Genomic DNA, 56,761 nt, shown 5'->3' on the forward strand with positions numbered 1-56,761 from the left:
CCCCCCCTTTTGAAGGCGCAGGCTTGAGGCCGTCCGGTGCGCCTTCAGATGGATCGTGTCGATCATGATCGTCCGGCAATCGGCTTGCTCGGCGGCGAGCCCCTCCATGATCCGCGCGAACGCGCCCATGCGGCTCCACCCGATCCAGCGATTGTAGAGCGTCTTGTGCGGGCCGTATTCACGCGGCGCGTCCCGCCAGCGCAAACCGTTGCGATCGATGAATACAACACCACTGAGCACGCGCTTGTCGTCCACCCGCGGCCTGCCATGCGACTTCGGGAAACAGGGGCGCAGCCGCGCCATCTGCGCGGCGGTCAGCCAGGCAACATTACTCATCGTCAGCCTCCTTCTGGCGAAGGCTAAATCACGCAGCGCCGTCCTGATCGATGGGTCCTGAGCCTAGATCACTGGTCAAGAAAGCTCCGCAGCTTGCGCGAGCGGCTCGGATGCTTGAGCTTCCGGAGCGCCTTGGCCTCGATCTGCCGGATCCGCTCGCGGGTTACGCTGAACTGCTGACCCACCTCCTCGAGCGTATGGTCGGTGTTCATCCCGATGCCGAACCGCATCCGGAGCACCCGCTCCTCCCGCGGGGTGAGGGACGCGAGGACCCGCGTCGTCGTCTCCTTGAGGTTCTCCTGGATCGCGCTGTCAAGCGGCAGGACGGCGTTCTTGTCCTCGATGAAGTCGCCGAGCTGGCTGTCTTCCTCGTCGCCGATCGGCGTCTCGAGCGAGATCGGCTCCTTGGCGATCTTCATCACCTTGCGGACCTTCTCGAGCGGCATCTGCAGCTTCTGTGCTAGTTCCTCCGGCGTTGGCTCCCGGCCGATCTCGTGCAGCATCTGCCGGCCCGTGCGGACGAGCTTGTTGATCGTCTCGATCATGTGCACCGGGATACGGATCGTGCGGGCCTGGTCGGCGATGGAGCGGGTGATCGCCTGCCGGATCCACCACGTGGCATAGGTGGAGAACTTGTAGCCGCGGCGGTACTCGAACTTGTCCACGGCCTTCATCAGGCCGATATTGCCTTCCTGAATGAGGTCGAGGAATTGCAGGCCGCGGTTCGTGTACTTCTTGGCGATGGAGATCACGAGGCGCAGGTTGGCCTCGACCATCTCCTTCTTCGCCTGCCGGGCCTCCTTCTCGCCCTTCTGGACCTGCTGGACGATGCGGCGGAATTCCGAGATGTCGACGCCGACATACTGACCGACTTGCGCCATCTCGCCGCGCAGCTCCTCGATCTTCGGCGTCGAACGCTCGATAAAGCTCTGCCAGCCGCGGCCCGACTTCTCGGCCATCCGCTCGAGCCAGGCCGGATCGAGCTCGTAGCCGCGATACTCGTCAACGAATTCACGCCGATTGATCCGCGCCTGGTCGGCGAGCTTCACCATGGCGCTGTCGATCGACATGATCTTGCGGTTGATGCCGTAGAGCTGGTCGATCAGCGCTTCGATGCGGTTGTTGTGCAGGTGCAATTCGTTGACGAGCAGAACAATCTCGCCCCGGAGTTTCTGGTAGGTCTGCTCGGCCTTTTCCGAGAACGATCCGTCCTCGTTGAGTGTCGCCGACATCCGGAGATCCTGCATCTCCGAGAGCTTGACGTAATCCCGGGCGATCGAATCGAGCATCTCGAGGACGCGCGGCTTCAGCGCGGCCTCCATGGCCGCGAGGCTCATGTTGGCCTGATCCTCGTCGTCCTCGTCGTCGTCGCCCTTGGCGATCGGGTTGCCGTCGGCGTCGAGTTCCGGTTGCCCGTCGTCGGTATCCTTCTCGGAAGAAGTATCGGAGCCCGCGGGGGACAGGCCCTCGACCACCGGCGCGTCGTCGCCATCCTCGCCCATCGACCGCCCGAAGGTCGTCTCGAGGTCGATGACATCGCGCAGCAGGATGTCCTCGGTCAGAAGTTCGTCGCGCCAGATCGTGATCGCCTGGAAGGTCAGCGGGCTCTCGCAGAGGCCCGCGATCATCGTGTTGCGACCCGCCTCGATCCGCTTGGCGATGGCGATCTCGCCTTCGCGGCTCAGGAGTTCGACGGAGCCCATCTCGCGCAGGTACATCCGCACCGGGTCGTCGGTGCGGTCGAGCTTCTCGCTCTCGCTCGTGGAGACCGCGACCTCACGAGAATTCGACGTCGTCGCGACGTCGGTGGAGGTCTTCGCCGTCTCCTCCTCGGCCTCGTCGTCCTCGATGACGTTGATGCCCATCTCGGACAGCATCGACATCACGTCCTCGATCTGCTCCGAACTGACCTGCTCGGGAGGGAGGACCTGATTGAGCTGATCGTAGGTGATGTAACCGCGCTCGCGGGCATCGGCGATCATCTTCTTGACCGCCGTCTGGCTCATGTCGAGCATGACTTCGCCGTCCTGATCGTCGGGCTTGCGGTCGTCATTGTCCTTGGCGGCCATAGGCACTCCTTCACTCATGCGGGCAACCCCGTTCCGGCCCGAAACGTCCGTCACGCCGAATCATTAGCGCGGCCAGATGATTCGGCAAAAATTAACCCTGATTCTCTTACCAAATTGCCGTCGGGCTTCCCAGCCGCCGAACTTACTTTCCGGCTTTCCCGGGCCCGGACGGCCCAAGAAGCGAATCAAAGAGCGACCGCGCGGCGGAAACCTGATCGCGGTCGAGGCGCACCCCATTCGGGGCGACCTCCCATTCCGTATCGGCAGAACCCGCGACATTCGACGCACGATGCATCTCCTGGATCGCACTCGTAAGGCGATATGTCAGCGACTCGTCCGCGCCAGCGTCGAAATCCTCGATCGCCTCGATCAGTTCACGCTCCGCGCCGCGGCGGGCCGCGAGCTTCGCGAGTTCTTCAGCAAGACAAAGCCCGGCCGAAGCCGGATCGTTCCCGCGCATTGCCGGAACGACGGTCAGATGGCGCGCCGAAAGCACATTTTCAAGGGTCTCCGGGCCAAGCGATGCCGCCACGCGATCCCTGACCGCCTCGGCCGGGGCGCCCGCGTTGGCAAGGATTGCCTCGGCGATCCGGGCGTGGTGCGGCAGGTCGAACTCTGTGCGGACCAGCGCTTCCTCGAACCGCTCGAGGAGGATGGGGTAGCGGAGGAGGAGCGCGAGGACGACGGCTTCCCGCAGATGGTGCTCCACCGTCGCGCCACCGCTCGCGAGAGCCGAATTGCGCGTCGCTGGGGCGGCATTGACCACCGGCGTGCGCGCGGCGCGGCCGCGGCCGGTCCGGCGAGGGTTGTAGAGATGCCACAACCGATCGCGAATCGCGGCACCGTAATGACGGCGGATCGCCTGATCGGAGATCCGGCCCACCGCCTCCCGCAAGGCCCTGTCGAGGGCCGCACGCCGCTCCGGACTGTCGACGGGATGTCGCGCGACCTCCCGCTGCCAGAGCAGGTCAACCATCGGCACCGCATTCGCGAGGAGGTTTGCCAACGCCTGACGACCCTTGGCGCGCAGGAGATCGTCCGGATCCTGCCCGTCGGGGAGCAGGCAGAAGCGCAGTGACCGACCGGCCTCGAGCATCGGCAGGGCGAGATCGAGAAGCCGCATCGCCGCCCTCTGGCCCGCGGCATCGCCGTCGAGCGCCACAATAGGCTCGGGATGGAGGCTCCAGAGGAGGCGCAGCTGTTCCTCGGTAATCGCGGTGCCCAGCGGAGCGACGGAGGCAGTGAAGCCCGCCTCCGACAGGGCAATGACATCCATGTAGCCTTCCGCGACCACGAAAGGCTTCTCCTGGTTCGCGGATTTGCGGGCGGCTTCGTGATTGTAGAGGGAGCGGCCCTTGTCGAAGAGTTCCGTCTCCGGCGAATTTAGATATTTCGCCGTGTCGTCCGGGTCCATCGCGCGGCCGCCAAACGCGATCAGGCGCCCGCGCGCATCGCGGATCGGGAACATGACGCGATTTCGGAAGACGTCGTAAGGCGCGCGGCCCCGGTCGGAGGTCCGTGCGAGACCCGCCGCGACGATCAGGTCGGTCGCGATGCCCTTTCCCGTCAGATGATCCATGAGCCCCTGCCAGCCCGCGGGCGCGAAGCCGAGGCCCCACCGCCCCTGCGCCGCACGGTCGAGCCCGCGACGCTCGAGATAGGCGCAAGCCTCGGCACCTGCGCCAGAGCGCAGGCGGAGCGCGAAGAACGCCGCCGCCTCCTCGAGCACCTCCGTCAGTCGCGTCCGCCGGTCGGCCGTCTGCCGCGCCTGCGGATCGTCCTGCGGCATCGCGAGACCAGATTCCTCCGCGAGCATCTTGACCGCCTCGATAAACGAGACGTTCTCCGTCGCCATGACGAAATTGATCGCGTCGCCCTTCTCGTGACAGCCGAAGCAGTAATAGAACCCCTTGCGGTCATCGACGTGAAAACTCGCGGTCTTCTCCTGGTGGAACGGACAGGGCGCCCACATGTCGCCACGTCCCTGATTCGATTTCCGCGTGTCCCAAGACACCTTCCGCCCGACCACTTGAACGAGGCTCAGGCGGGTACGAAGTTCGTCCAGAAAACCGGGTGGCAGGCTCATGGGGTCCCATATTGTGCGAGACCCGGCGCGTGTCGAGTGGCACGAAGCCAGAACAGGGGATGCGCTGCCCCGCCGGGCGGCGCCGCAACGCTTGGATCGCCCCTAGAGCCCCTTCGCGCGATAGCTCGCCGCGACCTTGCCGATGGCCACGAGATAGGCAGCGGTCCGCAAGTCACCGACATCATCGCGACCGTGCCAGAGAGCGCGCATGTCCTGGTAGGCGGTACGCATCGTGTCGTCGAGGCCGGAGCGGACGAGTTCGAGTTCCCCCGCACCTTGGAGGTAGCGCTGCTTGAAGCCCGGAGAAAGCGTCCATCCCAGATCGCGATCCTTCGAAAGCCTTTCGAGCTCGTCGATCAGAAGCTGGTGGCGCGACTCCTCCTGCCGGCGCTGCATCCGACCGAAACGGATATGGCTAAGGTTCTTCACCCATTCGAAGTAGCTGACCGTCACACCGCCTGCATTGGCATACATGTCGGGGATGACGACGGTGCCCTTGCGCCGCAGGATATCGTCCGCCGCGGCCGTGATCGGACCGTTCGCCGCCTCGACGATGAGCTTCGCCTTGATCCGCTCCGCGTTCTCCCGGTTGATCGTGCCCTCGAGCGCAGCGGGGATCAGGATGTCGCAGGATTCCTCGAGCAGCGAGGACCCGTCGCTGACGTGGTTCGCCCCCGCGAAACCCTCGACCCCGCCGTGGCGCATCATCCATTCATGCAGCGCGACGACATCGATCCCGTCGGCATTGAAGAGTCCGCCGTCGCGCTCGATCACGCCGACGATCCGCGCGCCGTCCTCCTCGCTCAGGAATTTCGCGGCGTGGTAACCGACATTGCCGAGGCCCTGCACGATCACGGTCTTGCCCTCGAGCTCGCCCGTGAGCCCGGCAAGCCGCATGTCCTCGGTATGGCGGAAGAACTCGCGTAGCGCGTATTGCACGCCACGACCCGTCGCCTCCGTCCGGCCCTGAATACCGCCCGCATGGGCGGGCTTGCCGGTCACGCAGGCGGCGGCGTTGATGTCCGTGGTGTTCATGCGGCGGTACTGATCGGCGATCCAGGCCATCTCGCGTTCCCCCGTCCCCATGTCGGGCGCCGGCACGTTCTGCGACGGATGGATGAGGTCGCGCTTGGCGAGCTCGTAGGCGAAACGGCGGGTGATCAGTTCGAGCTCGTGCTCGTCCCAGACGCGCGGATCGATCCGGAGTCCGCCCTTGGAGCCGCCGAACGGCACGTCGACGAGGGCGCATTTATAGGTCATCAGGGCCGCCAGCGCCTCGACCTCGTCCTGATGAACGCCGAGGGCGTAGCGGATCCCGCCCTTGACGGGCTCCATGTGCTCGGAATGGACGGAACGGTATCCGGTGAAGGTGTGGATCGATCCACGGAGCCGGACGCCGAAGCGCACCGTGTAGGTCGCGTTGCAGACGCGTATCTTCTCCTCGAGCCCGGGGCTCAGGTCCATGAGCGCGACCGCCCGATTGAACATCAGATCGACGGATTGGCGAAAACTCGGCTCCGGCTCGTTCAGATCCCTAGGCGCCATGGCCTTCCTCCCATTCAGGTTCGAGGGCTTCGAGATGGCCATGCGGCCGCTCAAGGACCCCCAGATGACTCCACGCTATCACGCTTTCGGGAATATGCGAGAGCGACGGGAAGCGAGGGCTGCGCGGTAGCGGTCCCAACGCATCCTGGACACGTTCTGGTCAGATTTGGGTGGCATTCTCGCGCCAGGACCGATGCGGAGAATCGCCATCGGCCAACGCGACCGGAGGCCCGACAGTGCGTACGAACCTGCTCACCCGATTGCGGGTGAAGCTCGCGAGCCGCAAGGCAGGTATCGGATCCGAGGACGGATCGCTGACGGTATTCGCCCTCTTCCTGTTCGCGGCGATGGTGCTGGTCGGCGGGCTTGCCGTGGATCTCATGCGCTTCGAGACCGGACGCATCCGGCTCCAGGCCGTGCTCGACCGGGCCGTTCTGGCCGCGGCAGATCTGCAGCAACTGCGGACGCCCGAAGATATCGTGCGGGAGTATCTCGCGATGTCCGGCATCGAAGCCGGGAATGTCGCGATCGACGTCGACGAAATCTACGCGCGCCGTGAGGTCGGCGCGACTGCAGGCGAGAGCGAAACCGACCTCGTCCGGCGTATCGTGACGGCGAACATGCCCTATTCGATCGGAACCATCTTCCTGCCGATGGTGGACCTGAATTTCTTCAACTCGACGATCTGGTCGCAGGCGGAGGAAGAGGGCGACAAGATCGAAATCTCCCTCGTCCTCGATCTCTCGGGGTCGATGAACGACAACAACAGGCTGGGAAACCTGAAGGTCGCGGCCAAGCAATTCGTCGATACCGTTCTGCGCGACGCGCCGACACGCGATCTGGTTTCGATCTCGATCGTGCCGTTCAGCGGTCAGGTTTCGACCACCCCGACGATCGTCAGCCTGCTGAACTTCAGCACGGAACACGATTACACGAACTGCGTCGATTTCGACGATTCCGCGTTCACGAAAACGTCGATCACCGCGATCGAACCACTGAAGCGTGCAGCCTATTTCGATCCTTACAGCGGTACGGACCTGGGCGTGGTAGATGTCGTATGTCGTAGGCGAACGGATCAGAGCCGATGGATCTTTCCGTTCTCGTCCGATCCGGACAGGCTCAAGAGCTATATCGATGCCTTTTCGGCCAACGGCGGAACCTCGATAAATATCGGGGTGAAATGGGGCGCGTGGCTGCTCGATCCCTCCAGCATGCGTCTTGCCGATGCGGAGATCGCAGCCGGACGGATCAATCCGAAGCTCGGCGGCCGGCCCTACCAGTACCGCTCCGACGGTGTGCGCAAGATTCTCGTCGTGATGTCCGACGGCGAGAACTGGCAGCGGGTCGAGATGAAACGCGACTACATGACGGCGACATCCGAGGTCTGGCGCGATCCCGATGACGGGCGGCTCTCGGTTCGATACTGGGACGCATATTACGGCCGCTACCGGTGGCATGCGAGTGCGACCAATACCCGGTCGAACGCGCCGATCGACAACGACGGCAATCCGACGAACGGGATCGGTGACCCCGTGCGCCTCACCTATCCCGATCTCTGGAACCAGACCAACGTGCAGCGGCACTACCTGCTGCAATACAATGCCAACTCCAATAGCGGGGATTGGTACTGGCGCGTGCTGCGCGACGTTCCGGCAACGGATGCCGATCGGCAGCTGGACACGATCTGTACGGCGGCCAAGAACCAGGAAGTCGAGATCTACGCGATCGGGTTCGAAGCGACCGATCACGGCAACCAGACATTGAAAGGCTGCGCGACCGATGAGCCGCATTTCTTCGACGTCGACGGGATCGAGATCTCCGACGCGTTCGCAGCGATCGCGCGCAACGTGAGACCGTTGAGATTGTCGCGATGACCCGACCGACGCGCCTTCGAGCCCAGTTCCGGCGATTGACGGCGGCTGCCTGCCGCGAGGATGGCTCGGCGACGATCGAGTTCGTGATCCTTTTCCCGGTCTTCATGCTGATCTTTCTCTCCGCGGTGGAGAGCGGGGTCCTGATGGCGCGCAGCCTGATGCTCGATCGCGGAATGGACATCGCGGTCCGCGACCTCCGGGTGCGCACCACGGGCGGGACGGGGACCACCGAGATCAAACGCCGGATCTGCCAGTCGGCGCTGATGTTCGCCGATTGCGAGAACCGGATCCGCGTCGAACTCTCGCCCGTCGCGGCGGGTAACGAGCCCTTCTCGATCCCGCCACCGAATTGCGCGGCGGCGGAGGCCCCCTTCGATTACGGCGCCAACGACCAGTTGATGGTCATACGTGCCTGCATGCCGGCCAGGCCCTTCTTCCCGATGTCGGGGCTGGGCCTGATGCTGCCGAAATCCGGCGACGGCGAATACATGCTGGTGACGGCCAGCGCATTCGTGAACGAGCCCGTGCAATGACCAATCGGCTGCGCGCTTCGATACGCCGTTTCGCTATATCGGAACGCGCCACGCTTTCCGTCGAGGCGGTCATCATCCTTCCCATCCTTTTCTGGGCCTACGCGGCGATGCTCGTTTTTTGGGACACCTACAGATCGGAGATGCTGGCGACGCGCACCACCTACACGATCGGGGACATCCTGAGCCGGTCGGAAACAGTCGATACGGCAGAGCTGACCCGGATGAACGGGCTCTACGCCTCGCTGTCGGGCGCGCGCGAGGGCGCGCAAACCCGCATTTCGCTCGTTCGCGCCGAACTGGCCGCGGACGGAGAGACGGTCGAGACGCAACTGCGGTGGTCGCACGGCATGGACGGGGCGCCCGCCCACACGAACATGTCGGGGCTCGACAGCCGCTTGCCGGAGATGGTCGCCGGCGACCAGATGATCATCGTCGAGACCTTCCAGTACTACCGGCCATTCTTCAATATCGGGCTCACCGATCGGACGATCTCGCGGTTCAGCTTCACCCGCCCGCGCGCGGCCCAGCTTCTCTGTTCCGATTGCAGCGGGGTCTAGCGCCCGTCCGTATCCTGAAACATCACATTCGTGCCCCCCTCGATCAGGACCATGAGACGCTCGGCCATCAGCCGCGCCTGCGCTGCAGGAAGGACGCCGCCCACGCCAAGTCTTCGGCCCACCCGCCACCAGAGCCCGGGAACCCAGCGGGTTTCCGCGGGCCGGCGCAAAGTCACGGCGAACCCGTTCGACGGCTTGAACGCGAAGGAACCGCGGTCCACGCGAACCATCTCGGCAAGCGACGCGATCACCTGCCCGTCTCCGTCGCGCAATGCGTCGCCCGAAAGCACCAGGACGCCTCCCGTCGAACGCCAGAGGATCACGGAACAGAGGCAGGCCAAACCTCCTCCCGCGACCAGCGCCACGCGCCAGATCGCGCCAATCGGTTCGGTGATCCCCATGGAAAGCAGCAGGACCCCCAGTGCAGCGAGCACGCCCACCGCAAAAGCGCGGCGCATGGGAGAGGCGCGAAGCGTCAGGGGCACCGCGTCTATGCCGAGATCGGGATCGGTAGGAGCCATCCGCTCCTCCTATCCCCCAGGCGGCGGAGCGCAAGCCCGCGGCAATACCTTTCCCTCCAAGCCGTGACCTCTCTAGGATGGGCCATCGGATACCAAGTCGCGACGGAACAGCCATGCGCCTTCTCCCGCTCCTGACGCTCCTCGTGGCCGGCTGCGCCGCCGAGCTACCGGATTTTCCGCGGAGCGACGTCGATCCGGGCGCGCCGGAGCCGGTCCTGCTACCGCTTTCCCGCGTGCTGGCCGATTCTAATCGCCCGAACCGGATCGATGCCGCCGGGACGGATGCGCTCGCAAACCGTGCGGCCACGCTGCGCGCTCGGGCCGATGCGATGCGCGGCGAGGTCCTGACGGATCGGGAGCGGGACCGACTCCGCGAAGCGCGCGGGACCGGAAAAGCGGATGATGCATCTCCACCCTAGAGGTCTTTCGTCAAACCCGGTAAGCGCGGGCGACCCGTTCACCACCGAGGAGCCCGCCAATGACATCCCCCCTTCGCCTCGGCATCGCAGGGCTCGGCACCGTCGGCACCGGCGTGGTCCGCATCGTCCAGCGCCACGCCGCGCTTCTCGCCGCCCGGGCGGGACGGGAGATTGCGATCAGCGCAGTCTCGGCCCGGTCGCGGCAAAAGGATCGCGGCGTGCGCCTCGGCGCCTATGATTGGGAGGACGATCCGGTCGTCCTCGCCCGGCGCGACGATGTCGACGTGTTCGTTGAGCTCGTGGGTGGCGATGCGGGCCCGGCCAAGGCCGCGGTTGAGGCGGCACTCGAGCTGGGAAAGCCGGTCGTCACCGCGAACAAGGCGCTGCTCGCCCTGAATGGCCAGGCCCTCGCCGAGACGGCGGAGGCGACAGGCGCACCGCTGCGGTTCGAGGCGGCCGTCGCCGGCGGCATTCCGGTGGTCAAGACCTTGACCGAAGGGCTCGCGGGCAACCGGATCGAGCGGGTCATGGGGGTCATGAACGGCACCTGCAACTACATCCTCACACGGATGGAGGATGCGGCGCTGCCCTACGACGACGTCTTCGCCGAAGCCGAGGCACTGGGATATCTCGAAGCGGATCCGACCCTTGACGTGGGCGGCATAGATGCCGCGCACAAGCTCGCGCTCCTCACGTCCATCGCCTTCGGCACGCGGGTCGATTTCCCCGCGATCTCCCTCGAGGGGATCGAGCGCGTGACCATCGACGACATCCGCGCGGCCGCCGACATGGGCTACCGCATCAAGCTCCTCGGCGTGGCGCGAAGCTCGGGCCGCGGTGTCGAATCGCGGATGTCCCCCTGCCTCGTTCCGGTCGACTCGCCGCTGGGCCAGCTCGAGGGCGCGACCAACATGGTGGTTCTCGAGGGCGATGCGGTGGGCCGGATCGTGCTGCGCGGCGCGGGCGCCGGCGAGGGGCCGACGGCGAGCGCGGTGATGTCGGACGTGATCGAGATCGCCCGCGGCCAGCGCCTGCCGACCTTCGGACAGCCCGCGACAAGCCTCGCGCCCGCCCGACAGGCGGCGGAGCCGACGCCGGCGCCCTATTACCTGCGCATGGCCCTGCAGGACAAACCCGGCGCGCTCGCGAAGATCGCGACCTGTCTCGGGGAAGCCGGCATCTCCATCGACCGGATGCGGCAATACGGCCATGCCGACGTCACCGCGCCGGTCCTCATCGTCACCCATCGCGCCATGCGCAGCGCGCTCGACCGGGCGATCGAGGACATGGACCGAACGGGCGTCCTTGCCGGCGCGCCCGTCGCCCTGCGGATCGAGGAACTCTAGCGACCCCGCGCCGTATCGGCGCGGGAACGATGACCCGCAAAGAGATGTGGTAGTCGTCGCGACGATCCAAACCCGTCAGCTTTTCACGGCATTGCTCCGTCCGCGAGCCGTCGATCTCCGATGAAGAAATGCGCTCGTTGGCGCGACGTCGACCGCCCCATGCGAGCGGAGCACGGCATAAAACTCCGCTCCCCGACCCTCGAACGCCGCGGATCGAGGTCACGCAATCCTTCACAACGCCCGGCGGATTGGCCGGCTTGCGCTTTGATACAGGCGTGCCCCGATAGGGGGCGGAGAGTGCCGCAATCGGCTTGCCCCGCCGCGAACCTCTGGGCTAGGTGTCGTCCACCAGTTTTCCGGGGAGCTTCGGCCGATGGCCCAGACCAACGATTTCAACGACCGCATGCTGTCTCTGGGCCTCGCCCGCGTCTCCGAGGCCGCAGCGCTGGCCTCCGCCGCCTGGATCGGCCGCGGTGACGAGAAGGCGGCCGACCAGGCCGCGGTCAACGCCATGCGCGACCAGCTCAACAAGCTCGAGATCGCCGGAACCGTCGTCATCGGCGAGGGCGAGCGCGACGAGGCGCCCATGCTCTATATCGGCGAGGAGGTCGGAACCGGCAGCGGCCCGGACGTCGACATCGCGCTCGATCCGCTCGAAGGTACGACGCTGACCGCGAAGGACATGCCGAACGCGCTGACCGTGATCGCGATGGCCGGTCGCGGCTCCATGCTGCACGCGCCCGACGTCTACATGGAGAAGCTCGCCATCGGTCCGGGCTTTCGCAGCGGCGTCGTGACGCTCGACATGTCCCCTGCCGAACGGGTGAGCGCGCTCGCCTCCGCCAAGGGTTGCTCGACCCACGACATCACGGTCTGCGTGCTCGAGCGGCCGCGCCACGAGGAGATGATTGCGGAGCTGCGGACAACCGATTGCGCCATCCGCCTCATCACCGATGGCGACGTGGCCGGCATCATTCACTGCGCGGATGCCGGACGGACGGGAATCGACATGTACATGGGATCGGGCGGCGCACCGGAAGGCGTGCTCGCGGCGGCGGCGCTCAAGTGCATGGGCGGACAGATGTTCGCGAAGCTCCTCTTCCGCAACGACGACGAGCGCGGTCGCGCGAGCAAAGCGGGTATCACCAATTTCGGTCGGGTCTATACCCGCGACGACCTCGTCTCCGGCGACGTGATCTTCGCGGCGACCGGCGTGACCGATGGCTCCATCGTCGACGGCATCAAGCGCGAGCCGGGCTACCTTACGACGGAAACCATCCTGATGCGGTCGCGCACGGGTTCGGTCAGACGCATGATCTACCGCAATCCGACGAAACATTCCGGGGTCCGCTGATCGGCAGGGGGGCAATACCGATCCGGCCTGGTATCGCGGGCCATCGGCTCCGGAGGCGGCCATGACGACGCGACCTGACGTTGCCGAACGCCCCGCCTTCCTCGAAGTCGAACGCTCGCTGACGGGGCGGACCTGGATCGGTCCGTCGGCGGAGGACGACCGGCTCGCGGAGGCGATGTGCCAGCGCACGGGCCTCGCGGATCCGGTCGCGCGCGTCCTATGCGGGGCCGGCGTCACGCCCGATAACGCCGCGGCCTATCTCGCCCCCGCCCTGCGCGACCTGCTTCCCGATCCGCTGGCGCTCAAGGACATGGACCGGGCCGCGGCACGGTTTCTCGCGGCACTCGCGCGGCGCGAGCGGATCGCCGTCTTCGGCGATTACGACGTCGATGGCGGGGCATCCGCTGCCCTGCTGCTCGTCTGGCTCCGGGCGATGGGGAACGAGGCGACACTCTACATCCCCGACCGGATCGACGAGGGCTACGGGCCCAACGACGCGGCGATGAAGGCCCTCGCCCGCGATCACGACCTCATTGTCTGTGTCGATTGCGGCACGCTCTCGCACGGTCCCGTGTCGGCGGCAGAGGGGGCCGATGTCGTGATCCTCGACCACCATCTCAGCGGCGAGACGCTGCCCGCCGCGGTGGCGGTGGTCAATCCGAACCGGCAGGACGAGAGCGGCGATCTCGGCCATCTCTGCGCCGCGTCGGTGGTCTTTCTGCTCCTCGTCGAGGCGAACAGGAGGCTGAGATCTGAGGGAGTCACAGGCCCCGATCTGATCGCCCTCCTCGATCTCGTGGCCCTCGCGACCGTTGCGGACGTGGCGCCCCTGATCGGGGTCAATCGCGCACTCGTGCGGCAGGGGTTGACCGTCATGGCCCGTCGGCGCCGCGCGGGGCTCGTGGCGCTCAGCGATGTCGCGAAGATGGATACTGCGCCTACCGCCTTCCATCTCGGGTTCCTCCTCGGGCCGCGGATCAATGCGGGCGGCCGGATCGGACAGGCCGATCTCGGTGCGCGGCTCCTTTCCACCGACGATCCGCGGGAGGCCGAGCGGCTGGCCGAACGCCTAGACGCGTTGAATTCCGAACGCCGCGAGGTCGAGGCACGGGTGCGCGAGGAAGCGCTCGCCCAGGCGGAAGCGCGCGGCACGGATGGCGCGCTTGTCTGGGCGGCATCGCAGGGGTGGCATCCGGGCGTCGTGGGCATCGTCGCTGCCCGACTGACCGAGGCAACCGGGCGTCCGTCGGTCGTGATCGGACTCGATCGGGGGATCGGCAAGGGATCGGGTCGCTCGGTCGCCGGCATCGACCTCGGGGCCGCGATACAGCGCGTGGCGGCCGAGGGCCTTCTACTGAAGGGAGGCGGCCACCGCATGGCTGCGGGCCTTACCGTTGCAGGGGACGGAATCGATGCCGCAATGGCGCGCCTGTCGGACCTTCTCGCCCGGCAGGGATCGGGCCAGGGCGAGGCGCGACCATTGCGGCTCGCGGGACTTCTGATGGCGAGCGCCGCGTCACCGGAGATCGTGGAGGAGATCGAACGTGCCGGACCCTTCGGCATGGGCGCGCCGGCGCCGCGCTTCGCCATCGCCAGATGCCGGATCACCTCTGCTCGCAGAGTCGGGGAACGTCATCTGAAGCTTTCGGTCACGGACGGTTCCGGACCGACGCTCGACGCCATCGCCTTCGGGGCCTTCGATAGCGATCTGGGTAACGCGCTCGAAAATCATGGCGGAGACCGTTTCCACCTCGCCGGCCGGCTCGAGCTCAATCATTGGCGGGGCCGCAGCCGCGCCCAACTTCGCCTCGAAGACGCGGCCCGCGCCTGAAACGCGGATCGGTGGAGCCCCCTGAGGCTTCGTCGGACTTCAGATCGTAAGGGAAAATGGCAGCCCGTAGGGGAATCGAACCCCTCTTTCCAGGTTGAAAACCTGGCGTCCTAACCGATAGACGAACGGGCCATTGGCGGCAGTTACTAGGGAAACCCTTCTGGGCACGCAAGCGGATTTTTCCGTCATTTTCACGATCTTTCGACATCGCCGATTTCGGCCCGAAAGCCCCGATCAGAACCCGTCGCGGATCTTGTAATGCGCATGCGCATGCGGGGCGCCGCCGTGGGAATGCACGTCGCGCGTCGTCTCCACCGGGATGAGCGCGAGCCGTCCGTGTCGAACGCCGCGCTCCGAAAAGAGACCGTTGGCGAAATCCTCGACCCCCCCGAGCGCACCGCGCATCACGGTCACTTCCACGGCCACGTCGTGATCGATCGGAACGGAGATCGTCGCCACGGCCTGGTCGTGCCGGGCGTGACGGTTCTGCGGCACGCGGCGCGACAGATCGCGCGTCGAGAGTTCGAGCGCATAGCTCAGCACCCCGATGCATTCCGCGTCGTCCGGCGCATCGCGGCCGAGCGATCGCCGGATCAGCTCGCGCACGGCCTCCGACCGGTTGGTCGCCCCCGAGCGATCCATGTAGGCGTCGAGCTCGGCGAGGAGGTGATCCTCAATGGAGACCGTGATCCGCGGCATCTGGCGTCCTTCCGTTTGGCACGCGATGGTTCCGTTCCGTGTCGCGGGACGCAAGCCCTTTACCTTCCTTGCCGAGGGCGTATGAATTTCGCAGGCGATTTTCATACCGGAGGGAAGATGACCAAGCTGACGGCAGCCGTCCTCTGCGCGGCAGTTTTCCTTTCGGCCCCGCTCTCGGCCCGCCCGCTCGTCCTCGCCGTGGGGGGCGAGCCGGACGGCGGCTTCGATCCCCTGACGGGCTGGGGTCGTTACGGCAATCCGCTCTTTCAGTCGACACTTCTGAAGCGCGATGCCGATCTGACGCTCGAGGGCGATCTCGCAACGGATTGGGGGCTGTCGGAGGATGGCCTGATCTGGAGCGTGACGCTGCGCGAGGATGCGCGGTTCTCGGACGGGGCGCCGGTGACCGCGGAAGACGTGGCCTTCACCTTCAATACCGCCCGCGATGCCGGCGGGCTCGTCGATCTGCAGGATTTCGTCGCCGCCCGGGCCACCGGGCCATTCACGGTCGACCTGGAACTGAGCGCACCGCGCATCTCCTTCGCCAGCCGTCTAGCCACGCTCGGCATCGTGCCCGCGAAGAGCTACGGACCCGGCTACGCCCGCGAGCCGATCGGATCGGGACCGTTCCGCATGGTCGAGTGGCAGGAGGGCGCGCAGCTCGTGGTCGAACCGAACCCCTACTGGCACGGTGGCGAGGTGCCATTCGAGCGGGTGAGCTTCGTGTTCGGCAGCGAGGATGCGGGGCTCGCCCTGGCCCGGACCGGCGTGGCCGATGTCGTCGCCGTTCCCGCATCGCAGGCCGATGCGCCACCCGAGGGGATGCGGGCGCTGCATATCGAGACGGTCGACAATCGCGGCCTCATGTTCCCCATGCGTCCCGATACCGGAGAGCGGAGTGCGGGCGGCGCGCCGATCGGCAACGACGTGACGGCGGATCGCGCGATCCGCGTGGCGGTGAATCAGGCCCTAGACCGCGACGCACTCGTCGCGCTCGCGCTCGGCGGGCACGGTCGTCCGGCAACAGGGCCCGCCGATGGCCTGCCCTGGGACAACCCGGATGCGGGGCTGGCCGGGAACGATCCCGATGCCGCCCGCGCGACGCTGGAGGCGGCGGGTTGGGTCGATGCGGATGGGGACGGGACACGCGAGAAGGACGGTCTCCCCGCACGGTTCGCCATCGTCTATCCGTCGAGCGACAGCACCCGCCAGGCCCTTGCACTCGGTGCGGCGCAGCAGCTGCGCGGCATCGGCATCACGGCCGAGCCCGCGGGACGGAGCTGGGACGAGATCGGCGCGATGATGCATTCGAACGTCGTCGTTTTCGGGTGGGGCGCCCATGATCCCTCGGAGGTCTACAATCTCTATCATGGCCGGTTCGCCGCCATCGACGACTTCAATCCAGGCTACTACGACAACCCCGCCGTGAACGCGCATCTCGAGGCGGCGGAGAGCGCGAACGATTTCGCCGCCTCGTTGCCACACTGGCGCGCGGCCGCCTGGGACGGGGAAACCGGTTTCGGGCCGCGCGGCGACGCGGCATGGGCTTGGATGGTCAATCTCGAACATTCCTACTGGGTGTCGGAATGCCTCGACATGGGCCCCATGCAGATCCACCCGCACGGACACGGCTTTCCGATCACCCACGATCTGCCCGGGTGGCGGTGGACCTGCGCAGAATGAACTGGCTCCGCCCGCTCCTTCTCGGGCGTCTTCTGAGGCTCGCCTGGCTGCTGCCGCTGGCGACGATCGGTCTTTTCACCCTCGTCTCGCTCGCCCCGATCGATCCCGTGCAGGCCTATATCGGCGATCTCAGCGCGCTCGTCGGCCCGGAACAGCGCGCGGCCATCGCCGCGACATGGGGTCTCGACCAGCCGGCGCCGGAGCGGTTCCTTTCCTGGCTCGGCGGGGCGATGACGGGGGATCTCGGGCGCTCCCTGACTTACGGCGTTCCGGTCGCGGAAGTGATCGAACGGCGCCTGCCCGCCTCGCTCGCGCTGATCGGTATCGCCTTCGTCCTCTCCTTCGTCCTCGGCACGGCACTCGGCATCGCCGCAGCGGCTTCCCGCGGCGGCAGGGTGGACCGCTTGATCCGCTTCGTGGCGGTGACGCTTTCCGTTAGCCCGGGCTTCTGGATCGCGCTGCTCCTGATCGCGGTCTTCGCCGTGGGCCTGGGCTGGCTTCCCGCCTGCTGTGCCGCGCCACCCGGGCTCACGGCAGCGGAGACGGGGATGGGCGACCGGCTTCGCCACCTCGTCCTTCCGGTGGCAACCCTGTCGCTCGTCGGGACGGCGCCGCTCGTCTTGCATACCCGGCAGAGGCTATTGGGATTTCTCGAAAGCCCCGCGGCACTGCACTTGCGGGCGCATGGGCTATCCTGGCGGCGCGTCGCCTTCGGCGCAGGATTGCGCCACGCGTTGGGCCCGGCGCTGGCGCTTCACCTCGCGGGTGCCGGCGAGCTCTTCGGCGGATCGGTGCTGGCCGAGACGATCTTCGCTTGGCCCGGTCTCGGTCAGGCGACGGTTCGGGCGGCCACGGGAGCGGATGCGCCGCTCCTCATGGGGATCGGTCTCGCAACACTGCTTTTCGTGTTCTGCGGCAACCTGCTCGCCGACGTCGCGGCGCAACTCGTCGATCCGCGCCTCCGCCGGACGACCGCATGACGGCGCTCGATATTTCGGCGGACGGAGAGGGAACCGTTCGAGGGATCCGACCCCCGCTCCATCGCGGGCTCTGGGCCGCATGCCTCCTCATCCTGGTCCTCGGAGGGTCCGCGCTCCTGCCCGCAAACCTTCTGGAGATCGACGCAAGCGCGATCGGCCGTGCGCCGGATCCGGGTCATCCCTTCGGCACGGACAGTCTCGGGCGCGACGTCGCCGCGCGGACGCTCGCGGCCCTCGCGATGAGCGTGAAGGTCGGACTGGTCGCGGCGACGGCCTCGACGGGGATCGCGCTCCTGCTCTCGCTCGCCGCGGCTTCAAACCGGGTGGCGGATCAGGCGGTGGGCGTCCTGACGGAACTCGCGTTGGGCCTTCCGCATTTCGTGCTCCTCATCATGATCGCCTATGCCATGGGCGGAGGGACGAACGGCGTCGTGGTCGCGATCGCGTTCACTCATTGGCCGCGTCTCGCCCGGCTTCTCCGCCACGAGGCGCAGGGCGTTGCTGCGTCCGACTACGTCGCGGCCTCGCAGGCGCTTGGACGACCGGCGCACTGGATTGCCCGCCACCACATGGCGCCGCATCTCGCACCGCACCTCATCGCGGGCTTCGTTCTGATTTTTCCCCACGCAATCCTGCACGAGGCGGGGCTGAGTTTCATCGGCCTCGGGATCGAGCCGCACTTGCCGTCGATCGGCGTGATGCTGGCCGAGTCGCTGCGCGAGATCATCGCCGGACGATGGTGGGTGGCCGTAGCGCCCGGGGCTGGGCTCCTCCTCGTGGCGCTCGCCTTCGAGAGGTTCGGCGAAGCGTTGCGCGTGGCCGCGGAACCGCCCGGAGGCGCATCGTGAGCCTGCGGGTCGAAAGTCTGGGGCTGGTCTTGCCGCGGGCCGATCGCCAGCCGGTCCGTCTTCTCGACGGTATCTCCTTCACGCTTGGCCGTGGCGAGATCCTGGGCATCGCGGGACGGTCGGGCGCAGGCAAGAGCCTCGTGGCCGCCGCCCTCGCGGGCATACTGCCTGCCGGTGCGAGGCGCGCGGGACGGATCACCGTGGACGGCCAGGCGCCACGGCCACGCGACATCGCGCTCGCACCCCAGAGGCTCGACGCGCTCGATCCCCTCGCGCCGATCGGTCGCCAACTCCGCCGCCTCGCCCGCGGTCGGCGTGATCCCGGAGGTTTCCTCGACCATGTCGGTCTGTCCCGGAACGTCGCGAGACTCTATCCGCACATGCTCTCGGGCGGCATGGCGCGCCGTGCGCTCCTTGCCACGTCGCTCGCAAGCGGTGCGGATTGGATCGTCGCCGACGAGCCGACCGTCGGACTCGATCCGGACGCGGCCGATCATGTCATGTCGCTCCTGGGCCGCCTCGCGCAGGATGGACGCGGGTTCGTCGTCGTGAGCCACGACCTGACCCGTCTTACGCGTATTTCGGATCGGGTGCTGATCCTCGAGAATGGCCATCCGGTGGAGATCGCGCCGGCCGACGCCTTCACCGGTGACGGGACCGCGCTCTCGACGGTCTTCTCGCGGACCCTGTGGCGCGCCCAGCTTCCCGATACGGTATGCTGAGCGCCGAACGGATCGGTCATGCCTTCGGGGGCAGTCCCGTCCTTTCCGAAGCAAGCCTCGCGCTCGGCGCGGGAGAGATCGTCGGGCTTGGCGGAATGTCGGGCAGCGGGAAGAGCACGCTCGGACGCATCCTCGGCGGACATCTCGTGCCGCAATCCGGTCGAGTCCGGCTCGACGGCGCCCCTCTTCCGCCGCCCGGGGTCGGGCGTCCCGCACCCGTGCAATACGCGCCCCAGGCCGCGGAACTCGCGGTCGATCCGCGCTGGCGGATCGGGCGCATTCTTGCCAATGGCGGCACGCCGGACCCGGAGGCGATCGCGGCCCTCGGCGTGGCGCCCGCCTGGACGGATCGGCATCCGTCGGAACTCTCTGGCGGTGAGCTTGCCCGGGTATCGCTCGCCCGGTTCTTCCATCCCGGGCTGCGCGCGCTCGTCTGCGACGAGATCACCGCGCAACTCGATGCGCTCGAGCAGGCAGCCCTGCTCGAGCGGCTGACAGGGGTGGCCCGCCGGCGGGGTCTGGCTCTCCTCCTCGTTAGCCACAGTGCAGGATTGCGGGCGCGATATTGCGACCGCTCGCTCATCCTTACGGAGGGTCGGCTCGTTCCGGAGGCGATGCCGCGTTGATCCCCCGCTCGGACGGACGCGGGTCTCGCCAAGGGTGGACGCCGGGTCGAACCTGTCCGACAAGGGCGCGTGGCCGGCGCCGCGAGGGGTCTCTGCGCCATTGTGCGGGCATCGGAGATCTCCGATCGACCCGAAGAGGGAGGATCAGAATGAGCACGATAACCTATCTCACCCAGGTGGAGTTCGGCGCGGGTGCCGTCGAGACGCTCGGACCGGCGCTTGCCGATCTCGCCATCTCGCGGCCCCTCCTGATCAGTGATCGCGGGCTCGAGGCCGCGGGGCTTCCGGATCGCCTCTCTGCCTATCTCCCCGCGGGAACGCCGATGTTCCTCGATGTGCCGACGAACCCGACGGAAGAGGCGCTCGACGCGGCGCTCGATTCATACCGGCAGGGGGATTGCGACGGGATCGTGGCCCTGGGCGGCGGCTCACCGATCGACCTCGCCAAGGGGGTGGCACTCCGGGCATCACATCCGGGTCCGCTCGCGCAATACGCCCTGATCGAAGGGGGGCTCGCACGCATCACGTCGGAGGTCGCTCCCGTCATCGCGATCCCGACCACCTCCGGGACCGGTGCGGAGGTCGGCCGGGCCGCCCTTCTCACGCTTTCGGATGGCCGCAAGCTCGGATTCATTAGCCCACACCTGATCCCGAAGCGGGCGATCTGCGATCCCACGCTCACGCTCGGCCTGCCGCCCGGCCTGACGGCAGCGACGGCGCTCGACGCTCTATCGCATTGCGTGGAAACCTTGTTCTCTCCGCGCTTCAATCCGCCCGCGGAAGCGATCGCCCTCGATGGGGCACGGCGGATCTGGCTCGCCCTGCCCCGCGCTATGGAGGACGGCGGCGATCTGGACGCGCGGAGCGAACTGATGATGGGAGCCCTGCAGGGCGGCCTGACGTTCCAAAAGGGGCTCGGCGCCATACACGCGCTGAGCCATGCCCTGGGCGGTCTGAAGGAGCCGGTCCTGCACCACGGGACGCTCAACGCCCTCCTCCTGCCGCCCGTCGTACGCTTCAATGCCGACCACGTGGGCGACAAGCTCGACCGCCTCGGGCATGCGTTCGACACGGATGGCGGTGCGGTCGCGGACGCGCTCGACGCCCTCAACCGCCGTCTGGGCATTCCCGCCTCACTGGGCGCGATGGGGGTCGATCCGGCCATTCTGCCGCTCGTCGTCGAGCGCGCGCTTGCCGATCATAGCCACGCGACGAACCCCAGGGAGGCTTCGTCTGCGGATTACCGCGCCCTTCTCGACGAGGTCATGGGCTGAATGGATAGGGCTCCCGCGCGGTCACGCTTTCTCGGGAAGACGGAAGAGGTCGAGGACGGCACGGCCAAGCGCAGGATCGCCCGCGATGGACACGCCGGCCTCCGCCGGGAGTACGTCTGCGTAGAAGAGGGCGGCAAGGGGCGGGGCGCTCGCCGCGGCAAAGCGCAGATCGGGCGTATCCTTCTCGCCGCGGCTGACCGGCATCTCTCCTCGTTCCAGCTCTGCGGTGAACCGGGCCGTTCCGATGGCGAAGAGCAGCGTGGCCTTCACGTCCCGGGCGGCCTCCCGGTCGAGCATCGTGCGGAGCGACAGCATGAACGACGCGGGCGAGAGCGGAAGCGTCGGATCGTGCAGCGGCGAGGCTGCGGCCCATCGGCCGAGTTCCTGGATGATCGGCTCGGTCCGGTAGCCCCAATCGGTCAATCCGTAGAGCTGCGCGGGCGTGGGCTCGGGCGCGGTCTGGCGGCACACGATGCCGTTCGCCTCGAGCGCCACGAGCCGCTCCGTCAAGACTTTCGCGCTGATCCCCGGCAGGTTCGCACGAAGATCGGTGAAGCGCCGCGGCCCGAACATCATCTCGCGAACGATCAGCAACGACCATCGCTCGCCCAGCAATTCCAGCCCGAAGGCCGTGCCGCATGCATCGCCGTACCATCTGCCATGGGGCCGAAGGTTCGAGTTGGTTTCTTTAGGTGAGTTCATCGTATACAAGAATAACGGGCCACGAAGGTCTGTCAATCGGACGAAGCTGCCTCTCGGCGGCTCCGGCCGGCCGTGAAGATGTCCGCAGTCCCCGGCCTCGCCCCGGTCTGTCCCCCATGAATCTCGACAGCGCATCCATAACGGCGGAACCCGTCCGACCGACGTGTTCTCTCGTCCTGCGGACCGCTCCATGAGTGGGTCGACATCTCTTTTCGCGGAGCCGCAGGTTCTGGCCCTGATGGCGCTTGGCCTGATCGTGGCCGGTGCGGCGATCGGGCTTCTTGCCGGGCTTTTCGGCGTCGGCGGGGGCGCGATCAGCGTTCCGGTCTTCTACCAGACGTTTCTCCTCATGGGGACACGGCCCGACATTGCCATGCCCCTCGCCGTGGGCACGTCGCTCGCGATGATCATTCCGACCTCGATCCTGTCCGCCCGGACCCATGCGGAATCGGGTGCGCTCGACATTCCGCATCTGCGCGCCTGGGCCGTGCCGGTCACCTGCGGCGTCCTTATCGGAAGCGCCGCGGCCCGCTACGCGCCCGCCGAACTCTTCCAGATCGTCTTCGTGGTGGTGGCGGGAACGAATGCCGTGAAGATGCTCTTCGCGCGGGGTGCGTGGCAGCTTCGCGACGGGCTGCCCGGCAATCCGCTCCAAGCCGTTTATGGCGCGATCGTGGGTCTGCTGTCGGCGTTGATGGGGATCGGCGGCGGGGCGATCTCGAACCTGATCCTCACGCTCCATGGCTGGAGCATGCATCGCGCGGTCGCGACCTCCGCTGGCGTCGGGGTGCTCATCGCGATCCCGGGGACGATCGGCTACGTTCTCGCAGGATGGGGCAAGGCCGGCCTGCCGCACGATGCCTTTGGGTTCGTCTCCGTCGGTGCGCTGGTCCTGACGATGCCCACCGCGATCCTGACGACGCGGCGTGGCGCGCGGCTGGCGCATCGCCTGTCGCGCGAGGTTTTGCAGCGCCTCTTCGGCCTCTTCCTGCTCGCCGTCACGATCCGCTTCCTCGTCGCACTGTTCTGAGGGATCAGGGCCGGTCGACGGGTTCCGACACGATGCGGCAGGGATCTGCGAAAAGCTCGAAACGCCCCTCCCGCGCCGATCCGGCGAGCGCGATCCCCGATGCCTCGGCGAGGCGAACCGCCTGAACGGTTGGTGCGGAGACGGCAACGAGGAGCGGCACCCGCGCCATCGCGCATTTCTGCACCAGCTCTATCGAGACCCGGCTCGTCATGACGATCGCGCCCCGTCTGCCGTCGATCCCTTCCCGCGCCAGTGCGCCGACGAGCTTGTCGAGGGCATTGTGCCGCCCGACATCCTCGCGTGCCATGACGATCGTGCCTTCCGGCCCGAGAAAGCCCGCCGCATGGACCGCGCCGGTCCGGTCATGGAGGGATTGGTGCTGGCGCAGCGCGTCGGGCGCCCGTGCGAGCGTCGCCGCGTCGAACCGGCAATCGGCTTTAGGAAGGGTCGGCACAGAGCGCTGCGCTTCCTCGAGACTGTCGATCCCGCAGAGACCGCATCCGACCGGGCCGGCCATGTAGCGCCGACGCGCCGCAAGTCGCGCGGCCCTCTCCCCGGCAATCCACATGCGAAGCTCGATCCCCTTCTCATGCGCGGCGATCTCCAGGCTTTCGATCTCTCCACCATGTGCGACGATGCCTTCGGTCAGGCTGAACCCCGTCGCGAGGTCCTCGAGATCCGATGGGGTCGACATGAGCACGGCCTGCGTCGTCTGCTGATAGACGAGGGCAATGGCCACTTCTTCCGCGAGATGGCGCGCAAGCCGCGTGGCATGACCGTCGCGGATCGCGAGGCCGTTCATCTTGCGCGACGTCGTCAAAACTTCCCTCCGTCGAAATACACCCTGACCCGTGCCAACAGATCAATCGCCGGACTCGTTCCGCTGTTGCCTGCCCCGTCTCCCGCGATGCACGGCAAGGACGTGGCAGACATAGGGAGAACCGGAGCCGATACGAAGACCTCCAATACCAAGCCAGCATCACGGGATGTACGCAAAACGTCGTACGGGCAGACCGGATGACCATCCGAACTGCGAAGGCAATGTCGGTAGAACCGGCTCAGGTCTTAAAAGTTGACGCGAGTAAATCCGAGGCATACGGTTCTCCAATGGCGTCCCACAAGTGCGGCCGCTTAGGGAGGAACATTATGAATTCGATTTTCCGGCGGACCGCTATTGCGGCCGTTTTCGGTGCAGGTCTCGCCATGGCCGCGAGCGCCCAAGAGCAATCTCTGCCCGAGGATGTCAGCATCACGCTCGTACCAGGCCTGACGACGGATGCGTTCTACATTACGATGAACCGCGGCGCGCAGCTCGCTGCCGAAGCCCTCGGCATCGAGGTGAATTTCCAGGGTGCCGAGGAATTCGACCCGGTCCTGCAGACCCCGGTTCTCGACGCGGTAATCGCGCGCGGCCCCGATGCGATCCTGATCGCGCCGACCGACAGCACGCAGATGATCGAACCGCTACGCCGCGCCTCCGACGCAGGGATCCCGGTGATCACGGTGGATACCTATGTCGGCGACGGCACCTATCAGGACGGCTCGGGCGACGCCGATTTCCCGATCTCCTACATCGCCTCCGACAACGTCCTCGGCGGTCGCATCGCGGCGCGCGCCATGGCAGAGCGGATCGACGAGGCGGGCAAGGTCTATGTCGCGCATCTGCGCCCCGGGGTCTCGACCATGGACCAACGCGAGGAGGGTTTCCGCGCCGAGATCGAGGAGAACTATCCCGATATCGAGGTGCTCGACACGCAGTACAACGAGAACGACGCGTCCCAGGCGGCCTCGCAGTTCCAGGCGGTCCTTGCACGTAACCCCGATATCAAGGGCGTCTTTGGCGCGAACCTCTTCTCCGCCCTTGGCGCGGCCAACGGGGTGGAAGGTGCCGACATGTCCGATCAGGTGACGGTGATCGCCTTCGACGCGCCGCCGAGCATCACCAACAACATCGCCTCCGGACAGGTCGATGCCGCGATCGCCCAGCATCCGGCCGAAATCGGCTATTACGGCGTGATGACGGCCTATGCCGTCCTGTCCGGGCAATCCGTCCCGACCCAGATCGGCACCGGCTTCACGGTCATCGACGCCGAGAACGTGGACAGCGACGAAGTCGCCCCGTTCATCTATTCCGAATAGGGCGTAAGCATGTTACAGATCGGCGGGGCTTCCTTCGTGAAGCCCCTACTCAACGCCTGGTCATGGCTTTTCCTGGCGCTGATCCTCGTCTTCTTCGAAGTCTACGCGCAAACGCAGACCGGGAACACGTTCCTCTTCCGTCTCTACTCGATCCAGTCGATCACCATCGCCGCGTCGCAGATCCTCCTCATGGCTCTGGGGCTCACCCTCGTTGTCGTGGCAGGGCATATCGACCTCTCCATCGCCTTCTCCTCCGGCTTCGCCGCGGTGGTCATGGCGCTTGTCATCAATTTCGTCGGGTCCGATGCAGGTCTGGTCGCGTTCCTGCTCGGGGTCGTTGCAGGGCTCGCCGCCGGGGCGATCGTCGGCGTCATCAATGGCTGGCTCGTCTCTCGCCTCGACGTGCCAAGCTTCATCGGCACGCTCGGCACCTACGGGATCGCGCGCGGTGCGGCGCTCATCGTCGCGGGCGGCGCGGTGGTGTCGATCCAGAACGACGCGGCGCGGACCTTCGGCAACGGCGACGTCGCGGGCGTGCCGATTCCGGTCATCGTCGCGCTCGCCCTCGCACTTTTCTGCCACTACGTCCTGACCTACACCCGGTTCGGCGTGCATACCTATGCGCTCGGGGCCAGCCGTGCCTCGGTCGAGCGGGCGGGCGTGGACGTGAAGCGTCACCTGATGATCCTCTTCGTCCTCTCCGCGCTGACCGCGGCGGCCGGCGGGCTCGTCTATACCGGACGCTTCTCTGCGGGCGCGGCCAATGCGGGGGAGCCGGTCCTCCTCTATGCGGTGGCCGCGGTCTTCATCGGGGGGGCCTCGCTCACCGGCGGACAGGGCACGGTGACGGGCACCGTCATCGGATCGCTGATCATCGCGGTGATCCAGTTCGGCCTCGTCTTCTCCGGCCTGCCGCCCTACTGGCAATTCATCGCCGTGGGCCTCGTCATCATCGTCGCCGTGATCGTCGATCAGTCGCGCGACCGTATCGCGGGGGGACGATCATGACCGCGCTTCTGGAAGTCGACGGCCTGAACAAGCGCTTCGGAGGAAACGAGGCGGTCAAGGATGTCTCCTTCACCGTGTCGCCCGGCGAATGCGTGGTGCTGGCGGGCGACAACGGGGCGGGCAAGTCGACGGTGATCAAGATGATCTCCGGCGTCTACACCCCCACGAAAGGCGAGGTCCGGTTCAAGGGTAAACGGCTGACCGGCAGTTCCCCCGAGGCGGTGCGCCGCGCCGGGATCGAGACGATCTATCAGGATCTGTCTCTCGCCGACAATCTCGATCCCGGGCTGAATCTCTATCTCGGGCGGGAGAAGATGAAGCGTGTCATGGGGATTCCCGTGCTCGACCGCGCCGGGATGCGGTCAGATGCGGCCAAGGTGATGAAGGGCCTCGGGATCGAGGTGCCGGATCCGAAGGCCGCGGTCCGGGAATTGTCGGGTGGACAGAGGCAGGCCATCGCCATCGCCCGCGCGATCCATTGGGAGGCGCAGCTCGTCATCATGGACGAGCCCACCGCGGCGCTCGGCGTTCCGGAACAGCGCGAGGTCATGGCCCTCATCGAGCGGTTGAAGGCGCGGAATGTCGGGATCATCCTCATTTCCCACAATCTACCCGATATCTTCGCGGCCGCCGACCGGATCATCGTTCTCGCCCGCGGCGTCGTCGGCGGCAGCCGCAAGCCGTCCGAGACGACCGACGAGGAGATCGTGCGGCTGATGATGGGCGCCGCGGCCTGAGCCGAATGGCCGGCCCATTCGGGCCGACCTGTCGTCGTCAGATCTGCTGGCTGCGCGGCAGGATCACCAGATCGCGGATGGTTACGTTGCGGGGCCGGGTGAGCATGAACATCACCGCCTCCGCCACGTCCTCCGAGCGCAGTCCCTCTCCGGCGTCGGCCTTGCGGTCGATCTCCGCGGGATCGGAGATACCCCAGAGATCGTTCAGGACGACGCCCGGCGCGACGGCCATGACGCGCACATCGTTCTTTCCCACCTGCTGGCGTAGAGAATGGACGAGCCCCTGCACCGCATGTTTCGTCGGGCTGTAGACTGGCTCCCACGGGATCATCTGGTGTCCGGCCACGGAACTCGTCACGAGGATATCGCCCTGCCCGCGCTCGATCATGCCGGGCAGGACGCGACGCACGAGGCTAAAGACGCCGAGGATATTCGTGCGGATCACCCGCTCGATCTGATCCGGGTCGGCCTCGATCAGATCGCCGCCGAGATAGATGCCGGCATTCGGCATCACGATGTCGAGCGGACCCAAGGCGTCCTCCGCCGCATCGACCATCGCATCGACACCGCCGGGAGCGGCGACATCGGCCGTGATCGCCACCGCGTTGTCGCCGATCTCCGCCACCGCCCGCTCGAGCTTCTCGGTAGAGCGTGCGGCGAGCCCGACCCGCGCGCCCGCCTTCGCGAGAAGCCGCGCGGTTTCGAGCCCGATCCCGGTGCTCGCTCCGGTCACAAGCACCGTCTTTCCCGTCAGTTCCGTCATTCCGTCCTCCCTGGAAATCCTGAGTTCAGCGCATCTAAAACGCGCGCACCGTGGTCTGAGACAATTTCGCGAGCACGGTGGCCGGAACGGCGCTGTAGATCTCAATGACCTGTTTGCCGAACCGGACAAGCCGCGCGGCGTGACCTGCCATGATGTCGATATGGTGAAGAAGGGCCGCAACATCGGTGACGCGTTCGATGACCAGAAACTCCGCCCGGTCCGTATCCTTGAAACATTCGCCGCGGAGCGTTCCGGGCTTGTTCGCTACGATTTCGTTGGCACCTTCGTTCGCTGCGACGAAATCCGTCCGCGCCATCGTCTGAACGATGAGCTTCGCGATAGTGTCAATCTCGGCCGTCACGTTTCCTCCCCCGACGTTGTCCAGCGAGCATGGCTGAGTTCTTTCAGCGAGTAAATAATTGCGCGCGACATGCTGCTTTGCAGCATGTTCGTAATGCCTAATGCCCTATACAAGAGGGTTTATTCTCGATTGACGCGCTTAAAGAACGGAGCGAAAATTCCGGTGATACGCGCCGGGGAGGGCGTCATTGATGTATTTCGAAAAATTCGACTTGAAGGGCCGTAGGGCCGTTGTGACCGGCGGGGCGCAAGGGATCGGCGCGGCGTGTGCAGCGGCGCTGGCCGAAGCTGGAGCCCATGTTGTTATCGCCGATATCGACGAGGCCGGTGCAACGGTACGGGCCCAAAGCCTCCGCGAAGACGGACGCAGCGCGGAAGGTCGCCGCCTCGACGTGACGAATTCCGCGGAGATCGAAGCACTGGCCGAAAGCCTCGAGGCGGATGGACCGATCGACATCCTCGTCAACAACGCGGGCATCGTGAATACGAACATGCCCGCGGAAAAATGCGATGACGACCAATGGCGCCGTCACATGGCAGTGAACCTTGATGGGGTCTTCTACTGCGCGAGGAGCTTCGGGCAGCGGATGCTGGAACGCGGATCGGGCGTGATCGTGAACATGGGCTCGATGTCGGGGATCATCGTCAACACCCCGCAGGAGCAGTGTCACTACAACGCCTCCAAGGCGGGAGTGCATCATCTCACGAAGTCGCTTGCGGCCGAATGGGCCTCGCGCGGCGTACGCGTCAACGCCGTGGCCCCCACCGTGATCGAAACGGAACTCGTCGCCCGTTCGCTGAGGGAAGTTCCCGACATGAAGGCCCGCTGGCTCGACCTCACGCCGATGGGGCGACTCGGCCGGCCGGACGAGATCGCCTCCGTGGTCCATTTCCTCGCCTGCGACGCGTCGAGCTTGATGACGGGCGCGATCGTCTCCGCCGATGCGGGCTATACCTGCTGGTGACGGAGTTGCCCCGCCCCCCGGGCTGCGCCGGGTTTCTGGAAATGTCCGCACGGCTCGGCACCGACCCGGCGCTCGTGCAGGCGGCAGGTGGCAATACCTCGATCAAGTGCGGCGACAGGATGTGGGTGAAGGCGTCGGGCACGTGGCTCGCCGAGGCCGGCACCCGGGATGTCATGGTGCCCGTCCGCCTCGGGCCTCTTCGCGAGCGTATCCGGGACCGGACCCTCGTGGATGCGCATGTCGCGGAGGCGACGGAGGCCGGATCGCTCCGCGCCTCGGTGGAGACACCGTTCCATGCGCTTTTCGATCCCCCGGTGGTCGCGCATGTCCATTGCGTCTCCACCATTGCGACCGCCATCGCTGAGGATGGGCTGGATCGGCTGACGGGGCTGCTCGACGGTCTCGACTGGGCTTGGCAGGAGTACCTCAAGCCCGGCGCGCCGCTGACGCTCGCGCTTGCGGCAAGCGGCGCCGCGCAGTCACGGATAGTCGTGCTCGGAAACCACGGTCTGATCGTATCCGGCGAGACGCCCGAAGAGGTCGAGGCGACGATCCGGGATGTCCACCATCGGCTCGACGTGCCGATCCCCGCGCCCGGGCTCGATCGATCGCGCGTTTCCGGTTGGGATGAGACCGGGTATATCCCGGCGCCGGAAGGGCCGCTTCACGACCTCGCCGTTCGCCCGGACCTGATCGAACTCGCGACGAAGGGACCGTTCGCGCCCGATTTCCTCGTCTTTTTTGGCCCGGATGTACGAATCGTCGATCCCGGTGCAACGCTACCCGCGCGATTGGCGGAGTTCACCGAAGTGCCGGCACCCTTCAACTCACTGGTGATCGTGCGCGACCACGGGGTCCTGCTGCGCCGCGACGCGCTCTCGGGTACGGCGGAACTCGCAGGGGCGCTCTACGACGTCCTCGCCCGTTTCGCCGCGATGGGCGCGCCGCACCTGCGCTACTTCGACGATGCGGAGGCACGGGCGCTTCTCGACTGGGATGCCGAGAAGTACCGGCAGTCGCTCAATTCCGGAAACCCCGCATGAGCCGGGATACGGCGCCGCGTCGAATGGCCATCTTCGACATCGGCAAGACGAATGCCCGCGTGGTGCTCGCCGATCTCGCGGAGCGGCGCGATCTTGCCATGGCCCAGCGGCCGAGCAAGGTTCTCGAAGGTCCGCCCTACCCCCATCTCGACGTCGACGGACTGGCCGAGTTCCTGCTGACCACGCTCGGACAATGGCAGGCGGAGGCGCTGCTCGACGGGATCCTCGCAGTGGGGCACGGCGCGACATTCGGGTTGGTGGCGGGCGACGCCCTGGTCCTGCCGATCCTCGATTACGACCATTCCGGCCCCGAAGAGATCGCGGAGGAGTACGACCGCCAGAGGCCCCCCTTCGCGGAAACCGGATCGCCGCGGATGCCGGGAGGGCTCAATATCGGTGCGCAGCTGCAATGGCTCGAGGCACGGTTCCCGGCGGAGGTCGCGCGGGCGGACCATGCGCTCTTCTGGCCGCAATACTGGACCTGGCGCCTGAGCGGCGCGGCGGTGACGGAGATCAGCTATGCCACAGGGCATACCGACCTCTGGTCGATCCATAGCGGAGAGCCCGCGACGGAGCGCGCGCGCACGCTCTTCCCGCCCCTGAGCCCCGCAACGGAGATTGCCGGTCGCCTAAAACCCGATCTGGCGAAACGCTACGGCCTGCCGGACGATCTGCCGATCCACACGGGCATCCACGATTCCTCCCTCGCCCTTGCGCCCTATGCCGCGGCGGATGAGGAGACGCCCTGCACGGTGCTCTCGACCGGAACCTGGGTCACGGCTTTCGCGCTCGGGGCACGGGAGCTGCCGCAGGCCGAGGGCGACGGGATCATGGTCAGCCTCGACGCCCAGGCGCGGCCCGTTCCGAACATGCGCCGGATGACCGGCCGCGCCTTCGCGGAGCTGAGGGCCGGAGACGCCGACGGCCTGCCGCTGCGCTCGACGGCCGCCTGCCGCATCGACGGCGACGGGACGAGCTTCCGTCTCGTTGATCGCGAGAGCGGCATCCCTGTCGCGCTCGATCCCGGGACGGGGTCGCGGGACAACGCCTTGGGCGCCGTCATCGCACATGACGCGATGGCCGGAATGCGGGCAATCGGCGCCCGCGGTCCGGTTCATCTGAGCGGCCCGTTCGGTGGCAATGACGGCTTTGTCAGGACGCTCGAAGCGCATTGGGATGCGCCCGTGCGGGTCCTTCCCTATGAGGCGGGCTTGACCGAGCAGGTCGCGGACCTCTTTGCCTTACGGCCACGGTCGCGGCAGATGCCCTGACGATCCGGCCACGCCAGGGAGTACGCCGCGTGACCCGCAAGAAGATAGACACGATGCAGGATCTAGCCGGCGAGATCCGCGTCTCCCGCCCGACGCTCTCTCGGTATTTTCAGGATCCCGGCACCGTCTCCCCGCGCATGCGCGAGAAGATCGAGCGGGGCCTCTCCGCCGTCGACTACGTCCCGAACTTCTTCGCGGTGCAACTTGCCCGGAGAGGCGAAGGTCTGGTGGGTATCGTCATTCCCTCGCTCACGGATGTCTTCCAGGCCTCGATGTTCGAGGCCGCGGAACGGGCGCTCGCGGAGCGGGGACATCGGCTGATCCTGCAAAGTTCCGGCAATGACGTCGCGGGAGAGGATCGGGCCATCGACACGCTCCGTTCGATGAACGTGAACGGCATCCTGCTCGCCCCCGTCGCGGCACCGAACCGCCTGCCGCGGCTCCGGGAGATCGTCCGCTCCGTACCGGTCGTGCTCATCGATTCGGGCGTCGAGGGGGCGGAGGGGTATCTCGACGATGTGGGCATCGACAATCGTCAGGGGATCGAGTTGATCCTCGACTATCTCATCCGGGAGGGGCGAAATCCCGTCTATCTCACCATGCCCTGCGTCAATCGCAACGCGACGGAGCGGCGCGCGGCCTATGAGGCGGTCATGCTCGAGAACGAGCTCGAGCCGCGCTTCGTCGAGAGCGGCCCCCCCGTCGGGTGGAACTTCGAGGAATACGGCTACCGCACGATGGCGCGGTGTTTCGCCGAGGGGCGCCACGTCGCGGATACGCTGATCTGCGCCTCCGACCGGATCGCCACAGGTGCGATGAAGGCGGCGCATCAGTTCAAGCTCTTCCAGCCGGGTACACGGCGGTTCGGGATCGCGGGGCACGACAACGACCTGCTCGCGCGCTTCCTGCATCCGGGCCTGACCACGGTGGAGCAGGACCTCGGGCGCATTGCCGAGACCGCCGTGGAAATTCTGCTCGCGCGCGTGAAGGATCCCGCGGGCGCGAGCGTGCCGATCCGGTCGCGGCGGATACCAGGTCGATTGATCGTCAGGGAATCGGCCTGACGCAAATGAGGGGAGGATGACCATGACGAATTACGACGGACCGATCCTGGTGACGGGGGCAAGCGGCGGGATCGGCGGCGCGACCGTACGCCAGCTTCGCGCGGAGGGCGCCGATGTCATCGCCGCGGGACGGAACGCGGAGGCCCTCGACCGTCTCGCCGCGGAAACCGGTGCACGGAGCCTGGTCTTCGATCTGACCTCCGAGGCGTCGGTCGAGGAGGCGCTCGGCGATCTCGATCTCTGGGGCGTCGTGAATTGCGGCGGGTTCGGTGGCGAGATCGCGACGCCGATGGAGACCGATATCGCCGTCTTCGATCAGGCCATCGCGACGAACACGCGCGGCGCGCTCCTCGTCACGAAATACGCATCGCGATCGATGATCCGACTGGGACGCGGCGGCGCCATCGTGAATGTGTCGAGCCAGGCCTCGCTCGTCGCGCTGCATGGACATGTCTCCTACGCGGCGTCGAAGGGCGCGCTCGACAGCATCACGCGGGTCTCGGCGCTGGAGCTCGGCCCCCACGGGATCCGGGTCAACGGCGTCCATCCGACCGTGGTGATGACGGAGATGTCGGCCTTCTACTGGGGGCTGGAGGAGATCGGCGGACCCGCACTCGCCCGGATGCCGCTCGGCCGCTGGGCGACGGAGGCGGAAATCGCCGCGCCGATCGTGTTCCTGCTCTCGCCCGGCGCCGCGATGATCACGGCCGTGAGCCTGCCCATCGACGGGGGCTACACCGCCGTCTGATCCGCGAGCAGGCCGCGCAGCGTCTCGAGACCGTCCGTCGCCGTCCGGCCCCCGAGACAGGCGGCGGCGGCACGGAAGGCAAGTGCGATCGCGCGCTCGGCGTCCCATTCTTCGTGGAACCCGTGGAGGATGCCCGCGGCAAAGGCGTCGCCCGCGCCTACCGGGCTCACGATCCGCTCCGCCGGCACCGTTTCGGGGCGAAAGACCCGCGCGCCGCTTGCGCCCTGCCAGATCGTGACCTCCGCGGAATGGAGGATGACGGAATGGCGCACGCCGCAATCGATGAGCGCCTTTGCCGCGCTGGCCATCGCCGTCTCGTCCCCCGGGCCGGAGATATCGATCCCGGTACTGCGCGCCGCTTCCACCTCGTTGAGAAACAGCACGTCGACATCCGGCAGGGTCGCTTCCACGCGGTCGCGATATTCCTGCGCCTGGCTCGAGACCAGATCGAGGCAGGCCAGCATTCCCGCCTCCCGGGCGCGGGAAAGAAGCTGCGCCGCCCCCGTCCGACCATCCGCACCGATCCGGTCGAGCCGCGCGAGGAGGTTGAGATAGCCGAGGTAGAAGACCTTCGCCCCGCCAGCCGCGAGATCCTCCACGTCGATCATCTCCTGCTCCAGTAGGTCGTTCGCGCCGGGATGGTAGAAGAAGGTCCGGCTGTCGCCCGGTACGTTCATCACATGGGTATGGGCCGTCGCGGCCTGCGACGTGCGCGCGATGCGCCCCGTGGACAGGCCCGCCCGATGGCAAAGCTGCAGCACCTCCTCCCCCATCGCGTCTTCACCGATCAGGCCCACCGGGATCACGGGATAGGGCGCGCCGAGCGTTGCCAGATCGACCGCCACGTTGGCGGGCCCGCCTCCTACTCCGGCCGTCTGATCGCGGATATGGACGAGGTCCGATTTCTCCGGCCAGCGTTCGACGTCGTGGACCACGTCGAGGATCCATGTCCCCGCGCAGACGATGCCTTTTCGTCCGGTCAAGCCGACCCCTCGTTCCAGAGAAGTCTCCAGGGTGCCTCATCCTCCTCGATCTCCGAGAACCGGCCGACACCCTCAAGGAAGAAATTGTCCGTCCGGTCGTCGTTCCTCTGGCTGACCTCCGCCACGAATACGGGCGCGCCCTCGCCCCAGAAGCGGTGCTGGAGGCCGCGCGGGATGGTGATGCTCTGGCCCGGCTCGAGCCGGTGGACCTGGAAGGCCGGGACCCGCGCGCCGTCGATCATCGCATGATCGAAGAGCGGGCCTTCATCCGGCTCCACACTTCCCTCGTCGGTGAATTCGACGCAAAGCGTGCCGCCGCCGCGAACGATGATGTCCTCGAGCTTGTGCTTGTGGGCATGGTAGGGCGTCTCCTGATCCACGCCGACCATCAGGAGCTTCTCCGCATAGGGACGCTCCTCCGGGCCGTCGAGGCCGTTGCGGATGCAGAAGAGCGCCAGACCGCGCGCCGCGAAATCCCCATGCCCGAAATCCGTTACGTCCCAGCCGATCTGGCGCTCCGCGAGCCAGCGGCTGCGCTCGGGCGAGGCTGCGTGGTCCTCGGCCGTCCACGCGGCGAAGTCGGGCATCGCGAAACCGTGGCGCGCGATCAGCGCATCGAAGTCCCTGATTGCCGCATTGATCTCGGATCTCTTCATGTCTCGTCCTCCAAATCGACGATCGCGCTTCGCCTTCACGCCCCGGAACGGCGGTGACGAACGCGTGGATATATCGGCAGTCTCCGCCGGCTTCGTGCCGTGATACCGGATCACGGCGCCGCGGCAATGACCCTCGTCAGTATCCGCGCAAAGCGGTCGGATCGCCCTGATGGTGCCGCCGGCGACGATGCGAATGGTCTCTTCGACCCATGAACTGACGGCTCTTTCGACGCGCCGCCGCATTCTGTGTCACAGATGGAGCCGAGCCGAGCGTGTCACGAACAAACGCACTCTCCGCATTTCGTCGCCCGAGACCCTTCGTTAGGGTCTCGACGCCTTTCTGAGGCTAACGCTCGGCCTTACTGAACGAGCATCAAGTCCCTGCCGCGCCCAAGGCATACCGCCGTTCGCTTCAGATAATCCTCTGTTCCGTCTCGCGATCGAAAAGATGCACCCGGGCCGGATCGATGATGAAACCGACCTCGTCGCCGGGACGGGCGCTGATGCGGTCCTTCACCACTGCATCGATCAGGTCGTCGCCCGACCGCGCGAAGACCTGCGTCTCGGATCCCGTCGGCTCCGTCACGACCACCTTCATGCGTATCCCGCTGTCGCCGATGCCGATATGTTCGGGTCTGATCCCGTAGCTCACGGCTTGACCGTCCGACGCGGAGGTTTCGGGCAGCGGGAGGTGCAGCCCCTCGTCGGAGACGAAATGCTTGCCGCCCTGGTCCCGAATATGGCCATGGATGAAGTTCATAGACGGCGAGCCGATGAAGCCGCCCACGAAGACGTTCTGCGGATTGTCGTAGAGATCGAGCGGCGTGCCGATCTGCTCGACACGGCCGTCGCGCATCACCACGATCTTGTCGGCCATCGTCATCGCCTCGATCTGGTCGTGCGTGACGTAGACGATGGTGGTGTTGAGGCGCTGGTGCAGTTCCTTGATCTCGACCCGCATCGTCACGCGAAGCTTCGCATCGAGGTTCGACAAAGGCTCGTCGAAGAGGAAGACCTTGGGTTCCCGCACGATCGCGCGTCCCATCGCGACCCGCTGCCGCTGTCCCCCCGAAAGCGCCCGCGGATAGCGATCGAGATATTTCGTCAGATCGAGGATATCTGCCGCGCGGCCGACCTTGTCGTCGATCTCCTGCTTCGGGCGCTTGGCCATCTTCAGCGGAAAGCCGATATTGTCGCCCACGGTCTTGTGCGGGTAGAGCGCGTAGGACTGGAACACCATGGCGATGTCACGTCCCTTCGGCGGCACGTCGTTGACCACGCGGCCGCCGATCTCGATCGTCCCGTCCGAGATCGCTTCGAGCCCCGCGATCATGCGCAGGAGCGTGGACTTACCGCAGCCCGACGGGCCGACGAGTACCACGAATTCGCCATCGGCGATGTCGACGTTGACGCCGTGCATCACCTGAAGCGATCCATAGCGCTTCACCACGTCCTTGATGGATACGTCCGCCACGGATGCGGCCCTCCCTTTCTTCAGCCTATTGCGGCAATTCGATCTGCATCTTCACGTCCGCCGGCGGCGCTTCCGCCGCGATCTCGAACGCCCGCACGCTTTCGTCGAACCCGAAGGTCCGGGTAATGAGCGGTTTCACGTCGATGGCGCCCGAGGACAGCATCGACACGCAACGCGGAAAGACATGTGCGTAGCGGAACACGTTCTCGACCCGCGCCTCGCGTACCATCGCGGCGCCCGCATCGTAGGCCACGGGTTCGGCTTGGCCGCCGATCATCACCACGCAGCCGCCGGGGGCGAGCGGCTCGAACACGCCGGCCGCCGCCGCGGGCGCACCCGATGCCTCGAAAAGGACATCCGCGCCCCAGCCATCCGTCTCCGCCATCACGCGGTCCTTCAGCGCACCGCTCTTAGCCGGGACGGGCACGATCGCCTGTGACAGCGAGGCCGCGATCTCGAGCTTCCGCTCCGACAGGTCGGTGACGAACACTTTCGCGCAGCCCGCCGCGAGGGCGGAGAGCGCCGTGACGAGACCGATCGGTCCCGCGCCGAGCACCACGCCGATATCGCCAGGAGCCACGCGCGCCTTGGTCGCGGCATGGATCCCGACGGCGAGCGGCTCGACCATCGCGGCCTCCGCGAAGCTCACGTTGTCGGGCAGCTTGAATGTGAAGGCCTCCGGATGCACGCAGGTCGGCCTCAGGATGCCGTGGACGGGCGGGGTCGCCCAGAACCGCACGGCCGGGTCGACATTGTACTTGCCGAGCCGCGTCGCGCGCGAGTTCGGATCGGGCACGCCCGGTTCCATGCAGACGCGGTCGCCCTCGGCAAGAGTCGTGACCTCCGACCCGACCTCGATCACCGTACCCGACGCCTCGTGGCCCAGGACCATGGGCGCGTTCACGACGAAGGGCCCGACGCCCCCATGGGTGTAGTAGTGGACGTCGGAGCCGCAAATGCCGACCGTGTGCAGCTTGATCCGCACGTCCCGGGGGCCGAGCGTCTCATCCAGGGCGACATCTCTGAGAGAGAGCTCACCCTTTTTCTCGAGGACAAGTGCGTCCATTCTTCTACCCCTTCCAGATCAGGACGATGCCGATCACCACGGCGATCGCATGTGCGAAATTGAGCGACAGGCCCGCGGGCTCAAGAAATCTCAGCCAGAAAAGGCAGAGCCCGGTCCAGATCACGACGGAGATGAAGAGCCGGTCGAACCAGTTGGTCTGGATCGGGAGGAAACCCGGCGCCTTCGCATCCGTGGGCGACTGGCGGCTCTCTTCCTGACGCTCGATCTCGTTCTGCGGCGTCTCGATGTCCTGCGGTTCGGTATGGGTCATCCGTTCATCCCTTCACCGCGCCGAAGGTCAGACCCGCGACGATGTGCTTCTGGACCAGGCTGAAGACGATTAGCGCCGGGATCAGCGTGAAGACGGAGATCGTGGCCATCACCCCCCATTCGGTACCTGTCGTGGTGACGTATTCGCTGAGGCCCGTGGTAAGCGTCCGCGCATTGAAGTTCGTTAGCGTCGCGGCGAGCAGGTACTCGTTCCAGGCAAAGACCCAGGTCAGCATCAGCGTGACCGCGACCCCGGGACGCGCGAGCGGGAACACCACTTCGGAGATGACCTTCCAAGACGACGCGCCGTCCATATAGGCAGCCTCGTCGAGATCCTTCGGGATTCCGTCGAGCGTCGGGCGCAGCGTCCAGATCGCGAAGGGCAGGTTGAGCGTGCAGTAGACGAGGATCAGCCCGATCTTCGTGTCGAGGAGGGAGAAGTTGCCGATCCGGTAGTAGGATGTCATCAGGAGGAAAAGCGGCAGCAGGAACACCGCCGGCGGCGCCATCCGGTTGGTGATGGTCCAGAAGAAAATGCTTTCCTTTCCGCCGAGGTCGTACCGCGTGAGCGCGTAGCAGGCGAGAAACCCGAGCGTCGTGACGAGAAGCGCGTTGCCGCTCGAGACGATGAGGGAGTTCCACATGTACCCGCGCAGCGTCCGGTCGGTCAGCACGTCGAGGTAGTTCTGCCAGTAGAAGCTCTTGAGAAACAGGTCGGGCGTGGTGAAGAGATCGACCGCGGGCTTCACCGAGATCACGAAGAGCCAGTAGATCGGAAAGAGCGTGATCAGGCTCACCGCGATCCAGAAGACGAGCGACAGCCAGGTACTTTGCCTCTTCATGGATCAGGCCTTTTTGTTGCGCGGGGCGATGAGGCCGACGAAAAGCAGCCAGCACACCACGATGGTGAGGTAAAGGACGATGACCGAGACCGCGGATCCGTATCCGTAATTGGTTCTCGGAAAGACCTCCCGGAAGATGTGGACGCCGAGATACCGCGTGGCCGATCCCGGCCCGCCCCCGGTGAGCATCAGCACCTCGTCGACGGTCCTCAGTGCATCCATCAGGCGAATGAAGACGGTGGCGAGGATCGCGGGGCTGATCATCGGCAGCGTGATGTGCCAGAAGATCTGTCGCCGGTTCGCGCCGTCGATCTGCGCCTGCTCGAACGGGTCGGGCGGCAGCGAGACGAGCGCGGCGATGAGCGTGAGCGTGACGAGCGGCGTCCAGTGCCAGACATCCATGATAACGGTGATGGTGAAGGCCGCGATGGCACTCTGCCCGATGTTGAGATCGTAGCCGAACCACTGATCGAGGTAGTGCGGGATGATCCCGATCGACGGCGTGGTCATCAGCTTCCAGATCGACCCGACGATGATCGGCGCCATGATGAGGGGCAGCGTGTGAATCGTCCGGAAGATCGCTTTGCCGGGAAAGTCGCGCATGAAAGCCTGCGCCAGGACGTAGCCGAGGATCACCTGCGTCGTCACCGCGAAGAAGGTGAAGGCGAGCGTCACCCCGAGGGAGGACAGGAACGCTTGATCGAAAACCAGGCGGCGAAAGTTCTCCGCCCCGTTGTAGATGATCGTGGGATCGACGGCGAAGGGGTTCCACTGGTGGAAGGCCAGCCACACGACGTAGAGGAACGGCACCACGCCGAAGAAGAAGAGCACCACCAATGTCGGCGCCAGCAGGAACCAGCCCAGCTTGTTCGATTGCATCGAATTGACCTCAAGATCGGGAATGTGCGGCGCGGTGACCGCTTCCGAATGGGGAGCCGCTCGCCGGCGGCCCCCCTATGCCGGGATCAGTTGGTGCGGTAGCCCAGGTTCGTCAGTTCCTGCTCGGCCCGCTCTGCCATTTGGTCGAGCCCCTCATCGACCCCGGTCGAGCCCGTGAGGATCGAGTAGAAGATCGGCGCGACCGCTTCGCGCACCTGAGCGTGGAACGGATAGGGCGGCGCGCCCTGGAACAGAGCCCCGTCGTCCCGCATCATCGAGAAATAGCCCCCGAGATCCTCGTCGAGCTGCTGGACCCGCTCGGAATCGTAGGTGGAGGTCAGCGTGATGCGCGGAGCGGCAAGTGCCCATTCCTCCTGCAGGTCAGGCAGCGCAAGGAACTGGGCGAAGAGAAGCGCCGCCTCATGGTTGTTCGAGGACACCGGGATCCCGAAGGCGCCCCCGTCGTAGTAGCCGATATAGCCGTTCCCGGCCTCGATCTCTTCCATCACGCCGTCTTCGACGGGCGGCAGAGCGACGCCCACATTGCCGACGACACGTGACTGGTTCTCGTCGGACGCGATCCAGGCCGCGTTCTCGCCGTAGACCAGCCCCTGAGCGGCGCGGCCGGCGGCGAAGGTCGTGGCGACTTCAGTCCAGGTCGACTGCACCGACTCCGGCGGGGCGATGTCGCGCATGGAAAGCCACCAGGTCAGCGCCTCCTTCGCGGTGTCGGAGTTCATCTCGCCGCCATGCTCGACGGTCGCGGCATAATCTTCGTCCGCGTTGATGCCCCAGTTGTAGACACCGAACGTGGGCAGGATGGATTCCACGTATTCGTACCAGGAGGCGGGGTGGCCGGTATGGGCCTGTGCCGTCGTCCCCCAGATATCCTCGCCCTGTTCCTGGAAGTACTGGGTGAAGAACTCGGCGATCTCCGCGTATTCCTCGTGCGTCTTCGCAGGCTCGAGCTCGCGGCCCGTCTGCTCCTGGAACGCCGCGCGGATCTCCTCGTCGTCGAACAGATCGGTCCGGTAGAGATAGATCTTGATGAACGCTTCCATCGGGACGCCGAAGAGGTCACCGTTCTCGCCGCGGAAATAGTCGGCGAACGTCGTGAAATTGTCCTCGGAATAGCCCGGCGCCTGAAGGTCGGAATTCTCCTCGAGCGCCGCCGTCATGTCGACGAGGAAGTCCCGCGACAGGTAGGAGTAGACAATGTCCTGCTCGATATAGACCACGTCGTAGATGCCGGTCCCGGCCTCCATGTCCTTGATGGCCTTGTCGTACATCTGGTCCCAGGACGTGGTCTCGATCTCCACGCGGATGCCCGTGAGCTCCTCGAACTTGGGCGCTATGACGTCGGTGACGAAATTCGACGGCGGCGTCGACTCGGTCACGCCCCGGATCGTGACACCGTCGAACTTCGCACCGGCCTCCTGCCACCAATCGGCATTCTCGATCTGGATATCCTGGGCGAACGCCCCCTGCGCCGCGAGCGCGAGTGCCAGCGCCGATGCGCCTGCCTTCAATGAGATGGTCATGATTCCCTCCCGGTCGACCTACTAATAACGGATGTTCCTCCGGCATCGCTGCCCACATCCTTGGCCCTGATCCTGCAATTGTATCCTTCGGCTTTCAAGTGTAATTTTCAATTGCCCGGGCCCGCGGGGAGATGTAACCGGAGGACGGGAGGACTTGGCGATGCAGCGCGACAACGGCGACGAAGAGGACGTGTTCGTCAGCGAGGTCTGCTGGAATTACTACGTGAACGAGATGACCCAGGCCGAGGTCGCGGCGGTCATGGGCGTCACCCGTCTTCGGGTGAACCAGGCGATTCAGAAGGCCCGGGCCCAGGGCATAATCCGCATCCAGATCGAATCGCCGTTCCTCGAAGGTCTGTCCTGTGCCGCGGAAGTGCGATCGGCCTACGGGGTCGCGAACGTGCTCGTCGCTCCCACCCATCCGGACAATTACAATTATCACGCCCCCGCCGGGGCGGCGCTTGCCTCTCATCTCACTTCGCGCCTATCGCAAAAGGCCTTTCGCAGCATCGGCGTTTCCTGGGGCATGACGCTCGAAGCCGCGGCGCGGCGCCTCGTGCGGCAAACCAATCCCGAGCTCGAGGTGGTGTCGATGCTGGGCGGTACGACCCGCGGCGCTTCCTTCAACACGTTCGGCGTGGCCTCCGCCTTCGCCGAGGCGCTCGGGGCGAAATACTCCCTGCTGGCCGCGCCGATCTATCTTGCGCCGGGCCTGACCCGTGACAGCTTTCTCTCGCAGGCGGTGTTCGAGGCCCATTTCGAGCGACTGCGGACGCTCGACGTGGCCATCCTGACGGCATCCGACGTGTCCGCCCGATCGTTCCTCGTGGAAAACGGTCTGCCCCGGGACGTGACGCCGGAAGATCTCGGGGCCGCTGGCGCCGTGGGCGACGTTCTGGGTCAATTCCTCGATGCCGAGGGCAACGATATCGATCATCCGATCCACGAGCGGGCCGTCGCCATCGACCTGCCCACCGTGTCGCGGATCCCCGAGAAAATCCTCGCGGCCGCGGGACCGCACAAGGTCGACATCATTCGCGCGGCGATACGGCGCGGCCTCGTCGATACGCTCGTCACCGATGACCGGACCGCGCGCCTCCTCCTCGAGGCGGCCCGCTGAAGCATGAAACGAAAGGACCTACCATGAGACGACTCGGCATCCATTCCTTCGTCTGGACGGACGGACAGACGCAGGAAGGCCTCGAATTCGCTTTGCGCAAGACCGCGGAGCACGGCTACCGGATGATCGAGTTCGCCTATCTCAAGGCCGACGAATTCGACCTCGACCGGCTGTCTAAGCTAGCGCGGGAGAACGACATCGAGATCACGGTGACCATGGGCCTGCCGGCCGACGCCGACGTCTCCTCCACGGACCGCGAGAGCGTGGCGCGCGGCAAGGAGATCCTGCGCAAAGCCGTGGGCTCGGTGCGCGACATCGGCGGCGTAAGGCTCGGCGGCATCCTCTTCTCCAAGCACGGCAAGTACGAATCCATGCCGACCGCCGACGGCTGGAAGCACTCCGTGGAAGCCGTGGCCGAGACGGCGGAACATGCGAAGGAGGCCGGCATCCAGATCGCCCTGGAAGTGGTGAACCGCTTCGAATCGAACCTTCTCAACACCACCGCGCAGGGCCTGAAATTCCTCAAGGATACCGGACGGGACGACGTGAAACTGCACCTCGACTCGTTCCACATGAACATCGAGGAGCCCGATCCCGCCGGGGCCATCCGCCTCGCGGGCGACAAGATCGGCTACTATCATATCGGCGAGAACTACCGTGGCTTTCTCGGCACCGGCACCGTCGACTTCCCGGCCGTCTTCTCCGCGCTCGTCGATATCGGTTTCGACCAGGACATCACGTTCGAGAGCTTCTCGAAGGCGATCGTGGACGAAAGTCTCTGCTATGCCTGCGGCATCTGGCGCGATACCTGGACCGAGAACGACCCTCTCGCCGCCCATGCCCGCACCTTCATCGAGGAGAAATGGCGCGAGGCCGAGATGCGCGCGAAATCCCGCGCGGCCGCCTGACATGACACTTGCCCCCGACAGCCTCGGCCCGACCCTCGTGATCGGAGAGCTCCTCGTGGAGATCGTGGCGACCACTCTCGGCGAGGGGTTCCGCGAAACTCAGGATCTGATCGGCCCCTACCCGTCCGGCGCTCCGGCGATCTTCGCCAGCCAGTCGGCGCGGATCGGGGGCAGCACGGCGATGGCGGGTGGGGTCGGCCGGGACGATTTCGGCCGCATCCTGACCGAACGGCTCGAGGCGGACGGCGTCGACCTCTCCGCGGTCCTCACCGACCCCGCCCTGCCCACGGGAACCGCCTTCGTACGCTACCGCCCCGATGGCGGACGGGATTTCGTCTACAACATGTGGACTTCCGCCGCGGGCAGCCTGACCTGGACCGACGCGCTCGCGGCGGTGGCGGAGCGTGCGGGCCATGTCCACGTCATGGGAACGCTCCTGCCCCGGCCGCAGATGGCCGAACTGATCGAGCGCGCCGCGGGCATCGTGAAGCGGCGCGGCGGGACGGTTTCTTTCGACCCGAACCTCCGCAAGGAGCTCATGGAGGGCGACGAGGCCGCGCTCGCCACATTCGAGCGGATGATCGACCTCACCGACCTGCTCCTGCCCTCCGGCGAGGAGCTGCTCGCCGCCGGCCGGACGGATACGCCGCGCGAGGCGGTTTCCGTTCTGCTCGACCGGGGCATCAAGGAGATCGCGCTCAAGGAGGGTGTTCATGGCGCAACCGGGTTCCGTCCCGACGCCGATCCGGTCCATGTCCCCGCCTTCGAGGTGGACGAGGTGGACCCGACCGGTGCGGGCGATTGCTTCGGCGGCGCCTATGTCGCCGCACGGCGCATCGGCCTCGGTATAGAGGAGGCACTGACCTACGGGGCCGCCGCGGGTGCGCGCAACGTGGCCGTCCGCGGCCCGATGGAAGGGGCGGGCAGCCGCGCCGATCTCGACGCCTTCATCGCCGAGACGCCACGGAGGTCGGCATGAAACTTTCCCTCGCCGATCTGGCCGGGACCCGTGCCACGCCCACGCCACGCGGTCTCGTCTCCGTCTGTTCCGCCCATCCGCTGGTCCTGCGCGCGACACTGCGCCATGCCCGCGATACGGAGACGACCGCGCTGATCGAAGCGACCTGCAACCAGGTTAACCATCATGGCGGCTATACCGGGATGACTCCCGCCGATTTTGCCGAACTCACCCGTCGCATCGCGCGGGAGGAAGGGTGCGACGAGGCGTTGATCCTTCTCGGCGGCGATCACCTCGGGCCCAATCCCTGGCGCGATCGTCCGGCCGAGGAAGCGCTGGCGGAAGCCGGGCGCATGGTGGCCGATTACGTCGCCGCGGGGTTCTCGAAGCTTCACCTCGACGCCTCGATGGGGTGCGCGGGGGAGCCGGAACAGACGGACGACGACCTCGCGGCGGAGCGTGCCGCGCGGCTGGCAGCCACGGCGGAGGACGCCGCGAAGACGGCCGGCCTTCCACCCCCGCATTACGTCATCGGTACCGAAGTCCCGCCACCAGGGGGGGCCGACCACGCGGTGGATGCCGTGACGCCAACGGCGCCCGAGGCCGCACGGCGGACGATCGACGTTCACAGGGATGTCTTTGCCAAAGCGGGGCTCGAGGAGGCATTCGAACGTGTCGTCGCGGCCGTCGTTCAGCCGGGCGTGGAATTCGGGGTCTCCGGCGTCGCAATCTACGATCCGGAGGCGGCAGCGGGCCTGTCGGCGCTGCTTGACGACAGGCCGGACCTCGTTTTCGAGGCACATTCGACCGATTACCAAGGCGAAGCGCCACTCGCGGCGCTGGTGCGGACGGGGTTCCAGATCCTCAAGGTAGGCCCCGAACTGACCTTCGTCATGCGCGAGGCCCTCTATGCGCTCGATGCCATCGCCGCAGATCTCCTTCCGGAGCGGAAGGGCCGCGCTCTTTTCGCCGCGATGGAGTCCGCGATGCAGGGCGACCCGCGCCACTGGAAGCGGCATTACGCGGACAGCGAAGCGCATTGGCAGCGTCATTACGCCTTCTCAGACCGCATCCGCTATTACTGGCCCGGCGCGCAGCACGCGCTCGACGACCTCTTCCACGCGATCGAGGGGCGTCGCATCCCCCTGCCCCTCCTGATGCAGCACGCCCCTTGGGCCCTTTCGGCGGCGGACACGCCGCTCGACCCCGCAGCCTTCGTGATGGACCGCATCCGCGTGTCCCTCGACGCCTATCACGCCGCAGCCAAGGACATCTCATGACCCAGGACCCATTTCGCCTCGATGGCAAGATCGCCCTCATCACCGGTGGCAATCGGGGTATCGGCCTCGCCATCGCCCAGGCCTTCGGCAAGGCCGGCGCGCGCTGCATGCTGACCAGCCGGTCGCGTACCGACGGCCTCGAGGAACTCGTCGCGGACAGCGAGACCTATGCCTGGACCGAGGCCGACCTCACCGACACCGCCGCTCCGGGCAAGATCGTCGACGCAACGACGGAGCGGTTCGGCACGCTCGACATCCTCGTCAACAATGCGGGCGTCGCGGCCAATGGCAATTTCCATGAATTCGGCGACGAGGAACTCGAATACATCATGGGCACGAATTTCACCGCGCCCTTCCGCGTCGCCCGCGCCGCGATCCGTCCAATGCTCGACAAGGGCGCAGGGGCGATCGTCAATATCGGATCGATCTCGGCCGTGGTCGCGAACCATCCGCAGCTTCAGGTCGCCTACAATTCCTCGAAGGCGGCGATCCACCAGATGACGAAGGTGATGGCATTCGAATACGCCTCCCGCGGCATCCGCGTGAATGCGCTCGCGCCGGGCTACGTCATCTCCGATATGACGGCCGGGGGGATCGCCAATGAGGAATGGAACCGCATCTGGACGGCGAACACGCCCATGGGCCGCTTCGCCCGCCCCGAGGAAATGGCGACCTGCGCGCAATTCCTCGCGTCCGACGCCGCGAGCTACGTCACCGGAGCCATCCTGACCGCCGATGGCGGCTACACGACGCACTGACACCATACCTAAAGTTCCAAGAGGAGACCCTCATGTCCGACATGTTCGGCGGCAAGACCGCCGCGATCACCGGCGCCGCGTCCGGGATCGGCCGCGCCACGACCGAAGCGCTGATCTCGCATGGCGCGCGCGTCGTGATGATCGACCGCGACGAGGCCGCGATGGCCAGGATCGTCGAGGCGCACGGCGAGAATGCGATCCCGCTGAAGCTCGACCTGCTCGATCCCGCCGATTGCGACGGGCTCCTCGACGCGATCCTGGGCAAGGTCGATGCGCTCGACATCTTCCACGCGAACGCGGGCACCTATATCGGCGGCGACCTGTCGGACACCGACAACGCCACGATCGACCGGATGCTGAACCTCAACGTCAACGTGGTGATGAAGAACGTCCGGACGATCATGCCCCACATGATCGAGCGCAAGACCGGCGACATCATGGTCACGGCGTCGGTCGCAGGTCATTTCCCGGTGCCGTGGGAGCCCGTCTATTCGTCATCGAAATGGGCGATCACCGCGTTCGTCCAGACCATGCGCCGACAACTCAGGGAGCATGGTATCCGGGTGGGCCAGGTGTCCCCCGGCCCGGTGATCTCCGCCCTCCTCGACGATTGGGAGCCCGACCGTCTGCAGCGTGCCAAGGACGCGGGCACCCTGATGGAGCCCACGGAAGTCTCCGATGCCGTCATCTACATGCTGTCACGGCCACGCAACATCACGATCCGCGACATGATCGTCCTGCCCACCGCCTTCGATCTCTGATCCCATGACCGATCTCACTGGATTGACGGCCCTCGTCACCGGCGCGGCCGGCGGCATCGGCCGGGAGATGGCGCATGCTTTCGCCGGCGCGGGCGCGCGTCTCGCCCTCGTCGATCTGGAGGATTGCGCCGATCTCGCACGGGAGCATGGCGAGGAGCATCGCGCCTACCGGCTCGACCTTACCGATCCGGACGCCATTGCGGCGACAGTGGCGCAAATCGGGGAAGAGACGGGTATCGACATACTCGTCAACAATGCGGGCCTCGGCGTCGTCTTCCCAGCCGACGATGTCCGCGTCGATACCTGGAACCGGACGCTCGACATCAATCTGCGCGCGCCATGGCTGGTGGCCGCGGCGGCGCTTCCCTTCCTCAAGCGTTCGGGTCGGGGGCGGATCGTCAACATCGCGTCGAAGGCGGGGCTCGTGGCGATCGACGAGCATGCCGCCTATGGCGCGTCGAAAGCGGGGCTGATCCAGCTCACGAAACAGCTCGCGCTCGAATGGGCGCCCTACGGCATCACGGCGAACGCCATCTCTCCCACCGTGGTGGAGACGCCGATGGCGCTCGTCGGCTGGGCCGGGGAGAAGGGCGAACGGGCGAAGAAGGAAATCCCGGCAGGCCGCTTCGCCCGTCCTGCGGAAATCGCGGCGGCCGCGCTCTACCTCGCGTCCGAGGAGGCGGGCATCGTCACCGGCGCGAACCTCGTCACCGACGGCGGCTACACGATCCGATGACGTGAGCTCGGGCCGGCATCGTGAGCCGCCCCGATCTTCAGGCGGTTCGGAAGCGGTCGATCGCGACGGCAAGGATGATGACACCGCCCTTGATGATGTACTGCCAGATGTCGGAGACACCCATCAGGATCAGTCCGTTCGTTAGCACCGCGATGATCAGCGCACCGACGAGCGTTCCCCAGATCGAGCCGATCCCGCCCACGAAGCTGGTCCCTCCGAGGATGACCGCGGCGATGGCGTCGAGCTCGTAGGCCTGCCCAAGCTGCAGCCCGTTCGCGGCATAGAGGCGCGCGGCCGACATGATCCCGCCGAGCCCCGACAACAGGCCCGAGACACAATAGACGAAGATCAGGACGAGCGGCACCTTGATCCCGGCGAGCGCCGCCGCGTCGGCATTGCCGCCCACCGCATAGATCCAAGTGCCGAGGACCGTGCGCCTGAGGATGAACCACGACAGCACGATGACGGCTAGCGCGATCACCACGAGCCACGGCACACCGAAGAGCGTGCCGTTGCCGATCCAGGCGAAGGGCAGGTTCGAGTTGAAGACCGTCGCATCGTCCGCGGTCAACCGCGCGACCCCGCGCACCGCGGTCAACGCGCCGAGCGTCACGATGAAGGGCGGCAGTTTCAGCCCCGCGATCAGCGCCCCGTTCGCCGCCCCGCAGGCGAGCCCGGCGCCGAGCGCGGCCGGAATGGCGAGCCAGGCCAGGGCCGGATCGCCCGTCACCGCGACCGCCACCACCGCCGAAAGCGCGAGGATCGATCCCACCGACAGGTCGATCCCGCCCGTGAGGATAACGAAGGTCATGCCCGCGGCCAGCACCGTGTTGATGGAGGCCTGCTGCATGACGATGGAGAGATTGTTGAAGGTCAGGAACCGCCCCGACGCGATCTCGAACCCGACGCAGAGCAGGATCAGGATCGGCAGCATCCCAGATAGTCGCAGGAGCGCCCGCATCCGCTCCCGCCGGCCCGGACCGGCATCGGTCGTGGTCTCCGTGGTGGCCTCGCTCATGCTGTCTCCTCCTCATGGGCCTTTGCGGCCCCCTTGTTCTCCCGCGGGCCGGCGGAGAGCGACATGATCGCCTCCTGCGTGGCCGGGGAGTCCCTCGTATTGGCGACCTCGCCCGCGATCCGACCCTCCCGCATCACGAGGATCCGGTCCGACGTGCCGATCACCTCCGCGAGCTCGCTGGAGATCAGGATGACCGCCAGCCCGTCGGCTGTCAGACGGTCGATGAGGCCGTAGATCTCGGATTTCGCCCCGACATCGACGCCTCGCGTGGGTTCGTCGAGGATCAGGACGCGCGGCGCCGCCTCGAGAAGCCGCGCAAGCAGAACCTTCTGCTGGTTCCCGCCCGAAAGATTGCCCACCCGCGTCGACGCACCCGCGCCGCGGATGTCGAGCGAGGAGATATGGTCACGTCCCATCTTCGCCGCGATCTCCGGCGTCATGACGCCGCCCGCGAAGGCACGGTCCCTCAGGACGCTCATCGCGACGTTGTCGGCCACCGGCATTTCGAGGAACAGCCCGAGCCCTTTGCGGTCCTCCGTCAGATACGCGATGCCGTTGTCGAGAGAGCGACGCGGCCCGCGGTTCTCGAGAAGCTCGCCGTCGAGCCGCACGCTTCCCCCCGTCGCGCGGTCCGCGCCGTAGATCAGCCGCGCGAGCTCCGTCCGGCCGGAACCCACGAGCCCCGCGACCCCCAGCACCTCGCCCGCACGCAGATCGAAGCTGCAGGGCCCGACCCGGGCCCCGTCAGTCAGATCGCGCACCTCGAGGAGTGCCGGCGCCTCCGATGGCGGGCGGTGCGCCTTTTCGTAGAAGCTCGACGCCTCGCGGCCGACCATCATGGAGACGAGGCGATCGGGGTCGAGTTCCTCGCGCTCGAGCGTCCCGATATAGGCGCCGTCGCGCAGCACGCTGCACCGATCGGAGAGGCGGTAGACCTCGTCCATCCGGTGGCTGATGTAGATCATCGCGATCCCCTCGTCGCGAAGCCGGTCCACGAGACGAAAAAGTTGCTCGCTCTCGCGTTCGCTGAGCGCCGTGGTCGGCTCGTCCATCACGATGATGTCGGCATCGGATTCGAGCGCGCGGGCGATCTCCACCATCTGCCGCTGGCCGAGCGACAAATCCATCACCCGCGTTCCGGCGGTGAAATCTGCGCCGAGACGTTCGAGCACGGGCGCCGCCGCGCGACGCTGCGCCCCGCGATCGAGCAGTCCGAACCGCGTGCGTTCGCGGCCGAGGAAGATGTTCTCCGCCACGGTCAGGTTCGGCGACAACGCGAGTTCCTGGTATATCACGGCAATCCCGCGGTCGCGCGCCTCGTGCGGGTTGGACATCTGCACGACCTCGCCGCGGATGCGGATCTCGCCGCCGGAATCGGCGCGCAGCGCGCCGGCGAGAATCTTCATAAGCGTCGACTTGCCGGCGCCGTTCTCGCCCATCAGCGCGTGCACCTCGCCGCCGCGGACGCTCAATGACACGTCACGAAGCGCTCGGATCGCGCCGAACGTCTTCGAGATACCCCGCATCTCGAGGCGGGGCGTCGAACTCTCGTCCATGGCAAAACCTCCAGAAGCGTGTACGGGGCCGCCCGAAAGCGGCCCCTCCGGTCAGTTCCCGGTGCTCCAGGCATCCCAATCGGCGGCATTGTCCTGCGTGACGAGTTCCGTGTCGAGAAGGACTTCAGTCTCGCCGACCTCCTCCCCGTTCATCATCTGGATGCCCATGTCGGCCGCCTGCCGCGCCATGCCGTAGGGGTCCTGCGAGGCGGACGCGACGAGAAGCGTGCTGTCCTGGTTCATCGCATCCACGAAATCGGGCGAGCCGTCGACGCCGCCGATCACCATCTCCGTGCGTCCGAATTGCTGCGCGGCCAGTTGCGCCCCGATCGCGGTCGGATCGTTCGCGCCGAAGACCGCGTCGATCTCGCTAAAGCGGGTCAGGAGGTTCTGCATCACCTGGAACCCGCCATCGCGGCTCGCCTGGCCGTCCTGATTGTCCGACAGCAACTCGATGTCAGGGTAATTTTCGAGCGCCTCGTGGCAGCCCTGCACGCGGTCGGTGATCGAGGAAACCGGCGGACCGTTGATGATGATGAAGTTCCCCTCGCCACCGATCTGCTCGGCGAGGTATTCGCAGGTGATCCGGCCCGCCTGCACGTTGTTCGTCATCACGGTGAGATCGGCACCGGCGGCCGACACGTCCACCGCGGCGACCGTCATGCCCGATTGCTTCGCCCGTTCCACGGCGGGTCCGACCGCCTGCTGGTCCACCGCGTTCAGGATCAGGAGCTGCGCGCCGCCCGCGATGAAGCTGTCGATCTGGGAGGATTGCTCGTTCAGATCGTAATCGGCCCCGACGGTGGTGATCTGCGCGTCGGGATTGGCTTCCTCGATCCGGTCCGTCGCCCCCGCGATCACCACCTGGAAGAAGGGGTTGCCGAGCGTGCCGACCGTGATGGCCGCACGCTCCGGCCCGGAGCTTTCCTGTGCCGCGACACCACCGGCGGCGAGCGCCAGAGCGGAACCGAGACCCGCCAGTACGACCCTATGTCTCTGCGATTTCGTCATCTTTCCCTCCCTTCGGGGCACAATCACACCCCTCCAGCGGACGAACCCGTTTCGCCCGCGTTACATCTGCAAGGTAAGGATTACAGAAGTGACGAGGTCAAGTCCGGTCCGCCCCAATTCAATCGAGGGGAAGATGGCTAGCTCGAGACGGATCGGAAGAGGGCCTGGCCATAGCGACCCCAGAGATAGCGCAGCCCCATGACGACGATGAGAATTCCGCCCCAGAGCGCCGTCGCGAGATGCTGATTGGTGCCCAGGAGGTTCAGGCCGGAGCCGATCACCTGAAGAATGACGAGCGCCAGGACGACCGGCGCGATGCGGCCGAATCCCCCGAACGGATCGACGCGGCCGAGGAAGCAGGCCAGGACGGTGATGAGGAGATAGGCTTCTCCATGACCCACCCGGACGGAGTTGAAGCGCGCCGCCATCACGATCCCCGCGACCGCGCACATGACGCTCGAGAGTAGGTAGACCATGACGAGCGCCCGGCGCGTGTTCACCCCCGAATAGCGCGACGCGTCAGGGTTCGATCCCAGCATGTAGATCGTGAATCCCAACCGGGTGCGGTTCAGGATCAGCGCCCAGACCCCGATCGCCCCCAGGAACACGAGGAGCGGCGCCGGGATTCCGAGAAACGTCCCCTGCCCGATCGCGATCAGCGCCGGTGGAAACCCCGAGATGCTGGCCCCACGGGTGAGAAACTCACCCAGGCCGCGCAGGAAGATCATCATGGCGAGGGACGCCAGGATCGGATGCGCGCCCGTATAGGCGACCACCATGCCGAGCACCCAGCCGATCGCCGCGCCCGCGAGGATCGCCAGAGCCATCCCGAGGATCATCGCGCCAAGCCCCGCATCGGCCCCGCCGAGCCAGGTCAGCGTCCAGGCGAGCACCAGCCCCGAGAGGTTCGCCGAGAAGGTGACGGCAAGATTCAGCCCGCCCGACAGGAGCGGGATCATCATCGCCAGCGTCAGAAGCCCCAATTCGGGAAGCTGGAACGCGATCGACGCGAAGGTCGCGCCGGTCAGGAACCGGTCGGTCAGCGCGCTGAAGAGAACGACGAGCAGGGCCAGCACTGCAAGGAGGGCCAACGATTCTCCGCTCGGCCGGAGGGCAGTCCAACCGCCGGAGCGCCGGGTCGCGTCGAGTTGCACGTTGCTCATCAGGCCGTTCCCTCCGCCCGTCCGGTTGCGCGATGACGGCGTACCTTCTCGCGCAGCACGGCGAAGGTATCGCTCGACATGCTGATCGCGACGAGGATGATCGCCCCCACGATCATGCGGAACGCGTAGGGCGAAATCCCGAGAAGGTTCAGGCCGTTCTGCGTGATGGAGATCAAAGCGAGGCCCAGCACGGCGCCCAGAAGCGTACCACGTCCGCCACCGAGACGTGCTCCGCCGAGGACCACGGCGGCCAGCACCTCGAGCTCGCGGCCATAGAGCGCGTTCGGCACGACTTCCCGGGCATAATGCGCCTGCATGAGCCCCGCGATACCGGCACAGGCCCCGAGCCAGCAATAGGCGAGATAGTGCATCGCGCCGATGTTGATCCCGAGCCTCCGCGCGGCCTCGGGATTGTCGCCCATCGCGAAGAGCTGCCGCCCGATGCTGAGCCGGTTGAGGAGCGCCCAGGTCGCGACGAGGACCGCCACCATCACGGCGACGGGTAAGGTGATCTCCGCCCAGCCGAAGGATGTCTCGTGTTCGAAAAGGATCACGCGGGAGGAGAGCCAATCGGGCAACAGGTAGAGCGAGACGCCCCCGCTGAAGAACATCAGCAGGCCGAAGAAGAGGTTGAACGTGGCGATCGTCACGACGATGGAGATGATCCGGAAGTGATAGATCAGCGCCGCGTTTATCGCCCCGAGCGCGGCGCCGAAGAGAATCGCGAGCGAGATGCCAACCGCCCAATTCCCGCCGCCGATCTGCATCAGCGTGATCACCACGAGATACTGTACCACGGAAGCGCCCACGGCGAAGGAGATGTCGATCCCGCCCGCGATCAGGACCACGAGGAGGCCGGCGGCGAAGATCAGATTCACTGCCGAATAGTTCAGCAGGTCGAAAGCGTTGACGAGGGTAAGAAACGTCTCCGTCGTCAGCGATAGGCACACGCAGATCAGGAGGATCACGGCGAGAAGCCACGCCTCCGTACCGCCGATGGGAAGTCGTCTAGCCATGGACGGCCGCCTCCATGTCGTCGAGCGCCATGGCGTCGGGGCGGAACGTCTCGACGATCCGTCCGTCGCGCATATGCAGCACCCGGTCCGCGTTGAAATAGACCTCCGGCGTCTCGTCGGAGATCAAGAGGATCGCCATTCCCTCCCGCGCGAGACCGTCCACGATGTCGAAGATGCCTGCCCGCGCGCCCACGTCGACACCGACGGTGGGGGAATCGAGGATCAGGAGCTTCGGCCGCGTCGCCAGCCATTTCGCGAGTACGATCCGTTGCTGGTTGCCGCCTGAGAGGGTCGAGACGGCATCCGAGGGTTGGCCGATCTTCACCTTCAGGCGCGCGATCCAGTCATCCGCGACCTCCGCCTTCCGCGCGGGCGACAGGAGCCCCGCGGATCCGAGCAGCCGGTCGAGGACGGTCACCACCACGTTGTCCTCGATGGGCTGGTCCTGCACGAGGCCCAGCGAGAGCCGGTCCTCCGAGACGTAGGCGATGCCCGCGTCGATCGCGTCGCGGTTCGAGCCCAGGCGCAGCGGACGCCCTTCGAGAAGGATGCGCCCCCGGTCGGGCGGCGTCATCCCAAAGATCGAGAGCGCGAGCTCGGTCCGTCCCGAGCCGAGCCGCCCGGTCAGCCCGACGATCTCTCCGGGCGCGATGCTGAGCGAGACGTCCTCGTACTCGCCCGCGCGTCCGAGCCGTTCGGTCTCGAGGATCGGGGTGCCATCCGTCGCCCGTGAGGTATGCGTCTCGTAGTCGAAGGTCGCCCCGGTCATGAGTTCTGTAAGACGCGTCTGTGTCATCCCCTCTGTGGGATAGGTCCCGACGAGCTTGCCGTCGCGCAGCACCGTCACACGCGAGCAGATGTCTAGCACTTCGGCCAGCCGGTGGCTCACGAAGACGACGGCGATCCCCTCGTAGGACAGGCGCCGGACGATGTCGATGAGCGCCTCCGTCTCCGCGCGGGAAAGCGACGCGGTGGGCTCGTCCATGAAGATGAGGGCGGCGTCGGCGACGAGCGCGCGGGCGATGGCCACGAGCTGTCGCCGGGCGATGGAGAGGGAACTCACCGGCGCGTCGAGGTCGATCTCGACACCGAGGCGCGACAGGATCGCGTCCGCCTCCCGACGCATGGTCGCATAATCCACGACCGTCGGTCGCGCGCCCAGATTACGCTCGAAGGCGATATTCTCGGCGACGCTCATATGCGGGAACAGGGCCAGATCCTGCCAGATCACCTGAATGCCGATCCCCCGCGCGGATGCCGGATCCATGCTTCCGAGCGTCTCGCCCCGCCATTCCATCACCGCGCCCGGATCGGGCTGGTGGACGCCGCTGATCGTCTTGATCAGCGTCGACTTGCCCGATCCGTTCTCTCCCGCGAGGCAGAGGACCTCGCCCGGGTGAACCTCGAAGGCGACATCGTCAAGTGCCTGCACCCCGCCGAACCGCTTCGAGACATGTTCGAGCTTCAGGAGCAGCGTGTCCCCGCTCCGCGCCGTGTCGTCCATCTTCCCCTCCTCCCGGAGCCGCACCGCCAGGGGCCGGCCCCATCGGGACCGGCCACCGGGATCAGAGCCCCAGTGCCGCGAGATCGTCCACGGTGTCTTCGTTGATCTCGACGAGTTGGTCGACGATGATCGTGCGGTTCTCGACATCGGGCTCGATCGTTCCAAGCCCCTCGATTTCCATCCCCGCCTCGATCTCCTCGCCGTTCGCGATCATGTTCCCGAGCGTCACGAAGACCTCTCCGGCCTGCTTCGGATTCCACATGAAGCCGCCCGTGAGGATCCCGTCATGGACGAGCTGCCGTCCCTGCCCCGGGGAGAACGGGCCCAGCACGACGATCTCGCCGCCGCGCCGCCGCTCCTGGACCGCACGCGCCGCGCCGATCGGCCCCTGGCTTCCGAAGGCCAGGAAGCCGCCGAGATCCTCGTTCGCGCGCATCAGGTCGAGGGCAGTGCGACGGGAGGCATCCACGTCCTCGGCCACGCCGTAGCGGTCACCGATGAGCTGCATATCGGGGTGGTTCTCCTCGATATAAGCGATCGCGGCATCGGCCCAGGCGTTGTGGAGCGGCACAGACAGCCCGCCCACGAAGACCGCGTATTGACCCGTCCCGCCCATCTCCTCGGCAAGCCGGGCGCCATAGGCTTCCCCGAAGCCCTGGGCGGAGGCGAGCTCGAAATCCCAATCGACGTTCTTCTGGCCCGGGGATTCATGCGTGATGACGTGGATGCCCTGTTCCATCGCACGGCCGAGCACCGGTTCGAGCACGTCGGCGTCGTTCGGCACCACGCCGATCACGTCGACGCCCTGCGCGATCAGGTCCTCCACCGCGCGCACCTGAAGCGCGGGATCGGCGCTGGTCGGGCCCACCATGAAGGCCTCCACGCCGAGTTCCTCGGCCTTCTCGGTGATCCCCGCCTCCATCGCGTTGAACCACGGTATCCCGCCGATCTTCACGACCACGCCGATGGTGGTGGTGTCGTCCTGCGCCGCGGCGGGCAGCGTAAAGCCGGCGGCAGCCATCGCCGCCGCGACCATCAGCCCGCGCCTGTCAAACGAGTATGTCGGCATGAAGTCCTCCCTGAGATGTCTCGCAATATCTTCCGGCGTTCTTTCTCACGCCCCCTCCGAGGATGTGATGCCGGTGTCCGACGTTTGCTAAATCCTTTTAGCTTGTGCTGTCAATCGTGATCGCGCTAGGAGAACGGCAATGGAGGACGCATGGGAAAGCCGCGCGCATCACGTGGAGGACGGACGACGATCCGCGACCTCGCCGCGCGCGCCGGTACCTCCGTATCGACGGCGAGCCTCGTCATGAATGGAACGTGGGAGCGGTACCGGATCACCCGGACCACGGCCGATCGCGTCCGTACCGCCGCGGCGGAGATCGGCTATGCGCCGAACCCGCGTGCTCAGGCGCTCAGGACGCGCAGGTCCGCGCTGGCCGGGATGATCGTGCCGCACCACCGCAACCGCTTCTTTGCGGGCCTCGCGGAGAGCTTCGAGGCGCGGGCGCGCGATCTCGATCTCGTGCCCATCGTCGTCAGTACGCAGCGCGACCTCGCGACGGAACAGGCGGTCGCCCGTACCCTCGTCGCTCAAGAAGTCGAAATCCTGATCCTCGCGGGAACTGAGGATCCGACCGCGATCAATCGGCTCTGCCGGGCCAGCGGCATATGGTGCGTCAATGTCGACCTGCCGGGTCCGGAGGCGTTTTCCGTGGTGAGCGACAACCGCAATGGCGCGAACCATCTGACCGCCCGCCTCCTCGCGCATGGCGAAGGTCCGGTCGTGTTTCTTGGCGGGCGCGAAGGCGAATACGCGACGGAGGAACGGGTGGCGGGCTTTCTTGCCGCCTGCGACGCGGCGGGGCGGGCCCGGGCCGATATACGTATCCTTCGGTGCGGCTATCGGGCCGATGACGCTTGCATCGCCCTGTCGGAACTGCTCGACGCGGGGCCGTTTCCCCCCGCACTCCTCATCAATTCGATCACCGCTTTCGAGGGCTTCGCGTCCTTCTGGCAGGCGGAGGGGTCGCGGATCGGCCGGCCGAACCTCGCCTGCTTCGACTGGGATCCGCTCGCCGCCTGCCTTCCCCTGCCGATCATCATGCTGCGCCAGAATGTCGAG

The 56,761-nt window shown here is 66.4% G+C and carries 55 protein-coding genes and 1 tRNA gene (1 of these 56 cut by a window edge); 30 read left to right on the top strand and 26 right to left on the bottom strand.

Annotated features, from left to right (window positions below):
• The 4 genes from LX81_RS15015 to LX81_RS15030 form a co-directional block, all read right to left on the bottom strand.
• A partial coding sequence (locus tag LX81_RS15015) for a transposase (protein WP_146259447.1) occupies positions 1-336 on the bottom strand: 336 nt, incomplete at its 3' end.
• A gap of 68 nt (positions 337-404) precedes the next feature.
• Positions 405-2,405: an RNA polymerase sigma factor RpoD gene (gene rpoD, locus LX81_RS15020; protein ID WP_111538145.1), complete on the bottom strand. Its 2,001-nt coding sequence runs from the start codon at positions 2,403-2,405 to the stop codon at positions 405-407.
• A 142-nt stretch (positions 2,406-2,547) separates the two neighbouring features.
• The gene (gene dnaG / locus LX81_RS15025; protein WP_111538146.1) at positions 2,548-4,491 is read right to left on the bottom strand and encodes a DNA primase; all 1,944 of its coding nucleotides are present in this window, start codon (positions 4,489-4,491) and stop codon (positions 2,548-2,550) included.
• A 102-nt stretch (positions 4,492-4,593) separates the two neighbouring features.
• Complete coding sequence (locus tag LX81_RS15030) at positions 4,594-6,036, bottom strand: Glu/Leu/Phe/Val family dehydrogenase (RefSeq protein ID WP_111538147.1); 1,443 nt, start codon at positions 6,034-6,036, stop codon at positions 4,594-4,596.
• A gap of 236 nt (positions 6,037-6,272) precedes the next feature.
• Here LX81_RS15030 and LX81_RS15035 point away from each other — a divergent pair, with 236 nt between their 5' ends.
• The 3 genes from LX81_RS15035 to LX81_RS15045 are packed head-to-tail and all read left to right on the top strand — an operon-like array spanning position 6,273 to position 9,000.
• Positions 6,273-7,910: a Tad domain-containing protein gene (locus LX81_RS15035; RefSeq protein ID WP_111538148.1), complete on the top strand. Its 1,638-nt coding sequence runs from the start codon at positions 6,273-6,275 to the stop codon at positions 7,908-7,910.
• The gene (locus LX81_RS15040) at positions 7,907-8,443 is read left to right on the top strand and encodes a TadE/TadG family type IV pilus assembly protein (protein WP_111538149.1); all 537 of its coding nucleotides are present in this window, start codon (positions 7,907-7,909) and stop codon (positions 8,441-8,443) included. Before LX81_RS15035 ends, LX81_RS15040 begins: the two co-directional genes overlap by 4 nt.
• The gene (locus LX81_RS15045) at positions 8,440-9,000 is read left to right on the top strand and encodes a TadE/TadG family type IV pilus assembly protein (RefSeq protein WP_111538150.1); all 561 of its coding nucleotides are present in this window, start codon (positions 8,440-8,442) and stop codon (positions 8,998-9,000) included. The genes LX81_RS15040 and LX81_RS15045 overlap by 4 nt, the downstream gene beginning before the upstream one ends.
• Here the strand turns inward: LX81_RS15045 and LX81_RS15050 are convergent.
• Complete coding sequence (locus tag LX81_RS15050) at positions 8,997-9,521, bottom strand: hypothetical protein (RefSeq protein WP_111538151.1); 525 nt, start codon at positions 9,519-9,521, stop codon at positions 8,997-8,999. The genes LX81_RS15045 and LX81_RS15050 overlap by 4 nt on opposite strands.
• A 113-nt stretch (positions 9,522-9,634) precedes the next feature.
• On the opposite strand from LX81_RS15050, the gene LX81_RS15055 reads away from it, so the two are divergent.
• From LX81_RS15055 to recJ, 4 genes are all read left to right on the top strand, one after another.
• Positions 9,635-9,940, top strand: a complete 306-nt coding sequence (locus LX81_RS15055) for a hypothetical protein (RefSeq protein ID WP_111538152.1) — start codon at positions 9,635-9,637, stop codon at positions 9,938-9,940.
• Positions 9,941-9,999: 59 nt separating this feature from the next.
• Complete coding sequence (locus tag LX81_RS15060) at positions 10,000-11,286, top strand: homoserine dehydrogenase (RefSeq protein ID WP_111538153.1); 1,287 nt, start codon at positions 10,000-10,002, stop codon at positions 11,284-11,286.
• Positions 11,287-11,659: 373 nt separating this feature from the next.
• A complete protein-coding gene (gene glpX / locus LX81_RS15065; protein WP_111538154.1) occupies positions 11,660-12,640 on the top strand; it encodes a class II fructose-bisphosphatase in 981 nt (326 codons plus the stop codon).
• A 61-nt stretch (positions 12,641-12,701) separates the two neighbouring features.
• Entirely contained in the window at positions 12,702-14,471 is a 1,770-nt protein-coding gene (recJ, locus tag LX81_RS15070) for a single-stranded-DNA-specific exonuclease RecJ (protein ID WP_111538155.1), read from the top strand.
• A gap of 57 nt (positions 14,472-14,528) precedes the next feature.
• On the opposite strand, the gene LX81_RS15075 is transcribed toward recJ, so the two are convergent.
• Positions 14,529-14,603: transfer RNA gene (locus LX81_RS15075), tRNA-Glu, on the bottom strand.
• Between the two features lie 102 nt (positions 14,604-14,705).
• Entirely contained in the window at positions 14,706-15,170 is a 465-nt protein-coding gene (gene nikR / locus LX81_RS15080) for a nickel-responsive transcriptional regulator NikR (RefSeq protein WP_111538156.1), read from the bottom strand.
• Positions 15,171-15,287: 117 nt separating this feature from the next.
• On the opposite strand from nikR, the gene LX81_RS15085 reads away from it, so the two are divergent.
• The 6 genes from LX81_RS15085 (at position 15,288) to gbd (ending at position 21,303) form a co-directional block, all read left to right on the top strand.
• A complete protein-coding gene (locus LX81_RS15085; RefSeq protein WP_111538220.1) occupies positions 15,288-16,853 on the top strand; it encodes an ABC transporter substrate-binding protein in 1,566 nt (521 codons plus the stop codon).
• Positions 16,850-17,833 carry an ABC transporter permease gene (locus LX81_RS15090; protein ID WP_234822628.1) on the top strand — a complete coding sequence of 328 codons (984 nt, stop codon included), beginning with the start codon at positions 16,850-16,852 and terminating at the stop codon, positions 17,831-17,833. The genes LX81_RS15085 and LX81_RS15090 overlap by 4 nt, the downstream gene beginning before the upstream one ends.
• Positions 17,830-18,681, top strand: a complete 852-nt coding sequence (locus LX81_RS15095; RefSeq protein ID WP_111538157.1) for an ABC transporter permease — start codon at positions 17,830-17,832, stop codon at positions 18,679-18,681. The genes LX81_RS15090 and LX81_RS15095 overlap by 4 nt, the downstream gene beginning before the upstream one ends.
• Positions 18,678-19,403 carry an ATP-binding cassette domain-containing protein gene (locus tag LX81_RS15100; RefSeq protein WP_111538158.1) on the top strand — a complete coding sequence of 242 codons (726 nt, stop codon included), beginning with the start codon at positions 18,678-18,680 and terminating at the stop codon, positions 19,401-19,403. The genes LX81_RS15095 and LX81_RS15100 overlap by 4 nt, the downstream gene beginning before the upstream one ends.
• Positions 19,397-20,029, top strand: coding sequence for an ATP-binding cassette domain-containing protein (locus tag LX81_RS15105; protein ID WP_111538159.1), 633 nt, complete (start codon positions 19,397-19,399; stop codon positions 20,027-20,029). The genes LX81_RS15100 and LX81_RS15105 overlap by 7 nt, the downstream gene beginning before the upstream one ends.
• Before the next feature lie 149 nt (positions 20,030-20,178).
• Entirely contained in the window at positions 20,179-21,303 is a 1,125-nt protein-coding gene (gene gbd, locus LX81_RS15110; protein WP_111538160.1) for a 4-hydroxybutyrate dehydrogenase, read from the top strand.
• Between the two features lie 21 nt (positions 21,304-21,324).
• On the opposite strand, the gene LX81_RS15115 is transcribed toward gbd, so the two are convergent.
• Positions 21,325-22,005, bottom strand: coding sequence for a winged helix-turn-helix transcriptional regulator (locus tag LX81_RS15115; RefSeq protein WP_111538161.1), 681 nt, complete (start codon positions 22,003-22,005; stop codon positions 21,325-21,327).
• A gap of 190 nt (positions 22,006-22,195) precedes the next feature.
• On the opposite strand from LX81_RS15115, the gene LX81_RS15120 reads away from it, so the two are divergent.
• Complete coding sequence (locus LX81_RS15120) at positions 22,196-23,035, top strand: sulfite exporter TauE/SafE family protein (protein WP_111538162.1); 840 nt, start codon at positions 22,196-22,198, stop codon at positions 23,033-23,035.
• 4 nt (positions 23,036-23,039) lie between these two features.
• Here LX81_RS15120 and fdhD read toward each other — a convergent pair whose 3' ends face one another.
• Positions 23,040-23,855 (bottom strand): formate dehydrogenase accessory sulfurtransferase FdhD, encoded by an 816-nt coding sequence (fdhD, locus tag LX81_RS15125; protein ID WP_234822630.1) that lies wholly within the window; start codon positions 23,853-23,855, stop codon positions 23,040-23,042.
• 326 nt (positions 23,856-24,181) lie between these two features.
• Here fdhD and LX81_RS15130 point away from each other — a divergent pair, with 326 nt between their 5' ends.
• From LX81_RS15130 to LX81_RS15140, 3 genes are read left to right on the top strand one after another with little or no spacing between them, the layout of a single operon-like run.
• The gene (locus tag LX81_RS15130) at positions 24,182-25,174 is read left to right on the top strand and encodes an ABC transporter substrate-binding protein (RefSeq protein ID WP_234822631.1); all 993 of its coding nucleotides are present in this window, start codon (positions 24,182-24,184) and stop codon (positions 25,172-25,174) included.
• A 36-nt stretch (positions 25,175-25,210) separates the two neighbouring features.
• Positions 25,211-26,182: an ABC transporter permease gene (locus tag LX81_RS15135; RefSeq protein WP_234822632.1), complete on the top strand. Its 972-nt coding sequence runs from the start codon at positions 25,211-25,213 to the stop codon at positions 26,180-26,182.
• Entirely contained in the window at positions 26,179-26,919 is a 741-nt protein-coding gene (locus LX81_RS15140; RefSeq protein ID WP_111538164.1) for an ATP-binding cassette domain-containing protein, read from the top strand. The genes LX81_RS15135 and LX81_RS15140 overlap by 4 nt, the downstream gene beginning before the upstream one ends.
• A 37-nt stretch (positions 26,920-26,956) precedes the next feature.
• On the opposite strand, the gene LX81_RS15145 is transcribed toward LX81_RS15140, so the two are convergent.
• Both LX81_RS15145 and LX81_RS15150 read right to left on the bottom strand, forming a co-directional pair.
• Complete coding sequence (locus LX81_RS15145) at positions 26,957-27,682, bottom strand: SDR family oxidoreductase (RefSeq protein WP_111538165.1); 726 nt, start codon at positions 27,680-27,682, stop codon at positions 26,957-26,959.
• A 34-nt stretch (positions 27,683-27,716) separates the two neighbouring features.
• A complete protein-coding gene (locus LX81_RS15150; protein ID WP_111538166.1) occupies positions 27,717-28,043 on the bottom strand; it encodes an NIPSNAP family protein in 327 nt (108 codons plus the stop codon).
• Positions 28,044-28,233: 190 nt separating this feature from the next.
• Between LX81_RS15150 and LX81_RS15155 the strand changes: the two genes are divergently transcribed.
• Genes LX81_RS15155 through LX81_RS15175 form a run of 5 tightly spaced genes read left to right on the top strand, consistent with a single transcriptional unit; the run spans position 28,234 to position 33,133 of the window.
• Positions 28,234-29,007: an SDR family NAD(P)-dependent oxidoreductase gene (locus tag LX81_RS15155; RefSeq protein ID WP_111538167.1), complete on the top strand. Its 774-nt coding sequence runs from the start codon at positions 28,234-28,236 to the stop codon at positions 29,005-29,007.
• 41 nt (positions 29,008-29,048) lie between these two features.
• Entirely contained in the window at positions 29,049-30,050 is a 1,002-nt protein-coding gene (locus LX81_RS15160) for a class II aldolase/adducin family protein (RefSeq protein ID WP_111538168.1), read from the top strand.
• Positions 30,047-31,321, top strand: a complete 1,275-nt coding sequence (locus LX81_RS15165; RefSeq protein ID WP_111538169.1) for an FGGY family carbohydrate kinase — start codon at positions 30,047-30,049, stop codon at positions 31,319-31,321. The genes LX81_RS15160 and LX81_RS15165 overlap by 4 nt, the downstream gene beginning before the upstream one ends.
• Before the next feature lie 29 nt (positions 31,322-31,350).
• A complete protein-coding gene (locus LX81_RS15170) occupies positions 31,351-32,385 on the top strand; it encodes a LacI family DNA-binding transcriptional regulator (protein WP_111538170.1) in 1,035 nt (344 codons plus the stop codon).
• A gap of 16 nt (positions 32,386-32,401) precedes the next feature.
• Entirely contained in the window at positions 32,402-33,133 is a 732-nt protein-coding gene (locus LX81_RS15175) for an SDR family oxidoreductase (RefSeq protein WP_234822633.1), read from the top strand.
• Here the strand turns inward: LX81_RS15175 and LX81_RS15180 are convergent.
• From LX81_RS15180 to LX81_RS15215, 8 genes are all read right to left on the bottom strand, one after another.
• Positions 33,118-34,116 carry a carbohydrate kinase family protein gene (locus tag LX81_RS15180; protein ID WP_111538171.1) on the bottom strand — a complete coding sequence of 333 codons (999 nt, stop codon included), beginning with the start codon at positions 34,114-34,116 and terminating at the stop codon, positions 33,118-33,120. The genes LX81_RS15175 and LX81_RS15180 overlap by 16 nt on opposite strands.
• On the bottom strand, positions 34,113-34,772 hold the full coding sequence (locus LX81_RS15185) for a D-lyxose/D-mannose family sugar isomerase (RefSeq protein ID WP_111538172.1): 660 nt from the start codon (positions 34,770-34,772) through the stop codon (positions 34,113-34,115). The genes LX81_RS15180 and LX81_RS15185 overlap by 4 nt, the downstream gene beginning before the upstream one ends.
• A 412-nt stretch (positions 34,773-35,184) precedes the next feature.
• Positions 35,185-36,246 (bottom strand): ABC transporter ATP-binding protein, encoded by a 1,062-nt coding sequence (locus LX81_RS15190; RefSeq protein WP_111538173.1) that lies wholly within the window; start codon positions 36,244-36,246, stop codon positions 35,185-35,187.
• Between the two features lie 25 nt (positions 36,247-36,271).
• Positions 36,272-37,312: an NAD(P)-dependent alcohol dehydrogenase gene (locus LX81_RS15195; protein WP_111538174.1), complete on the bottom strand. Its 1,041-nt coding sequence runs from the start codon at positions 37,310-37,312 to the stop codon at positions 36,272-36,274.
• Between the two features lie 4 nt (positions 37,313-37,316).
• Positions 37,317-37,583, bottom strand: coding sequence for a DUF2160 family membrane protein (locus tag LX81_RS15200; RefSeq protein ID WP_111538175.1), 267 nt, complete (start codon positions 37,581-37,583; stop codon positions 37,317-37,319).
• Between the two features lie 4 nt (positions 37,584-37,587).
• Positions 37,588-38,424 carry a carbohydrate ABC transporter permease gene (locus tag LX81_RS15205; RefSeq protein WP_111538176.1) on the bottom strand — a complete coding sequence of 279 codons (837 nt, stop codon included), beginning with the start codon at positions 38,422-38,424 and terminating at the stop codon, positions 37,588-37,590.
• 3 nt (positions 38,425-38,427) lie between these two features.
• Positions 38,428-39,303, bottom strand: coding sequence for a carbohydrate ABC transporter permease (locus tag LX81_RS15210; RefSeq protein WP_111538177.1), 876 nt, complete (start codon positions 39,301-39,303; stop codon positions 38,428-38,430).
• An 86-nt stretch (positions 39,304-39,389) separates the two neighbouring features.
• The gene (locus LX81_RS15215) at positions 39,390-40,844 is read right to left on the bottom strand and encodes an extracellular solute-binding protein (protein WP_111538178.1); all 1,455 of its coding nucleotides are present in this window, start codon (positions 40,842-40,844) and stop codon (positions 39,390-39,392) included.
• Positions 40,845-41,004: 160 nt separating this feature from the next.
• Here LX81_RS15215 and LX81_RS15220 point away from each other — a divergent pair, with 160 nt between their 5' ends.
• The 7 genes from LX81_RS15220 to LX81_RS15250 are packed head-to-tail and all read left to right on the top strand — an operon-like array spanning position 41,005 to position 47,365.
• On the top strand, positions 41,005-41,964 hold the full coding sequence (locus tag LX81_RS15220; RefSeq protein WP_111538179.1) for a sugar-binding transcriptional regulator: 960 nt from the start codon (positions 41,005-41,007) through the stop codon (positions 41,962-41,964).
• Positions 41,965-41,987: 23 nt separating this feature from the next.
• A complete protein-coding gene (locus LX81_RS15225) occupies positions 41,988-42,872 on the top strand; it encodes a sugar phosphate isomerase/epimerase family protein (protein WP_111538180.1) in 885 nt (294 codons plus the stop codon).
• 1 nt (position 42,873) lies between these two features.
• The gene (locus LX81_RS15230) at positions 42,874-43,851 is read left to right on the top strand and encodes a tagatose kinase (protein ID WP_111538181.1); all 978 of its coding nucleotides are present in this window, start codon (positions 42,874-42,876) and stop codon (positions 43,849-43,851) included.
• The gene (locus LX81_RS15235; protein ID WP_111538182.1) at positions 43,848-45,110 is read left to right on the top strand and encodes a class II D-tagatose-bisphosphate aldolase, non-catalytic subunit; all 1,263 of its coding nucleotides are present in this window, start codon (positions 43,848-43,850) and stop codon (positions 45,108-45,110) included. Before LX81_RS15230 ends, LX81_RS15235 begins: the two co-directional genes overlap by 4 nt.
• Positions 45,107-45,868 carry an SDR family NAD(P)-dependent oxidoreductase gene (locus tag LX81_RS15240; RefSeq protein WP_111538183.1) on the top strand — a complete coding sequence of 254 codons (762 nt, stop codon included), beginning with the start codon at positions 45,107-45,109 and terminating at the stop codon, positions 45,866-45,868. The genes LX81_RS15235 and LX81_RS15240 overlap by 4 nt, the downstream gene beginning before the upstream one ends.
• Positions 45,869-45,900: 32 nt before the next feature.
• The gene (locus tag LX81_RS15245) at positions 45,901-46,629 is read left to right on the top strand and encodes an SDR family oxidoreductase (RefSeq protein ID WP_111538184.1); all 729 of its coding nucleotides are present in this window, start codon (positions 45,901-45,903) and stop codon (positions 46,627-46,629) included.
• Positions 46,630-46,633: 4 nt separating this feature from the next.
• On the top strand, positions 46,634-47,365 hold the full coding sequence (locus LX81_RS15250) for a GolD/DthD family dehydrogenase (RefSeq protein ID WP_111538185.1): 732 nt from the start codon (positions 46,634-46,636) through the stop codon (positions 47,363-47,365).
• A 37-nt stretch (positions 47,366-47,402) separates the two neighbouring features.
• On the opposite strand, the gene LX81_RS15255 is transcribed toward LX81_RS15250, so the two are convergent.
• From LX81_RS15255 to LX81_RS15285, 7 genes are all read right to left on the bottom strand, one after another.
• Positions 47,403-48,383: an ABC transporter permease subunit gene (locus LX81_RS15255; protein WP_111538186.1), complete on the bottom strand. Its 981-nt coding sequence runs from the start codon at positions 48,381-48,383 to the stop codon at positions 47,403-47,405.
• On the bottom strand, positions 48,380-49,939 hold the full coding sequence (locus LX81_RS15260; RefSeq protein WP_111538187.1) for a sugar ABC transporter ATP-binding protein: 1,560 nt from the start codon (positions 49,937-49,939) through the stop codon (positions 48,380-48,382). The genes LX81_RS15255 and LX81_RS15260 overlap by 4 nt, the downstream gene beginning before the upstream one ends.
• Before the next feature lie 51 nt (positions 49,940-49,990).
• Positions 49,991-50,950, bottom strand: a complete 960-nt coding sequence (locus LX81_RS15265) for an ABC transporter substrate-binding protein (protein ID WP_111538188.1) — start codon at positions 50,948-50,950, stop codon at positions 49,991-49,993.
• A gap of 137 nt (positions 50,951-51,087) precedes the next feature.
• A complete protein-coding gene (locus tag LX81_RS15270) occupies positions 51,088-52,113 on the bottom strand; it encodes an ABC transporter permease (protein ID WP_111538189.1) in 1,026 nt (341 codons plus the stop codon).
• On the bottom strand, positions 52,113-53,129 hold the full coding sequence (locus LX81_RS15275) for an ABC transporter permease (protein ID WP_111538190.1): 1,017 nt from the start codon (positions 53,127-53,129) through the stop codon (positions 52,113-52,115). Before LX81_RS15275 ends, LX81_RS15270 begins: the two co-directional genes overlap by 1 nt.
• On the bottom strand, positions 53,122-54,633 hold the full coding sequence (locus LX81_RS15280; RefSeq protein WP_111538191.1) for a sugar ABC transporter ATP-binding protein: 1,512 nt from the start codon (positions 54,631-54,633) through the stop codon (positions 53,122-53,124). The genes LX81_RS15275 and LX81_RS15280 overlap by 8 nt, the downstream gene beginning before the upstream one ends.
• Before the next feature lie 61 nt (positions 54,634-54,694).
• Positions 54,695-55,702 carry a substrate-binding domain-containing protein gene (locus LX81_RS15285; protein WP_234822634.1) on the bottom strand — a complete coding sequence of 336 codons (1,008 nt, stop codon included), beginning with the start codon at positions 55,700-55,702 and terminating at the stop codon, positions 54,695-54,697.
• 150 nt (positions 55,703-55,852) lie between these two features.
• On the opposite strand from LX81_RS15285, the gene LX81_RS15290 reads away from it, so the two are divergent.
• A protein-coding gene (locus LX81_RS15290) for a LacI family DNA-binding transcriptional regulator (RefSeq protein ID WP_111538192.1) crosses the window boundary here: on the top strand, positions 55,853-56,761 show its 5' portion. It continues 123 nt past the right edge of the window; 909 of the gene's 1,032 nt are visible here — the first part of the coding sequence; it begins with the start codon at positions 55,853-55,855; its stop codon lies off the right edge, out of view.

The organism is Palleronia aestuarii (genome assembly GCF_003253995.1).
Classification (GTDB): Bacteria; Pseudomonadota; Alphaproteobacteria; order Rhodobacterales; family Rhodobacteraceae; genus Palleronia; species Palleronia aestuarii.

Coding starts and splice junctions, on each gene's coding strand:
- rpoD (WP_111538145.1), bottom strand. CDS start 2,405: ATGGCCGCCAAGGACAATGACGACCGCAAGCCCGACGATCAGGACGGC.
- dnaG (WP_111538146.1), bottom strand. CDS start 4,491: ATGAGCCTGCCACCCGGTTTTCTGGACGAACTTCGTACCCGCCTGAGC.
- LX81_RS15030 (WP_111538147.1), bottom strand. CDS start 6,036: ATGGCGCCTAGGGATCTGAACGAGCCGGAGCCGAGTTTTCGCCAATCC.
- LX81_RS15040 (WP_111538149.1), top strand. CDS start 7,907: ATGACCCGACCGACGCGCCTTCGAGCCCAGTTCCGGCGATTGACGGCG.
- LX81_RS15045 (WP_111538150.1), top strand. CDS start 8,440: ATGACCAATCGGCTGCGCGCTTCGATACGCCGTTTCGCTATATCGGAA.
- LX81_RS15050 (WP_111538151.1), bottom strand. CDS start 9,521: ATGGCTCCTACCGATCCCGATCTCGGCATAGACGCGGTGCCCCTGACG.
- LX81_RS15055 (WP_111538152.1), top strand. CDS start 9,635: ATGCGCCTTCTCCCGCTCCTGACGCTCCTCGTGGCCGGCTGCGCCGCC.
- LX81_RS15060 (WP_111538153.1), top strand. CDS start 10,000: ATGACATCCCCCCTTCGCCTCGGCATCGCAGGGCTCGGCACCGTCGGC.
- glpX (WP_111538154.1), top strand. CDS start 11,660: ATGGCCCAGACCAACGATTTCAACGACCGCATGCTGTCTCTGGGCCTC.
- recJ (WP_111538155.1), top strand. CDS start 12,702: ATGACGACGCGACCTGACGTTGCCGAACGCCCCGCCTTCCTCGAAGTC.
- nikR (WP_111538156.1), bottom strand. CDS start 15,170: ATGCCGCGGATCACGGTCTCCATTGAGGATCACCTCCTCGCCGAGCTC.
- LX81_RS15085 (WP_111538220.1), top strand. CDS start 15,288: ATGACCAAGCTGACGGCAGCCGTCCTCTGCGCGGCAGTTTTCCTTTCG.
- LX81_RS15090 (WP_234822628.1), top strand. CDS start 16,850: ATGAACTGGCTCCGCCCGCTCCTTCTCGGGCGTCTTCTGAGGCTCGCC.
- LX81_RS15095 (WP_111538157.1), top strand. CDS start 17,830: ATGACGGCGCTCGATATTTCGGCGGACGGAGAGGGAACCGTTCGAGGG.
- LX81_RS15105 (WP_111538159.1), top strand. CDS start 19,397: ATGCTGAGCGCCGAACGGATCGGTCATGCCTTCGGGGGCAGTCCCGTC.
- gbd (WP_111538160.1), top strand. CDS start 20,179: ATGAGCACGATAACCTATCTCACCCAGGTGGAGTTCGGCGCGGGTGCC.
- LX81_RS15115 (WP_111538161.1), bottom strand. CDS start 22,005: ATGAACTCACCTAAAGAAACCAACTCGAACCTTCGGCCCCATGGCAGA.
- LX81_RS15120 (WP_111538162.1), top strand. CDS start 22,196: ATGAGTGGGTCGACATCTCTTTTCGCGGAGCCGCAGGTTCTGGCCCTG.
- LX81_RS15130 (WP_234822631.1), top strand. CDS start 24,182: ATGAATTCGATTTTCCGGCGGACCGCTATTGCGGCCGTTTTCGGTGCA.
- LX81_RS15140 (WP_111538164.1), top strand. CDS start 26,179: ATGACCGCGCTTCTGGAAGTCGACGGCCTGAACAAGCGCTTCGGAGGA.
- LX81_RS15145 (WP_111538165.1), bottom strand. CDS start 27,682: ATGACGGAACTGACGGGAAAGACGGTGCTTGTGACCGGAGCGAGCACC.
- LX81_RS15155 (WP_111538167.1), top strand. CDS start 28,234: ATGTATTTCGAAAAATTCGACTTGAAGGGCCGTAGGGCCGTTGTGACC.
- LX81_RS15160 (WP_111538168.1), top strand. CDS start 29,049: ATGTCCGCACGGCTCGGCACCGACCCGGCGCTCGTGCAGGCGGCAGGT.
- LX81_RS15165 (WP_111538169.1), top strand. CDS start 30,047: ATGAGCCGGGATACGGCGCCGCGTCGAATGGCCATCTTCGACATCGGC.
- LX81_RS15175 (WP_234822633.1), top strand. CDS start 32,402: ATGACCATGACGAATTACGACGGACCGATCCTGGTGACGGGGGCAAGC.
- LX81_RS15185 (WP_111538172.1), bottom strand. CDS start 34,772: ATGAAGAGATCCGAGATCAATGCGGCAATCAGGGACTTCGATGCGCTG.
- LX81_RS15195 (WP_111538174.1), bottom strand. CDS start 37,312: ATGGACGCACTTGTCCTCGAGAAAAAGGGTGAGCTCTCTCTCAGAGAT.
- LX81_RS15200 (WP_111538175.1), bottom strand. CDS start 37,583: ATGACCCATACCGAACCGCAGGACATCGAGACGCCGCAGAACGAGATC.
- LX81_RS15205 (WP_111538176.1), bottom strand. CDS start 38,424: ATGAAGAGGCAAAGTACCTGGCTGTCGCTCGTCTTCTGGATCGCGGTG.
- LX81_RS15210 (WP_111538177.1), bottom strand. CDS start 39,303: ATGCAATCGAACAAGCTGGGCTGGTTCCTGCTGGCGCCGACATTGGTG.
- LX81_RS15215 (WP_111538178.1), bottom strand. CDS start 40,844: ATGACCATCTCATTGAAGGCAGGCGCATCGGCGCTGGCACTCGCGCTC.
- LX81_RS15220 (WP_111538179.1), top strand. CDS start 41,005: ATGCAGCGCGACAACGGCGACGAAGAGGACGTGTTCGTCAGCGAGGTC.
- LX81_RS15225 (WP_111538180.1), top strand. CDS start 41,988: ATGAGACGACTCGGCATCCATTCCTTCGTCTGGACGGACGGACAGACG.
- LX81_RS15230 (WP_111538181.1), top strand. CDS start 42,874: ATGACACTTGCCCCCGACAGCCTCGGCCCGACCCTCGTGATCGGAGAG.
- LX81_RS15235 (WP_111538182.1), top strand. CDS start 43,848: ATGAAACTTTCCCTCGCCGATCTGGCCGGGACCCGTGCCACGCCCACG.
- LX81_RS15240 (WP_111538183.1), top strand. CDS start 45,107: ATGACCCAGGACCCATTTCGCCTCGATGGCAAGATCGCCCTCATCACC.
- LX81_RS15245 (WP_111538184.1), top strand. CDS start 45,901: ATGTCCGACATGTTCGGCGGCAAGACCGCCGCGATCACCGGCGCCGCG.
- LX81_RS15250 (WP_111538185.1), top strand. CDS start 46,634: ATGACCGATCTCACTGGATTGACGGCCCTCGTCACCGGCGCGGCCGGC.
- LX81_RS15255 (WP_111538186.1), bottom strand. CDS start 48,383: ATGAGCGAGGCCACCACGGAGACCACGACCGATGCCGGTCCGGGCCGG.
- LX81_RS15260 (WP_111538187.1), bottom strand. CDS start 49,939: ATGGACGAGAGTTCGACGCCCCGCCTCGAGATGCGGGGTATCTCGAAG.
- LX81_RS15265 (WP_111538188.1), bottom strand. CDS start 50,950: ATGACGAAATCGCAGAGACATAGGGTCGTACTGGCGGGTCTCGGTTCC.
- LX81_RS15270 (WP_111538189.1), bottom strand. CDS start 52,113: ATGAGCAACGTGCAACTCGACGCGACCCGGCGCTCCGGCGGTTGGACT.
- LX81_RS15275 (WP_111538190.1), bottom strand. CDS start 53,129: ATGGCTAGACGACTTCCCATCGGCGGTACGGAGGCGTGGCTTCTCGCC.
- LX81_RS15280 (WP_111538191.1), bottom strand. CDS start 54,633: ATGGACGACACGGCGCGGAGCGGGGACACGCTGCTCCTGAAGCTCGAA.
- LX81_RS15285 (WP_234822634.1), bottom strand. CDS start 55,702: ATGCCGACATACTCGTTTGACAGGCGCGGGCTGATGGTCGCGGCGGCG.